The organism is Chitinivorax sp. PXF-14 (assembly GCF_040812015.1).
In the GTDB taxonomy this organism is placed as follows: Bacteria; Pseudomonadota; Gammaproteobacteria; order Burkholderiales; family SCOH01; genus JBFNXJ01.
In genome coordinates, this window is record NZ_JBFNXJ010000005.1 from 57,672 (window position 1) to 114,421 (window position 56,750).

Genomic DNA, 56,750 nt, shown 5'->3' on the forward strand with positions numbered 1-56,750 from the left:
CGCGTACTGGAAATACTCGGCCTGGATGATCCTGAGCGGCCACAGCCGCAGCTCGTCGGCGGTGCGGAACTCGCAGCCTGTGGCCTCGCTCTTGGCCGGCTGGGCGCGCAAGGCCGTGTCGCGCGGGATCGGAAACCCCGTCGCCAGTCCGGGCTCGGCCAGTTGCGGCTCGAAGCACGCGATGAGCATGGCCGGTGTCGGCGTCAGGAAGTTGGGGTAGATCATCTCCAGCAGACGCTGGGTGAAACGCGGGAACTCGGCGTCCAGCCTCAGCTGCACGCGCGCGGCGAGGAAGGCGAAACCTTCGAGCAGGCGCTCGACGTAGGGGTCGGCCACCTCGATGCCGCTCATGCCCAGACGCCCCGCGATCTTCGGGAAGGCCTCGGCAAACTCGGCCCCCATCTCGTGCAGGTGCTGCAGCTCCTGGTTGTAGTAGCGCAGTAGCCGCGGGTCCATCAGGCCGGCCCGCCGCGGTCGAATGGATCAGGGATTGCCGACATCGGTAATTTTCACCTCCCCGGTTTCCAGGTCGAGATCAGTGTGCAGCAACAGCTCCAGCGGCACCGGCTGCGCCCACAGCAGGCCACGTATCTGCACGCTGAGCTGGTTGTGGTGGTCCATCTGCTGGTCGGACAGCACGGCCTCGATCGATAGCGAGGATGGCAGGATGCGCGGCTCGAAATCGAGGATCGCCTCGCGGATGCTGCGTTCGAGATCAACCACGTCGAGGCTCGATGCGGTGCTGCCGGCGAGCGCGGGTAGGCCGAAATTGACCACCGAGCGCAACGCCTCGGAATAACCGGGCCAGTCGTCCGGCCCGGCATTCTGCGTCGCATTGAACAGCCAGGTCAGGTCGCGCAGTACGGCTTGCCGGAGCCTGGCTTTGTTGAGCACGAAGGGGCCTTCCTGCCGCCGCGCAGGCTCGTCGTCGGTCAGCCGGTCGAGCAAGGCGGGTTGCAGCCGGTCCTGTGGCAGGCGATCCACCATCGGCGGCCTACTCCGGCGCCTTGCCGGTGAAGTCGATGCGGCGCACGTCCATCAGCGGCTTCTCGTCCGCGTCGGTCGTCAGGATGCGCTGCCCGAGCCCGACCCAGCAGCCATCGCCGGCATCACGCCATTCGGTGCGCCGCGCCAGCCTGATCGCGCCCTCGGGGCAGGTTTCGGAGCCCGGGTAGCGGGTGGGGATCAGCGCGACGGCTTCGCCGCCGTTCTCGAACATCAGGTGGGCCGGCATCCACACCTGATCGCGCAGATCGCTTGGCGCCTCGATGTCGACACGCGCCAGCCGTGCGAACGGCACCCAGTAATAGCGGCCGTTGATGACGGCCTCAAGCACCGGCCCGAGCCGGCTGTCGGCATCGGCGATCCACTGGAAAGGCTGGCCGTCGAGCGTGCCCGGGCTGGCGGCAGCCTGGTCGAAGGCCTGCTGCCTGAGCGAGCGCGACTGGGCATCGAGCCCACGCCCGGTGCTGAGCAGCGATTCGATCAGCAGCGCGAGCCACGGCTCGGGCTCGCCAAACACCATCGGTGTCTTGCGCCCCTCGAACACCTGGGCGCGCAGCATCTCGCAGGCGATGGCCTCGCGGTAGGTCTGCGCCATGGCCAGGGCTAGGGCATCGAGCTGGCAGGCGACATCGAGCTGGTTCAGCGCACGCTCCCAGCGGCCGAGCACGCACAGTAGCTGAAACAGGAAGATACGCAGTTTCGCATCGGCCGGCTTGGCCTTGACGGCCTCTTGCAGCGCGATCAGCGCCGCATCGGGATCGCCATCGGCGAGGGCCCGCTCGGCAACCGGGGCTAGGCTCATTTTTGCTCCCTTGGCTCGCCCCGTGACGTGAAGAACGGGGACTCAGCCCTCTGGAATTTCCGTGACAAAGGCCATGGCACCGCGTGGCAGGCCATCCGCCCCCTGGGGCTGGTATTCGATCGTGATGGTGGTGAAGGCGAAGCGTAGCTCTTCGTTGACTTCCTCCGGCGCGCCAGTCTCGCCAGAGGCCAGGTTCATATAGGTCAGCCGGGCCTTCTCCAGCGTGATCTTCAGGTACTCGATCGGCGCCACGCCCCCGGCCTTGCGCACCGACAGCACCACCTTCTTGAGCGGCTCGTTGTTGCGCAGGCTCGCCATCAGGGCCGTACTGGCACTGTCGATGCCCTTGAGCACGCCAAGCTCGTGCACCGTGGTGATGGCCTTCTGCCCGCTGACATGGACGTTGTCGCCCTCCATGCCCCACGACCATGATTTGACGTCGATCTCGCCGGCGTGGTCACGGTCCTGCGATTCCCCCTTGATCGGCCCCTGCTTGGCGCCCTCGATCTTGAGGAACATGTCGCCCTGCGCCATTCTCCGCTCCTCGCATCATGCGGGGGACGCCCCGGCCCCCCGCCGCCCGATTGCTCAGGCCTTGACGTTCTCGGCGATGTTCCAGGCCGTTTCGACCGCGGCATCACCCGATCCGTCGGGCTTCTGCGGGGTGTACTCAACCTTGAATTCGGCGAAATTGAGCACGACGTTTTCGGTCAGCCTGTCCTCGCCACCGCTGCCGCCCGTCTGCACCGAGGCGATGATGATTTCCTTCAGCGTGATCTTGACGTATTCGAGCGGATTCTCGCCGGCCTTGCGCACCGTCAGCGTTGCCTCCTTGTAGTGCTTGCCGTTGCAGCAGGAGCCGATCAGCGTCGGCGATGCCTTGTCCACCCACTTGGTGAGCGAGAGATCCTGCACGTTCACCTTGCCTGCGCCACCACCGCCACCGGTATGGGTCGTGCCCGACTGCGACATTCCCCAGCTCCAGGCCAGCACGTCGATCTCATCCTTGTGCTTGGAGTCAACCGATTCGCCCTTCACGTCGTCGATTTTCAGAAACATGTCCACAGCCATGATGCTCTCCTTCAAACAAGATTCAGTGGAAACACTGCCTGACGTTGCGAACGAACGCTGGGGGCGAAACGTGGCACGCCGTGCTAGAGCACGCCCGGATGGGGCATGCTCACGCCGTCTTCGCGGAGGGCAGCTTGGAGACGAGACGCAACGACACGGTCAGCCCTTCGAGCTGATAGTGCGGCCGCAAGTAGAACCTCGATGTGTAGTAACCGGGATTGCCTTCGACCTCTTCCACCACCACCTCTGCCGCCGCGAGCGGCTTGCGGGCCTTGGTGCTTTCCGAGGAATGGGCCGGGTCGCCATCGACATAATTGGTGATCCACTTCTGCAGCCAGATCTGCATGTCGGCACGCTCCTTGAACGAGCCAACCTTGTCACGCACGATGCACTTCAGGTAGTGCGCAAAGCGGCAGCATGCAAACAGATACGGTAGGCGCGCAGCCAGATTGGCGTTCGCGGTGGCATCGGGGTCGTCGTATTCGAACGGCTTCTGCAGCGATTGTCCGCCGATGAAGGCGGCAAAATCCGAGTTCTTGCGATGCACCAGCGGCATGAAGCCATTCTTGCCGAGCTCGGCTTCGCGCCGGTCGCTGATGGCGATCTCGGTCGGGCATTTCATGTCGACACCGCCGTCGTCAGTCGGGAAGGTGTGCGTCGGCAGGCCCTCGACCGCCCCGCCGGACTCAATGCCGCGAATGCGCGAGCACCAGCCATAGAGCTTGAACGAGCGGTTGATGTTGACAGCCATGGCATAGGCCGAGTTGGCCCAGCTGTAGCGACTGTGATCGGCCGCGCCGGTATCTTCCTCGAAATCGAACTCCTCGACCGGGCTCGTCTTGGCGCCATAAGGCAGGCGTGCCAGGAAGCGCGGCATGGCGAGACACAGGTAGCGGGCGTCGTCCGACTCGCGCAACGAGCGCCACGAGGCATACTCAGGCGTCTGGAAGATCTTGGTCAGGTCGCGCGGATTGGCGAGCTCCTGCCACGACGCCATCTGCATGACCGTGGGCGAGGTGCCGGCGATGAACGGGGCGTGGGCCGCGGCGGATACCTTGGATATCTCGCCCAGCAACTCGACATCGGGCGGCGTGTGGTCGAAATAGTAATCGCCGACCAGGCAGCCAAACGGCTCGCCACCGAACTGGCCGTATTCTTCCTCGTAGATTTTCTTGAACAGCGGGCTCTGGTCCCAGGCCGTACCCTTGTAGCGCTTGAGCGTCTTGCCGAGCTCCAGCTTGCTGATGTTCATCACGCGGATCTTCAGCATCTCGTCGGTTTCCGTGTTGTTGACGAGATAATGGAGCCCGCGCCAGGCGCTTTCGACCTTCTGGAAATCCTCGTGGTGGAGAATCAGGTTGACCTGCTCGGAGAGCTTCTTGTCGAGCTCGGCGATGATCGCCTCGATCGACTTGATCACATCGCCGCTGATCAGCTTGGTCTGCGACAAGGCCTGCTCGGCCAGCGTCCTGACGGCGCTTTCGACGGCTTCCTTGGCTTCGTCGGTCTTGGGCTTGAACTCCCGCTGCAACAGCGCCGCGAATTCACCGCCCTCGGCAAGCTGCGCTTCCGCCTGGAGTTTTTCCTGTTCTGCTTCTGCCATGCCGGGTCTCCTCGTACCAGCTAGTCTTCGTCAACGACAACAGGGTATGGCCGATGCTCAGGATGCCGGTTCGGGATTCTCGCCGTCCGCCGGCTTCTTGCTTTCCGCCAGCGTCTTGAGCAAGGCTGGATCGTTCAGAATCTTGGCGACCAGCTCCTCGGCCCCGGTCTTGCCGTCCATATAGGTGATCAGGTTGGAAAGCTGCTGCCGAGCCTCGAGCAGCTTGCTCAGCGCATCGACCTTGCGCGCCACGGCGGCGGGTGAAAAATCGTCCATGCTGTCGAAGGTGATCTCGACATTGAGGTTGCCCTCGCCGGTGAGCGTGTTGGGCACGGCAAACGCGGCACGCGGCCGGATGGCCTTCATGCGGCTGTCGAAATTGTCGACATCGATTTCGAGAAACTTGCGGTCGGCCACGGCGGGCAAGGCTTCGGCCGGCTTGCCGGACAGATCGGACAGCACCCCCATCACGAACGGCAGCTGAACCTTCTTTTCCGCACCGTAGAGCTCAACGTCGTATTCGATCTGCACCCGGGGCGCCCGGTTGCGGGCGATGAATTTCTGACTGCTTTCTGCCATGGTGTCCTCGTCGACGGAATGGGTCCGAAAAACGCAAGCGCACTGCCAGTTCAATCTGCCTGTCGTGCCTTCGTTTTAGACCCTGCACCATGACAAATCAAGCAGCTATGCGGCGCCAGATATAGACGCAGCCCCGGCAAAATATATCTTTGTCATTTTTTTGGCAGCCCTGCCAACTCGTTGATCCGGTTGAGGCTGTCGGGTGCCAGATCCTGGATGATGTCGATGAAACTCTTCGACATCAGGCCTTGCGCACGGCGAATGAAAAGTGGTGCCGGGTTCGATGGTTCGGTCCGTTCCATGAACTCGCAGACGCGGTCGAGCAGGCGGATGGCATCCTCGCGGCTGCGCAGCTCCCCGCTGCCGGCGGGCGCCGATGGCGGCACGGCCTGGCCCGTCTGGTCTGCGGCGTCGGGCTCGGCCGCTGCGCTGGCCGCGCCGGCTGCGGCCGGCAAGGCCTTGACGACCGCTTTCAGGGTACCGACCAGCGGGCTCAGGTCGGGCGCCTGGCCGGCGCCGACCTTGTCGTTCAGCAATGTCTGCAGCCGGACGACACAATCGGCCGCGGCCCGCAGCGGATCGGCGAGCTCCGGCCGTGGCAACAATACCTCCTGCAACATGCCCTCGACCTGGGCGGCCGGCATCGCGTCACCGACGGCAGGCAACCTGCCCTGCACGACGAGGATGTCGCGCACGGTCAGCGGCCCGGACTTGGGCGACCTCACCACCACCAGCTCGCGCAGGTCGCGCAGCATGCCGAACGCGTCGGTCAGCGGTGCCAGGGTATTGAGCCGCATGGTCGGATCGTGATCGTCGTCGGCATCGAGCGCCGGGTGCAGGTGCGCCCAGTGCCGGTCGAGCAGGCCGGTCAGCAGGGTCAGGCCATCGCGCAAGCCGGGGGCCCCCTCGGTGCACAGCAGCGCACGCGCCAGCAGCACAGCGACACGCAGGTCGAGCGTGCGCTTGAACAGCTGGGCCGCGAGCCGCGCCACCACGCTCCAGTTCGGCGGCTCGCCGGCCACGACATTGTCGCCGAGCACCTGTTCCGGCTTGCCCTGGGCTTCGCGCTCGAGCTCCAGGTATTCGCTGTCGTATTCGAGATCGGGGCCACAGGGCGCGTCGCCCGCCAACGGGGCCAGCAGAGGTTCGATATCCATGGGTATCCTGTCAGCTCAGGCTGTGTCGATCCGGTTCACGCGGCTCAAGCCGCATCAGTGTTCACACCACACCAGCACTGCGGTGTAGTTGTCCTGCCCGGCCCGGCCACGCGACCGCACCAGGCTTTCGAGCGATTGCAGGCTGTCGCGGCCAACATTTGACGTGAGGATGGCGATGATTTCTTCCTCGTCGAGGTATTCCCACAAGCCATCCGAGCACAGCAAGAAGGTGTCGCCCGGCAGGATAGGCTCCGCCGTAGTGGCGGTGTCCGGCTCGATATGCTGACTGGCGCCGATCGCCACCAGCAGGCGCGAGCGCTCCGGCGCGGTGCGCAATTCGCTTGCCGGCAGGTAGCCTGCGTCGACCATACGTTGTATCACGCTGTGGTCGCGCGTGCGCGTGACCAGCTGCCGCTGGTGAAAGTAGTACAGGCGCGAGTCGCCGAGATGTCCCCAGCATGCCCGGCGCTGCTCGGTGTCGACGGCCAGCAGCACAGCCGTCGCCTGCATGTGGTTGAGCCGTTCTTCGCTCTGCTGCTCGGCAAGCACGATATCGTTGGCCTGCTCCAGCGCCTGCCTGACGGCATCCTCGGCCACCGCGCTGGCCGGGTGCTGCCGGAACCATTCCAGCGCATGCTGCACCACGAGCCGGGAGGCGGTGTCGCCGCCGCCATGCCCACCCACACCATCGGATACCACGCAGTAACAGGCGCGATCGGTCGACCACACGCCGTAGGAATCCTCGTTGACCTTGCGGCCACCTCGGCTCGAGAGGGTCAATACCTGCAGATCCATCACCCGTTCTCCCTCACAAGCTGCGCCAGCTTTCGCCACCGGGGCCTGGGCCCGCCAGCGTGGCGAGATCAGTTGTCATCTTTGCCCAAACGGGCGATCTGCGCCTCGTAGGCCCGCAGGAATGCCTTGCCGAACAAGGCCTGGAAGTCGTCCTGGGCTTCTTTCGAGATGTCGCTGTAGCGCTCGGTGAACAGATCCCACAGCTTCGCGCGGCGATTCATCGGCAGCACCGTGTCGATCACCGATTTCTGCGTTAGGCGCTCCTCCAGCTGGGCCGGGTCGAACCGCTGCAACACGCCTTCCAGCGCCGCCCGCATGCCGGCCATGAAGCCCACCTGGTGCGAACGCAAATCGTTGTAGGCATCCTGCATCGCGGCCAGCGGCGGCATGAAGCCCGGCACTGGCGCGCCCAGCAGATGGGCGAGCGCGGCTTCGACATTGGGCGAGAACTTCAGCGGGTTGTTTTCGCGCGGCGCGATCATGGTCTGGTCGGCGCGGATCTCGCGTTTCAGCGTCGCCCTTGCCAATAGCAGGTCCAGCGTGCCCTGCATGGCTTCACGCAGCAGTTGCCCGAGCAGCAGCATGGTCTCGGGGCTGACCCCGCCACGTATCGCCAGCCCCGGCACCCCCAGGCCCGCCAGCAGGGCTTGTAGCAAGGCGTCCGCCTGCTCTGCCGGCACCGTGGGCGGGGGCGCCACCGGCGGCGTATAGGGCACTGGCTCAGGCACGGCTGCCGGCGGTCTGGCCTCGACAGGCGCCGGCCGCACGGCAGGTGGCGGCTCGGCCGGCTCGCGCCTGGCCGACGAAATCAGTACGGACTGAATCTCGCCACGCTCCTCTTCCGGCTTCTCCCACGACAGGATCATGTCTTCGCCAGCCACGGCATCATTGGCCGTAGGCATGCGAAAGGTCGAGCGAATCTCGGGGGTCGCGTCGCCCTGCGTGGTCGGCGGCATCTGCTGTGCCTGGGCCATGCCGAAGGCGACCAGCGGATCAAGGCTGGCGGCGTCGCCCGGCGTCGGGGCCGGGTTGAGCAAGGCATCGCTCGCGAACGGATCGACCGAGGGCGATGGGCCCAGCCCGAACAGCTCATCCACGCTGCGTTCGCGCGTGCCCGGCCCAAGTTCGAGCGGCGTGGTGGACACCGGAGGGGACGTAGGCGTCAGGTCGGCAAACGGGTCGTAGTCCGCCGGAATCGCGGCAAAACCAGCGCCAGGGGCCGCCTTGGGAGCAGGCGCCGCCTTGGCGGCCGGTGGCACGCCTGGGGCGGGCTGCAGCAGATCGGCGAACGGATTGGTCGCCGCCGCCGAGCCGAACATCTGCAATGGGTCTTCCTTGGGCCGGGATGTGGCGGCAACGCCGATCACATATTCGCCGATGCTGATCTGGTCGCCATCGGCCAGCACCCACTCGTTGCCGGCACCGAGCGGCCGGCCGTTGACGATGACCGGCAGCGCCGTTCCCTGGTCGATCAGGTGATAGCCTCCGTCCCGATACAGCACGCGCGCGTGGGTGCGGGAAATGCGTCGCTCCGGGTCGACCAGCACCACGGAGCACCCCTCGCCTCGGCCTATCGTGCCGCCGGATTCGTCGATCTGCACGGGCGCGGCATCGGCTGGCGGCTCGCCATAGTGGCTGAGGATACGGAGTTCGATCACCAGGGGCCCCCAACGAAACTGATTCAGTTTCATCCAGTATAGCCAGCGACAGCCGCCACACTAGGTCGCAGGCCGCCTGACCTGACCAAAGCCGGCAATTGCCGGCTCAGTTCGCCCCTAAACATGCGATTGCCAACCTGGAAAGCCAGGAGGCAGCCTCGAACAGCTCGATCAACTTGCAGGATGGAGGGCCGGCAACAGCCCGCGGCCCGCCGAGCCCCTGCGCCAGCTCGTGCTAAAGCCTTGCGCCGGCTGCGTGCAAAGCCGGCTGGAGATTATCGGCTTCGATGAGCAGGCGGTCCGGTGGGAACAGCCCCATTTGCCAACAGCTATGCGGCCGATATGCCCGGCCTGCAGAGCCGCAGAGTCAGGCCGTCGCGCGCACGCATGGCAAACTACGACCCCAGCGCCGTGTGATGGAGAAGCCGAGAGCCTCACCGCACGGCAGCGACGTGATTCACAAGGTATCGGCGTGTTGCCGCAGCCTACCCCCTGAGCGCGTCAATGGCCATTGTAGGTCGACATCTCGCCGGTTTGGGCCTTGCCATCTGCCTCTCCCTTGCTGCGCGGCTCGAGCTTGGGCACGGGCAAAGCGGCCTCGCCGCATTTGACCCGCACCATCACGCCCGGCGCCGACATGGCCAGGTCAAAAGTGCTCATCTCCGGCTTGTTCTGCACCAACTGGCGATAGTCGCGCAGGGCGTCCATGCAGGCATCGCGATCCGACTGCGCATCCGGCGTGCGTGACGGTGACACCGCATTGTCCGTCGGCACATTGGCCGGCAGGCGCTCGATCTTGGGCTTGGGCTCGACATGGGTGAATTTGATCTGGTTCTCGATCAACTCGGGCTTGCTCTGTTCTTCTCCCTTGGGGCAAGGCGAGTTGGCATAGGTCACGTCTCGGGTGACCGGGTTGATGCATTTGTAGATATCGGCGGCCTGTGCGCTGGCGCCGCATAGGGCCAGACTAACCCACAACCAGACTTTCATCGGTATACCTTGTCGATCAATATGCCGCCCATTCTAATGCCACAACCGCCCTGAGTGCAGCCCCGCAGCGGCGCTCACCGCCCGGCGAGGATGCGCTTGTTCAGGTCCATCGCTTTCACGCGCGCCACCGGGTCGCCCTGGCGGGCGGCCTGGACATACCAGTGGACGGCGCGGCGCAGGTCCCGCTCGACGCCGTCGCCGTGCTCATACATCGAGGCGATGATGTATTGCGACGCCAGCTCGCCGTTGTCCGCCGCTCGCTCATACCATAGCGCCGCCTGCGCGCTGTCCTGCTCGATGCCGCGGCCCAGGTAGTATTGCGTGGCCAGGCTCTCCTGCGCCGCGGCATGCCCCTGTGACGCCGCACGCCGGAACCACTCGCAGGCCACGGCCTGCGAGCGCGGCACCATGTAACCGCTCTCGTACAGCAGCGCCAGGTTGTACTGCGCCTGCGGCAGCCCCAGCTCGGCGGCACTGGCGAGCCAGCTCAGGGCAATCCTCGGATTCACCTCCGTCGCCTCGCCACGCATCATCATCATGGCCAGGTTGAACTGCGCCAGCCGGTCGCCGCGCTCGGCACCGCCCTGGAACAGGCGCTGCGCGGTTGCATAATCCTGCCGCTGGTAAGCCCCCCAGCCATCATCACCCGCCGCCGACGCCCATGAAAACAGCACCGACAACGCGGTGGCCGCCATCCATCGTGCCCATGGTCCCATATCCACCTCCGTGGCTGAGGTGCTGCCCGTGCCTGTGGCGGCTCCGCGCGACAGGCGGCAGCGCAAACGTCGGCCGCCAGTCGGCCGCTACGCCTCGACGTCAATGGAACTCCCTGCCATACATTCACGATAGCGTATTGCATGCCGCTCTGCCGCCGGCTCTCGTGGCCGCTCGATAGCATTGTGCTGGGAGGGACATATCGACGCAAAAGCAGGTCTATAGTGAGTAAAAAGGGGGAAGATATGTCATCAGCCTGCATCTATCTGCTGCGTCACGGGGAAACAGACTGGAACCGCCAGGGGCTGGCAATGGGAAAGACCGACATCCCGCTCAACCACCAAGGGCGACGGCAAGCCGAACAGGCGGCACGGCTGCTCGGCGACGCCGGCATCGCGCGCATCTACAGCAGCCCACTGGCCAGGACACGCGAAACGGCCGAGATCATGGCCGACATACTCGACTGCCCGATTGCCTTCGTCGATGCGTTGAAACAATGCGGCTGGGGTGAGCGCGAAGGGCAGCGGCGCGATCAGGCGCACTGGAAGCAGGATTGGCACGCCGGCCGGCCATCCATCGGCATGGAGCCCTATGTCAGGTTCGCCGAACGGGTATTGGGGGCATGGCAATGGATCGCCCGGCAACCGTCACCTTGCTTGGTCGTCGGCCACGGCGCGGTACTGGGCGTCATCGAAGCCCATCTGGGCATGGCCGCGTGCGACCCCCTGCACGGCGTGCCAAGCAGGCTCATACCACCCCCTGCCGGCGGTCGCCCGTGGCAGCGCCAGACGCTGCACGGGCCCTTGCACGAGGACGATCAGGCAGCCGAACGATCGACGATGACGTAATACTTGCGCACCGGCTCGACGACCTCGAACATACCGCGGAAACCAGCCGGGATCACGGCCGCCTCGCCCGGCCCGAACTCGGCGACCAGCCCTGCCTCGTCGTGCAGCCTGACCCGCCCTTCGATGACACAGAAGAACTCATCCTTGTCATCGGCGAACGCAATACGCCAGCTACCGCGCTCGCATGCCCAGATACCGCAATCGAGCACGCCGTTCTGGTAGTGCGTCCACGTCGTGCGCAAGGGGTTGCCCGATACCAGCCGCTCGGCCCTGGGCCGGTCGAAGCTCGGCTCGGGCGGTATCGCGGACAGCGAAATGACGGATTTCACCGCCTTCGCCATCACAAGGCGAGGCCGCGCGCGAGATCGGCCTTCAGGTCTTCGAGCGACTCCAGCCCCACGGCAACACGCAGCATGCCGTCAGTAATGCCGGCGGCGGCCCGAGCCTCTGGTGAAATGCGGCCATGGGTGGTGGAAGCTGGATGAGTAATCGTACTCTTCACATCCCCCAGGTTAGCAGTGATCGAAATCAGTCGGGTCGCGTCGACCACGCGCCAAGCAGCCTCCTTGCCGCCCTTCACCTCGAAGGTGAGAATGCCGCCGCCGGCACGCTGCTGCCGCATCGCCAGCTCGTGTTGCGGGTGCGACTCAAGGCCGGGGTAGAACACACGCGACACCTGCGGCTGAGCCTCCAGCCAGCGTGCCAGCTCCAGCGCATTGCGGCTGTGAGCATCCATGCGCAGCTGCAGCGTCTCCAGCCCCTTGAGGATGACCCAAGCATTGAATGCCGACAGTGTCGGCCCGGCCGTGCGCAAGAAAGCGAATACCGGCTCCAGCAGCTGGCGCTGACCGAGCACGGCGCCACCGAGCACCCGCCCTTGTCCGTCCAGATACTTGGTCGCGGAATGGATGACGATGTCCGCCCCCAATTGCAGCGGCTTTTGCAGCGCCGGCGTACAGAAACAGTTGTCGACAGCCAGCAGCGCGCCGTGGCGATGGGCCACAGCGGCGATCGCGGCGATATCCGCGGTCTCGGTCAGCGGGTTTGACGGCGTTTCGAGGAAGAACAGCTTGGTGTTGGGGCGAACCGCGGCCTCCCAGGCGGCGGGATCGGACAACTCGACATAGCTTGTTTCGATGCCGAAGCGACTGAAAATCGTGCTGAACAGCTGCACGGTGGAACCGAACAGGCTCTTCGACGAGACGATATGATCACCAGCCGACAACAACCCCATCACGCAACTCGTGATCGCCGCCATGCCGGAGGCCGTCGCTACACAGAATTCCGCCCCTTCGAGCGCTGCCAGGCGTTCCTGGAAAGCCGTCACGGTCGGGTTGGTGAAACGTGCATAGATGTTGCCGGGCTCCTGGTTACTGAAGCGGGCTGCGGCCTGGGCTGCACTCTCGAACACGAAGCTCGACGTCAGGTACATGGCCTCGCTATGCTCGCCAAACTGCGAGCGGTCGATACCGGCGCGTATTGCCAGCGTTTCGGTTTGCCAGTCAGGGTCGAATGCGGTCATGGTGTCTACTCTCGGCGAAATTCATGCAATAAAAAAACCCGCTTGCAGCAGCTAGCGGGTTTTCGTATCGGGTACGGCGAACCACGATTTAGCTGGATTTATTGAGCGCCCGCAAGCAGTGTCAAATCGGCGCTATGGGCTGATCATCCGCGAATCGAGCGCACGCTGTCAAGCCGCGTCCGAGCCGGCAATCAGGAGATCAGGTTCTGCTCGGCCACGCCGACGTTGAAGTCGAGGTCACGGTCCTTGTCGGTCTTGGCACTATCGCTGCGCTCCGACTCGATCTTGTCGAGGTAGGCGTCGTCGATGTCACCCGTAATGTAACGCCCGCTGAAACAGGAGGTCTCGAAGGTCTTGATATCGAAATTGCAGCGGTGCACCGACATCTCGAGCGCATCGAGATCCTGGTAGATCACCGCATCGGCGCCGATCTCGCGTGCGATCGCGACATCGTCGCGGCCCGTCGCCAACAGCTCCTTACGTGTCGGCATGTCGATGCCGTAGACGTTGGGGAAACGCACCGGGGGCGCGGCCGAGGCGAAATACACCTTGGTCGCCCCTGCTTCGCGCGCCATCTGCACGATTTCCTTCGACGTCGTACCGCGTACGATCGAGTCATCGACGAGCAGCACATTCTTGCCCTTGAATTCGACCGCGATCGGGTTCAGCTTCTGGCGCACCGACTTCTTGCGCACGGCCTGGCCCGGCATGATGAAGGTACGGCCGATATAGCGGTTCTTCATGAAGCCTTCGCGATAGGGCAGGCCCAGGTGATTTGCCAGCTGCAGCGCTGCGGCACGGCTCGTATCGGGAATCGGGATCACCACGTCGATATCCATCCCGGGCAGGACGCGGCGCACTTTGTCGGCCAGGAACTCGCCCATGTAGAGACGCGAGGCGTGGACCGAGATGCCATCGATCACCGAATCGGGACGCGCGAAGTACACGAACTCGAAGATACAGGGTGTGTGGGTTGTCTGCGCGGCACACTGGCGGGTGAAGACCTCGCCTTCCTGAGTCACGTAGACCGCCTCACCCGGCGCCACATCGCGCACGAGCTGGAAGCCGAGCGATTCGAGCGTGACCGATTCCGACGCCAGCATATATTCGCTGCCCGCCGCGGTTTCAGCCTTGCCCAGCACCAGCGGGCGAATGCCGTTGGGGTCGCGGAAGGCGACCAGGCCATGCCCGGCAACCATGGCCACAACAGCATAGGCACCGCGAATCCGCTTGTGCACCTCGGCAACCGCGGCGAATACCGCATTCTCGTCGAGGCGACCACCGTTCGACTGCTTCTGCACTTCATGTGCAAACACATTGAGCAGCACTTCGGAGTCTGAATTGGTATTCACGTGGCGCAGATCGAGCTTGAACATTTCCTGCTTCAGCTGATCGGCATTGGTCAGGTTGCCGTTGTGGGCCAGCACGATACCGAACGGCGAATTCACGTAGAACGGCTGCGCCTCGGCGAGCGACGACGCCGAGCCGGCCGTGGGATAGCGCGCATGGCCGATCCCCATATTGCCGTTCAGCGAACGCATATTGCGCGTGCGGAACACGTCACGCACCAAGCCTGAGCCCTTGTGCATGTGGAAGTGCGGACCGTCGGAGGTCACGATCCCCGCGGCATCCTGGCCACGGTGCTGAAGGGTCAGCAAGCCATCGTAAAGCAACTGGTTGACCGGAGTCTTTGCGACGACACCAATAATTCCGCACATAATCACTTACTCATATTTTATGTGACGAGACAGCATATCGGGCAGCCAGGGCTTGACCACCGATGCCGCCGCCTCGAACACGGGACTGAACATTGCATTCTTCCACATCGGCTCTTTCGGCAAGGATGTCAATCCCGCCAGCAGAACCAGCACCACCACGATGAAACACCCGCGAACCAGGCCGAATGCGGCGCCCAGAACCCGGTCGGCCCCTGTCAGGCCAATCACCTTGATAACTTCCGCCAGGGCTATCGTCAGCAAGGTCATGATCAACAACGCCCCCAGGAACAAGCCCAGGAAGCCCGCCAGCAGCTTCAGCTCCTCGGAGGGAATCGAAGCCGGCAGCAAGGGCACCACCTCGGTGGTGTAATTGCGCGCCACCAGGAACGCAGCCACCCAGGATGCCAGCGCCATCACCTCTCGTACCGCGCCGCGCATGACACTTAACAACACCGAAAAACCGACTATCAGCAAAACGGCGTAATCGAAAGAGGTCATGGTGCCTTAGCTATGGGTGAATCGCACAATATCAAGCAGTATAGCCGGCCTTACTTGGGGACCACCACGCCGCTATAACCGAGCGACTGAAGCTTGGCCAAGGCCTTTTCCGCCTGCATACGATTGGCAAACGGGCCCGCGCGGACACGCGTCAACGGCCCCTTCGGCTCGGCGTAGGCCGGCACACCGGCGGCCGACAACTTGCTGGCCAGCTGCCGTGCCTTGGCCTCTTCGGACAAGGCTGCGACCTGGATGGCCACGGCCCCCTTCGGGTCGGCCTTGACCGCCGGCACATCCTTTGCCTCGGGCTTCGGTTTGGGCTCGGTCTTGGCCGGTTTCGCTTCCTTCTCAGCCGCTGCTGCATGCTCCACGGCGGGCTTGGGCGTGGCGGCGGCCTCCATCTTGCGAGGTTCGGCCTTGTGTATCTCGGGTTTACTGGCTTCGGGCTTGGCGGGTGCCGGTGTGGCTTCTTTCTTGCTGACGGGCGGCTCAAGCAGCGGCGCCACGGGGGGCGTGGCCGGCATGGGCTTCGCGGCCGGTGCCGCGGGTCCCTGCGAACCGCTATCCATGGATTTGTCGTGCGAATCGAGTGCGGACGGCCGGGCCTGGAGCGCCTTGGCGGGCTCAACCGGCTTGAGCTGTGGCGCGTCACTGACAATCTCGACGGCCTGCACGTTCACATGCTGACTGGCAGACTTGGGCTCACCGTCCAACACGTTCCACAACACGATCACGGCGATCAGGACAAGCGCGACGGCACCGACCAGGCGGCGTCTGGCGCGCTTCTTCAGTAACAGGAGTTCTTCAGCGGATGTCGGCTCGGACATTCAATGTGGGTATACCGGTCAACGCGCGCGGCGGGCCTGCAGCACGTCAGCCACGGTATAAAACGATCCAAAGGCCGCGATTCTATCATTTTCGCCAGCCTTATCACAGGCGGCGCGATAGGCTTCCGCCACGGAATCATGGATCGAGACTTTTCCCGCCACATTGTGCCTGGCCAGCACTTCAGCCAGCGCCGACGCGGTGATGGTACGCGGCCCCTGCAGCGAGCCTACGAACCAGTGGTCGAACTGGTCTTTGACGATCTCCACCACGCTGTCGATATCCTTGTCGCCGAGCATGGCGAACACGGCATAGGAGTGCTCGAAATACCCCATGGTCTTGAGGCTCGCGACCAGCGCACGGGCGGCGTGAGGGTTGTGCCCGACATCAAGCACCACGGCCGGCCGGCCTGGCATGACCTGGAACCGGCCGGGCCAGTCGACCTGCAACAAACCGCGTTTGATGTCGCCAACGCCAACCGGTAATAGCGCCCGCAACTCATCGAGTGCAGCCAGTGCGGCGCAGGCATTGCCAAGTTGATAGGCGCCTCGCAGCGCTGGGAACGGCAGCGACAAATGCTTGCCCTGGCGCCCCCAGAATGCCCACTGCAACTCCTGGCGGGTGAAGCCGAAATCCTTGCCGATCAACTGCAAGTCGGCACCAATTGCCTTGGCATGATCGAGCAAACGTTGTGGCGGATTCACATCGGCACACAGCGCAGGCTTGCCCGCACGGAAAATACCTGCCTTCTCGAAACCGATCTGCTCACGGTCATCGCCAAGATAGACCTGATGATCGAGGTCCACGCTGACCACGACGGCACAATCGGGCTCGAACACATTAACCGCATCGAGACGCCCTCCCAGGCCAACCTCGAGAATGGCGACATCGACCTGGCGCGACACGAAGTGCTGCATCGCGACCAGCGTACCGAACTCGAAATAAGTCAGCGGCGTCTCGCCCCTGCCTCGCTCGACAGCCTCGAACGAGTGCATCAAGGCATCATCGTCGATCGCCTGCAGATCGACCGAGACCCGCTCGTGGTATCGCAACAGATGAGGCGAGGTGTAGCAGCCGACGCGGTAGCCGGCCGCGGTCAGGATCGTCGCCATGAAGGCGCAGACCGAGCCCTTGCCATTGGTCCCGCCGACCGTGATGACCGGGAAAGCTGGGTGCAGCCCCATCCGGTCGCGCACCGTCGCTACGCGTTCAAGGCCAAGCTCGATCGCGGTGGGATGCAGCGATTCCAGGTAGACAAGCCAATCGTCCACCGATGCAAAGGCAGTTGAGGTCATCAAGTCCGAATCAACGATCTCGCGCCGGCAGGCGCATCAGCATGGTCAACAAATCAGCCAGTTTGTCACGCATTTCGCGGCGATCGACGATCATGTCGATGGCGCCCTTCTCCAGCAGGAACTCGGCCCGCTGGAAGCCCTCGGGCAAGGTCTCGCGGACGGTCTGCTCGATCACGCGTGGCCCGGCAAAACCGATCAGCGCACCGGGCTCGGCCATTACGACGTCGCCGAGAAAGGCAAAACTGGCGGACACCCCCCCCATTGTCGGGTCGGTCAGCACGGAAAGGAAAGGCAGGCGTCGCTCGGCCAGCTTGGCAAGCGCAGCGCTGGTTTTGGCCATCTGCATCAGCGAGAACAGGCCTTCCTGCATCCGCGCACCGCCACTGGCCGCCACGCAGACGAAAGGCAGGTTTTGCTCGAGACAGGTGTTGATGCCGCGCACGAAGCGCTCCCCCACCACGGCCCCCATCGAGCCTCCAATGAACTTGAATTCAAAGGCTGCGGCGACCAGGGGCACATGATGAATGGCCCCCTGCATCACGACCAGGGCGTCTTCTTCCCCAGTTTCGAGCTTGGCGGCCTCAAGGCGATCCGGGTAGCGCTTGGAATCCTTGAATTTGAGGCTGTCGACCGGCCGCACCTCGGCACCGATCTCGAAGCGCCCTTCCCTGTCGAGCAGGAAATCGAGCCGCTTGCGCGCCGACACCGCGTTGTGATGACCACACTTGGGGCAGACATGCAGATTGTTGTCGAGGTCGGTACGGTACAGCACCGCCTCACAGGCCGAGCACTTGCTCCACAGCCCCTCAGGCACGCCAGTCTTTACCGCGCTGGTCTTGCTCTTGATTTTTGGCGGTAACAGCTTCTGCAGCCAACTCATGGTTTCTTCCATCCCGTTCCCTAGCGATTCAGGAGCGATCGAGCGCCAGTCGGATACCAGACACGAGGGAGCGAATCCGCTCGACAGCATCGACCCCACCTGCGGTTTCGATTTCCTGAATCAAACGGCTACCAATCACCACGGCATCGGACACCTGGCTGACGGCACGTGCCGTTTCGCCATCGCGGATACCGAAGCCGACACCGATCGGCAGCTTGATATGCTTGCGCAACAGTGGCATGCGAGCAGCCACCTCCGACATATCCAGATTGGCGGCCCCGGTCACGCCCTTCAATGAGACATAATAGACATAACCGCTCGCCAATTCGCCTACCTTTTCAATGCGGGACTCCGGCGTCGTCGGCGCGAGCAGAAAGATCGGCGCCAGGCCGCGCTTCGACAGCACCGAGACCAGATCGTCAGCCTCTTCGGGCGGCAAATCGACCGTCAGCAGACCATCGACACCGGCAGCCGCAGCGGTATCGGCAAAAGCCTCATACCCCATCGCCTCGACTGGATTCGCATAGCCCATCAGCACCACGGGGGTGGTGACATTGGTCTTGCGAAACTCGGCCGTCATCGCGATCACGTCACGCAGGCTGACGCCAAACTTCAAGGCGCGCTCGGTTGCCCGCTGGATCACCGGGCCATCGGCCATCGGATCGGAAAACGGTACGCCAAGCTCGATAATGTCGGCTCCCGCCTCGACCAGTGCATGCATCAGCGGCACGGTCAGTACGGGCGAAGGATCCCCCGCCGTAATGTAAGGGATCAGCGCCTTGCGACCTTGCGCCTGCAATGCAGCGAATACAGATTCAATTCTGGACATGTTTAAGCGTCGGACTCTACTTGACGGCCCTTCCGGCCGCGTATTGGGAGAAACCCGCACCGGGCACGGGCCCGGCCGGGGTCAGACCTCGATGCCGGACAGGCGCGCGACGGTCGGGATATCCTTGTCGCCACGGCCGGACAGGTTGACGAGAATCACCTTGTCCTTGCCGAGCGTCGGCGCCAGTCGCTTGGCGTAGGCCAGCGCATGGCTCGATTCCAGTGCCGGGATAATGCCTTCGAAGTGGCACAGATCGTGAAATGCCTGCAGCGCCTCGCCATCGTTGGCAGCCACATACTCGGCGCGCCCGGTGTCCTTGAGATAACTATGCTCGGGGCCTACGCCAGGATAGTCGAGACCGGCGGAAATCGAATGCGTCTCGATGATCTGGCCGTTTGCATCCTGCATCAGGTAAGTGCGGTTGCCGTGCAGCACGCCGGGGGTGCCGGCGGACAGCGGCGCCGCATGATGTCCGGTTTCGACCCCTTCGCCACCGGCTTCGACGCCGATCAGACGCACTCCATCGACAGGGATATAGGGGTAGAAGATACCGATCGCGTTGGAGCCGCCCCCCACGCAGGCGACAACCACATCGGGTTGACGGCCGATCATGTCGGGCATCTGCACCTTGCACTCCTCGCCGATGACACTGGCGAAATCGCGCACCATTTTCGGATAGGGGTGGGGGCCGGCGGCGGTGCCGAGAATGTAAAACGTGCTGTCGACGTTGGTGACCCAATCACGCATCGCTTCGTTGAGCGCGTCCTTGAGCGTCTTGGAGCCGCTCTCGACAGGCACCACGGTAGCGCCAAGCAGCTTCATGCGGTACACATTGGCCGCCTGCCGCTTGACATCCTCGGAGCCCATATAGACCACACATTCCATGCCGAAACGCGCGGCAACGGTGGCCGATGCCACACCATGCTGGCCCGCTCCGGTTTCCGCAATCACGCGCTTCTTGCCCATGCGCTTGGCCAGTAGGGCCTGACCGATGGTGTTATTGATCTTGTGGGCGCCGGTGTGATTCAAATCCTCGCGCTTCAGGTAAATCTGCGCGCCGCCGAGCGATTCGGACCAGTGTTTGGCATGGTAGATCGGGCTCGGGCGCCCGACATAGTGCTTGAGCTCGTGGCGGAATTCGGCGAGGAATTCCGGGTCCGTCCGGTAGTGCTCGTACTGCTGGCGCAGTTCGTCGAGCGCGGTCATCAGGGTCTCTGCCACATACATGCCGCCGTAAGGGCCAAAATGGCCGCGTGCATCGGGAAGGTCATACATTTGCATTGCGTACTCCGTTGATGAAGGCCGCGATCTTGCTCGCGTCCTTGATGCCTTTGCTTGATTCCACGCCGCTCGACACATCGACGGCCCAGGGCCGTACCGCGCGCGCAGCAGATTCGACATTGGCGGCATCGAGGCCGCCGGAGAGGATGACGGGTAACGGCAATTGAGGTGGGATCAATGTCCAGTCGAAAGTAGCACCCGTGCCACCAGGCACGCCTTCGACATAGGCATCGAGCAACAAGCCCCGTGCGGATGCGTATCGCTCCGCATATTCTAGCAAATTCAGGCCCGGCTTGACCCTCACCGCCTTGATATAGGGCCGGTCGAACTGCTCACAGTAACCGGGTGACTCATCACCGTGAAACTGCAGCAGGTCGAGACGGCCGGTCTTGAGCGCATGCACCACCTCGTCGGCCGCTGCGTCGACAAACAGGCCGACGGAGGTGACAAAGGGGGGCATGCCAGCCACCAGCTTCGCCGCCTGCGGTGGCTCGACATAACGCGGGCTCTTGCCGTAGAAGACAAAACCCAGTGCGTCGGCGCCCGCACTAACGGCCGCGTCGACGTCACACGCCCGCGTCAGCCCGCAAATCTTGATCCGGGGAATAAACATTCACGACTCGTGAACAGGAACAGCCGGAAATTATAAAGGCTCGCGCAGCCCGACGCGAGCCCGGATCAACCCCATCAGCCAGGCAGGCTAACATTGGTGCGCATGAGACGGGCCATGCCGGCCTGCTCGGCCGAACCGGATTCGATCACCTCGTCCAGAATCTCGTTGGCGCTCTCTGCATCCCCCATGTCGAAGTAGGCACGCGCGAGGTCGATCTTGATTGCGATTGGGTCGCCCTCGGCCGGCTGCACAGGCTCAGGGGCGATATTCGACGGAGACTCCTTGGCCAGAGGCGCGTCGAGGTTCAGGTCGATACCCGTCAGATCGAGTTCGATTTTCCGGTCAAGCACTTCTGGGATCGGGAATGGCGCCGGCATGGGCGCTTCGCTTTCTCCAGAGTCAAACTCGAAATCAAAATCGAGCACCTTGGCAGGGTCGATGCTCTGATAGCTGGGCTGATGCAGCACCGTAGCTTCCACCGGGGCCGGCTCGAGCTCAGCCAGAGGGGCCTGGTCCGCCGCCAGCGGCAACCCCGCCTGCACCTGGACCGCAACACCATCCGCCTCAGGCAGCAACAGGTTGAAAGCGCCATCGCCGCCAAGCACACGGCCTGGTGCAGGACGCATCAGCGGCACAGCATGCTCCGCCGCCGTCTGCGTGCTCTCCCGCACAGCCTCTGGCTCGTATTCTGGCAGCTGCAAATCCACTTCCGGCGACGGCTCGGCCTGCTCGCCAAAAACAAGATCGGCCTCCGGCACCATCTCCATCGGCGCCTGATGGGTCTCCAACGGCAGCGCTGTTTCGAGCTTGCCTTCCGTCACGGCGGGGGAAATGGGCAGGACGGGTACCGCCGCCTCGCCTGGCGTCGCCACGCCGAGGGTATGCGCCAGCTCCATGGCCCGCAGCCAGAACGCCTCATCGCCCGCGACGCCATGCGCCCGCATTTCACCGAGCACATCTTCAAAAGCAGGGGTCTCCCGGCGATTGGCATAAATTTCAAGCAGCTTGAGGCGCACATCCTGGCGATCAGGCATCTTGTTCAAGGCGTCGCGCAGAATCTCTTCCGCCTGGTTGTCCCGGCCATAGGCCAAATAGACTTCGGCCTCGGCAACCGGATCGATCGACACCTGATCCATCGGATCCGCAGCCTGGGTATCGGCTTGCAGCAACGAGCTCATGGTCAGCGTCGTATCAATCACCGCGCCGCCGGTACTCCCGATCACCACATTTTTGAGCGGCGCATGGCTGGCCAGCAGGCTATCCTCGAACAGCGGCACGCTGGGCTTGGCACGGCGTCGCCGGATCAGCCATCCAGCCGCCAGCAACACGGCCCCCGCCCCGGCGGCGGCAGCACCGTACCATGCCTCGGCCGGTAGCTGCGACGACCAGTCGGGTGCAGCCGTAGGTACCAACTTGGGCAGCGCCTTCAGCGGCTGCGGGGCGGGCTCGCCAGATGCCGCTGCCAGGGGGGGCGCAGAAGACTCACTCGGGGCAAGCTCGCCTTTCTCAGCCTTCGTGTCGGCCGTTGCAGCAGGTGCAACCTGAACCGGCGCCTGGCTAAGCGATTTACGCAGGGTTGTCATCTCCCGTTCCAGCGCGGCGCTACGCTGTTCTGCCGCTTGGAGCGCTTGTCGTTGCTCGGCAACGGCCTGTTCCAGCGTTTGAATTTTTGCAGCCAGATCAGGCGAGTTCCCCTGCTGCTCCGGGGATTCGGCCACAGCAGCAGTCGCCAACGCAAACGACAAGGTGGCAAACGAGGAGAAACGGGACAACTTGAACATGAAAAGCTCGGCTCTATTTTTGAACAACGATTTGGATAACACCGCAACGCACGATATCGACAACGTCGCCACTAGCACGCACGCGGCAGAATCAAGCCACCCCGAGCCAGCTCGGCGAGCCCTGAGTCAGGGGGATACTCCACACCGCTCAGATACAGTCCATCGGGAGAAAAGGTAGGCGCGGCCAGCTTGCGGTCCCGCGACAAGAGCACATCACGCATCCACTCTGGTGGATGCCTTCCACTCCCAACATAGACCAAGCAACCAACGATATTGCGCACCATGTGATGCAGGAAGGCATTGGCACGCAACTCAAGCGAAATCAGGCCATCATCCAGGCGAATACCGAGCTGCGTCAGCTGTTTGACGGGCGACTTGGCCTGGCACTCGGCGGCCCTGAATGCACTGAAATCATGCTCACCGAGCAGATAGGCAGCAGCCTCTCGCATGAAATCGACATTCAATTGATTATGACACCATCCTGCCCGCCCCTGCAATAATGCAGAACGCACGGGGTGGCTGAACAACAGGTAACGATAACGCCTACCGACGGCACTGAAGCGTGCGTGGAAATCATCCGCGACGGGCTGCGCCCATCTCACGGCGATCGATGCCGGCAGGTATCGATTCACCCCGCGCACCCAGGCGGTCAGCGGCCTGTTGGCCGTGGTATCAAAATGGACGACCTGCATGGCTGCATGCACGCCGGCATCGGTCCTTCCCGCGGCAAACACGGCCACAGGCTCGCTCGCCAGCTCGGACAACGCAGCCTCCAGCTTATCCTGGACCGTGTTGCGATTAGGCTGCGACTGCCAGCCGTTGTATGGCCGGCCATCATACTCTAGCCCCAATGCAATTCTCATCAAACCACCAAGCGTCTGGACATGCCGGCTTATCGACAACGCCCCCCCAGTCCAGCAACGCTGGCCGAACGGGATGTCATGTCTAAGCAGTCCCGGGTTAAATGCAAACGGCGGCAGACGAGAAACTCGCCTGCCGCCGATCACGACTAATGGTTCAGATTTGCTGCAGGAGCGCCTTGGCCGCTGACTGCTGCTCCTGATTACCCTCCTGGATAACCTCTTCCAGTATCTCTCTTGCGCCTTCCTTGTCGCCCATGTCAAGGTAGGCCCGAGCCAGATCGATCTTCGTCGCCATAGGGTCCGCCGCATCGTCGAGCGGCACCTCCGCAACGGCTTCAGGGGCCGCTACCGGCTCATCCAGACTCAGATCAATGCCACCGAGATCCAGCACGGCCGCCTCGGCAACATCGAGCTTTGGCGCCTCTGCCGCAGGAGCATCAAGCTGGAAGTCGAAGTCGAGCAGATTGCTGTCCGCCTGAGGCGCCGGCTCATCCAGCGCGGGAAGGGGTGGTGCGGTCAACTCAAGGTCCAGCGGCACCGCTTCGTCAGAAGCAAACGCTACCCCATCGGCCAGTGGCGCCTCTACTACCGCCGCCTTGTGTTCGGGCTCGGGAATGGAGAAATCGCCAAGATCGAAATCCATCAGGTTCGACGTTTCGACAGGCGCGTCCAGCACGGGTGCCACAGCATTGGTGTCGATCGTCGCAGCGGAAGAGTCAAACTCCATATCGGCGGCTGCAGCCGGGGCGGCAGGTTCGTCGAGATCGAGCTGGAAATCAACATCGGGATGTGCCGGCTCAACGGCAGGTGCGGCGGAGACCAGCCCCTGCGCGGCAGGCGTCACGGGCAGCTCCATTGCCTGCGTCTTGGCGAAGGGATCAACGCTGGGCGCGGCTTCGGCAGCAGCCGGGCCGTGACCATAAAGGGGATTGGTGGGGTCAAGCTGGCGCCCCATCTCCGCGGCCTTGGCCCACATGGTGCCGTGCCCGCCGGATTCGGCATAGAGCTCGGACGCCATATCCTCGAACGTCGACACGTTCTTGCGCGCGGCGTAGATTTCCAGCAGCTTGAGGCGGATTTCCTGGCGCGTCGGGTCTTTCGCCAACGCATCCTTCAGGATTTCCTCGGCCTGCGCATCCCGACCATAGGCCATGTACACCTCGGCCTCGGCGATCGGGTCCACCTCGTCCGTATCGATCGTCCCGAGCCCCGCACGGCTGAAGTCGGTCAGGAAGGAGCTCTCGGTCGCGTTGGTATTGATGATGGCACCGCCGGTATTACCCAGCACGGTATTTGCCTTGAGATCGCTGCCGGTAAGAATACTGTCTTCGAAGGAAGGCTTCTTACGGCGTCTCGTCCAGAGCAAGGCACCGCCACCAAGCGCAAGGGCTGCAGCACCACCGCCCAAGAGCAACGGATTGCCAAGCAAGCTATCCAGGAACGACGGCTCTGGAGCCGGTGGTGGTGGAACGGCTACCGGCTTGTGTGCAGACTTGGGTTTGACGGGTTCTGCCGGTTTCGTTGCGTCGGGAGCGGGCGCAGGTGCCGATGCAGTTTTCTCTGCCTCAGACTTTGTCTCAACAGGGGTTGCTGGAGCTGGCTTGGCGGCCTCTTCCGGCTTGGCAGGCTGTTTGCCAGCCTGTGCAGATGCCTGCATGTCGGCGCCGGACTTGCTGCGCATGTCCATGAGCTTCTGCATGTCCTGAATGCTCTTTTGCAACGAAGCAATACGCTCGTTTGCATCCTTCAGCGATTTTTCGCGCGCAGTCGCCTCTTCTTCCATCGAGGCGATCTTGTCCTGTAAGGCCTTGCTTTCGACGCCACCGGCGCCTTTCGCTCCCTTGGCGGGCTCGCTCTTGGAGAGCTTGACGACTTCTTGGGAAGGCGCCTTCGGCGGTGCAGCCTTGTCTTCCACCTTACCGGAAATCTTGCCGCTTGCCGACGATTTGGCCTGCGATTCACCCGGCGCTTTGGTCACGGCTTCTGCCAGCTTTTGCCGGTAGGCGTTCCAGTCGCTCGAGTGCGTCTTGATCTCCTGGACGGCATCGTCCTTACTGATCGCGGCGACCGTGCTCTTGTCCGGGACAGCGAGAATCTTGCCTGCCTTGAGGCGATTGATATTCTTGCCGTCGAAAGCATCGCCATTGGCACGGTACAACCCAGCCAGCATCTGGTCGAGGCTCACGCCATCGGGCTTCACCTTCTCCGCGATACTCGCCAGGCTTTCGCCCGGCTTCACCTTGTAGCTGCTGGCGGAGGCAGACTCGGCCTTCGGTGCCTCAGCGGGGGCGGCAGGCTTTGGTGTCTCGGCCGCCTTGGCCTCCATCTTGGGCGCAGCCTTGATGCTCTCGGGGATGGCTGGCTCACCGATACGGGCACCCTTGCGGGCGTAGGACTTCCCCGCCTTGGCGGCAGACCCGATCGCGCCAGCCTTACCGTTTCCCGCGTCACCTGTAACAGCCTGGGTCTGCGGTACACGCGACTGGTCCACTTTAGGAGACTGTTCACCTAGCGGGTCGAGCAGCGCGGTAAATTCTTTTACCAAGCGGCCGGTATTCCAGTTCAGCTCGACCAATACATCGATGAATGGCTCGTTGACCGGCGAGCTGGATTGCACTTTCAGATAGCGCTGACCACTGGGGCGTTTTTCGACTGCGAATCGCAAGCCGGACAGATGGGAAGGGTATTGCAATTGTGCTTCGCGGAACATTTCAGGCGAGGCGAGCTTGGCGCTGAGTGTTGCCACCTCCTCCTCCTGAACCGACACCAGATCAATTTCAGCATTCAGCGGCTGGCCTAAACCGGAAATAACGGTCATCTTGCCAAGCCCGGCTGCATACGATGCAGCGGATAGCCCCAACAAGGAACACGCCAACACGCATGCTTTAATCTTTGATCTTATGCGCACAGTGAAACCCACCCTCAGAAAAAATGACGTGTAAATTAACATTAGCTAATAGCACGCGCAAGCAATTGCTCTAATAACGAAGCCGTTAGCTAATGCTTCTTTCTATACTATATAAAAAATCTCTAATGTGATTATTTTTTTGCCCTGCCCTCTTGGCCCTGCCGCCAGACACATGACAAGCCTCTCTGCATCGCAAATGAATCACCATCCGTGACTCAAAACAAACAGGGCGGTAATTCCGCCCTGTTTGTTTTCCTGCTTTTTTGACTGCCCCTGTGCTCAGCGGGCCAGCAATATCCGCAGCATGCGGCGCAACGGTTCTGCCGCGCCCCACAGCAGTTGGTCGCCGCACACGAAGGCGCTGACATATTCCGGCCCCATGTTCAGCTTGCGAACACGGCCAACGGCTACTTGCAAACCGCCAGTGATGGCAGTCGGCGTCAGTTCCTTCATCGAAATCTCGCGCTGATTCGGCACGAACTTGACCCACTGGTTGCCGTTCTTGATCAGCTCTTCGATCTCGGCCAGCGGCAGATCCTTGTTCAGCTTCAGGGTCAGAGCCAGGCTGTGGCAACGCATGGCGCCGATACGCACGCACAGGCCGTCAACCGGGATGGTCTTGTCGGTGCCCAAGATCTTGTTCACCTCGGCCTGGCCCTTCCATTCTTCCTTGGATTGGCCGTTGTCGAGTTGTTTGTCGATCCACGGGATCAGGCTGCCAGCCAACGGCACGCCGAATTGCTCGGTCGGAAAGGCATCCGAACGCATAGTCTCGGCCAGGCGGCGGTCGATTTCGAGGATGGCTGACGACGGGTTCCCCAGCAGATGAGCAACCGACGCATGCGCCGCGCCCATTTGCGAGATCAGTTCGCGCATGTTTTGAGCGCCAGCGCCGGATGCAGCTTGATATGTCATCGAGCTGACCCAATCGACCAGCCCCGCCTTGAACAGGCCACCCACCCCCATCAGTAACAGGCTGTTGGTGCAATTACCGCCGATGAAGTCCTTGCCGCCCTTGGCCAGTGCGCCGTCGATGACGTTCTGGTTGACCGGATCGAGGATGATCTCGGCACCGGCTTCCATGCGCAGTGTCGAGGCGGCATCGATCCAGTAGCCAGTCCAGCCGGCTGCACGCAGTTTCGGGTGAATCTCGGTCGTGTAGTCGCCCCCCTGGCAGGTGATGATCACGTCCATCGCTTTCAGTTCGTCGATGCTCTTGGCGTCTGTCAGTGCCGGCACGTCCTTACCGATGTCGGGGCCTTTGCCACCGACATTCGAGGTCGTGAAGAAAATCGGATCGATCAGGTCGAAGTCCTTCTCTTCACGCATCCGCTGCATCAGCACGGAGCCAACCATCCCACGCCAACCGACCAAACCTACTCGCATGATTACCTTCCTTAAACGTTACTCAATCAGATCAATACTTTACATCGCCGCAAGCACGGCGTCACCCATGCCAACGGTGGAAACCTTCTCGGTGCCGGCTTCGAAAATGTCGGCCGTGCGGTACCCCTGCGCCAGGACTTTCTTCACGGCAGTTTCGATACGCTGCGCTTCAGTTTCGCGGTTGAAGGTATAGCGCAGCATCATGGCGGCAGACAGGATCGTGGCCAATGGGTTGGCGATATTCTTGCCGGCGATGTCGGGAGCGGAACCGTGGCACGGCTCGTACAGACCCTTGTTGTTCTCGTCCAGCGAGGCCGACGGCAGCATGCCGATGGAGCCGGTCAACATCGAGGCTTCGTCGGACAGGATGTCGCCGAAGATGTTGCCGGTAACGATCACATCGAATTGCTTCGGCGCACGCACCAGCTGCATCGCGGCATTGTCCACGTACATGTGGCTGAGCTCGACATCCGGGTATTCCTTGGCGATGTCGGTCATGACTTCTTTCCAGAACTCGGTGCATTCGAGCACGTTGGCCTTGTCAACCGAGCACAGCTTCTTGTTGCGCTTTTGTGCGATGCGGAAGGCGACGTGGCCGATGCGGCGAATCTCGGATTCGCTGTAGAGCATCGTGTTGAAGCCTTCGCGCTCACCCTTGTCGTTGGTGCGGATGCCGCGTGGCTGGCCGAAGTAGATGTCGCCGGTCAGCTCGCGCACGATCATGATGTCGAGGCCGGATACGACTTCCGGCTTCAACGTGGACGCACCCGCCAACTCCGGATACAGGATGGCCGGACGCAGGTTGCCGAACAGGTTCAGCTCCTTGCGGATGCGCAACAGGCCGCGCTCGGGGCGCAGCGGGCGATCCAGCGTGTCGTACTTCGGGCCGCCAACGGCGCCGAGCAGTACGGCATCCGCCTCCCTGGCCAGCTTCAGCGTGGAATCGGGCAGCGGATCACCGTACGCATCGTAGCCAGCCCCACCGATGGGGGCTTGCTCCATCTCGATGTCCAGGCCATCCGCCTTCAGGCGTTCGAGTACGCGTACCGCCTGTGCGACGATTTCCGGACCAATGCCGTCACCCGGCAACACTGCAATCTTCATATGTTCCAATCTATCCGTTTGCGGCGGCTGCCGCCTTGATTCCATTCAATCTTGCGAGGTCAGCTTTTCGACCAGAATCTTCTCGCACGCCTTGACCACCAGGTAAAAGGCCAATGCCAAGTACCCCGAAACGGCCAGCTCAAACAACTGCCTCAGTGCGCCGTCCTGCACGACGAGCCAGCCATGTTGCCAGAACAGCGCGAGATTGGCCGCCAGCAGGCTGACCAGATTGTAAGAAGCCATCGCAAAGCCGACAAAGGCCATGCCCATGACGCAAAACGCTAGCCCGGCATGTCTCTTCAGCAGGCCGATAACGCGATGCCTGGCCGTCGACATGCCTGCTCCACTAGGCAAACAGCCAGGGCTGGGATTGGCGCAGGGCGGCTTCGTAAGCCTTGATCTTGTCGGCGTGCGCCAAGGTCAGGCCGATTTCGTCGAGGCCATTGAGCATGCAATGCTTGCGATGCGCGGTGATGTCGAACCCAAAGGATGCACCAGAAGGCGTTGTGACCGTCTGCTTCTCGAGATCGACCTGCAGGGCATAACCAGACTGGGCACCGCACTCCTGGAACAGTTGGTCGACCGCCTCGGACGCCAGCACCACGGGCAACAAGCCATTCTTGTAACAGTTGTTGAAGAAGATATCAGCAAAGCTCGGTGCGATCACCACGCGGAAGCCGTAGTCCTCCAGCGCCCAAGGCGCGTGTTCACGCGAACTGCCACAACCGAAGTTTTCCCGGGCCAACAGCACCTGAGCACCACGATAGCGCGGGAAGTTGAGCACGAAATCCTGGTTGAGCGGGCGCTGGCTGTTGTCCATGCCAGGCTCGCCGTGGTCCAGATAACGCCACTCGTCGAACAGGTTGGGGCCGAACCCCGAGCGCTTGATCGACTTCAAGAACTGCTTCGGGATGATGGCGTCGGTGTCGACATTGGCACGGTCGAGTGGGCAGACCAAGCCGTTGAGTAAGGTAAATTTCTGCATGGCTTTACTTGTTGGATGCGTTGCTGATCTTCTCGCCGACCTTCTCAACGTCCTTGCCGAAACCATGAACGGTGTTGCAGGCGCTCAGAAAAGAGGCAAACACAAGTGCAAAAACGAGCACAAAGAGTTTCTTCATGGCGGGCTCCTCAGGCGAAACTACGAACGTCCACGAAATGGCCGGCAATGGCTGCAGCAGCAGCCATGGCAGGGCTCACCAGGTGGGTACGCCCCCCCTGCCCTTGCCGTCCCTCAAAGTTTCGATTCGAAGTCGAGGCACAACGTTCCCCAGGCTCGAGACGATCCGCGTTCATGGCCAGGCACATCGAGCAACCGGGCTCACGCCATTCGAAGCCCGCCTCGACAAACACCTTGTCCAGGCCTTCCGCCTCGGCCTGAGCCTTGACTAGCCCCGAGCCAGGTACCACGAGCACCGCCTTGACGTTGGCAGCTTTCTTGCGCCCCCGCGCAATGTCGGCGGCTGCACGCAAATCCTCGATACGGGAGTTGGTACAGGAGCCGATGAACACCTTGTCGACCGGAATATCGGTAATCCTGGTGTTGGCGTCGAGCCCCATGTACTTGAGCGCGCGCTCGATACTGCCCTTCTTGACCGGATCCGCTTCCTTGGCCGGGTCCGGCACGATCCCGTCCACGGTCACCACCATTTCGGGCGAGGTGCCCCAGGTGACTTGTGGCTTGATGTCTTCCGCCTTCAATTCCACGACCGTATCGAATTGCGCATCGGCATCCGATACCAAGGTGCGCCAGTAAGCGACAGCCTTGTCCCAATTCTCGCCTGTCGGCGCAAACTGCCGACCCTGCACGTAGTCGATCGTGGTCTGATCGACGGCGACCATACCGGCGCGAGCGCCTCCTTCGATAGCCATATTGCACAGGGTCATGCGGCCTTCCATCGACAGACTGCAGATCGCGCTGCCGCCGAATTCGATGGCATAGCCGGTACCGCCGGCAGTGCCAATCCTGCCGATGATGGCAAGCGCCACATCCTTGGCGGTGACGCCCTGGCCAAGCTTGCCATCGACGCGGACCAGCATGGACTTGGACTTCTTGGCAACGAGTGTCTGCGTCGCCATCACATGCTCAACCTCGGACGTGCCGATGCCGTGAGCCAGGCAGCCAAATGCGCCGTGGGTGGACGTATGGCTGTCGCCGCAGACGACGGTCATGCCGGGCAGCGTGGCACCGTTTTCCGGGCCGACGACGTGGACGATGCCCTGCTTCTGATGCTTGAAGGGGAAATAGGCCAGCGCACCAAATTCCTTGATGTTCGCGTCGAGTGTTTCCACCTGCTGACGCGAAATCGGATCCTTGATGCCTTCGTCCCAATGATCGGTTGGCGTATTGTGATCGGCAGTGGCGACGATGGAAGCAATCCGCCAGGGCTTGCGCCCGGCCAGCTTGAGGCCTTCGAAAGCCTGCGGGCTGGTGACTTCGTGAACGAGGTGACGATCGATATAGAGCAAGACCGTGCCGTCGGCTTCTTCATGCACGACGTGGCTTTGCCAGAGTTTGTCGTAGAGGGTGGTTCCGGCCATATTACGTGACGATTTCAGAGGGTGAGCATTCGATTATACACACAGATTTATTGCCGGGCGGCATCAAAAAACGAATTTTTGTTGCTCTGCAATATCTTTGCCAATCAGGCCAATATCGATCCAAAATCTGACACCTAATTGTCGACAACCCGCAGCCATCGCCATGCAATCAGCAAGCCAAGCATGGCCGCAAGGGAAGACAGGCCGTAGATGAGTGTCCCGCCCGAGAGCCGCCACAACGCGCCCGCAGCAAGCCCACCGAGGCTGCCGCCGAGGCCGAACGAGGCACAGATGTAAAGCGCCTGGCCACGAGCCTGATGTCGCCCGGTAAAGAAGCGATGGATGAATGCCATCGACGCGGCATGGTGACTGCCAAACGTAGCCGCATGCAGCAACTGGGCAAAAACCAGGCACGACAACGATGCGGCCACCCAGGCAATCAGCAGAAAACGGAGCACGGCCAACGCCAGCCCGATCAGGAACAGCCTTCGCCAGCCCAGGATGGCCGCCAGGCGGGGCATGACCAGAAAGGCGACCACTTCGGCAATCACGCCAATCGACCATAGATAGCCGATGGCACGCTTGCCATGGCCGCCCTCTTCCAGATAGATCGAGAAGAACGAGTAATAGGGGCCGTGCGCCAGCGCCATGAAGAAACAGGCCAGAAACAAGGCGATGACGGCCGGCTGGCGCAGCACATCCCATAGGGGTCCAGCCTCCTCATGGCGGCCGGCCATCTCGACATCAGGGATAAACCAGCCATACAAGGCGATCGCCATCATTGTCGACAGGATGAACCAGGGCAAGGCGCGGATGCCGGTCCACTCCAGCAGATACCCCATCCCCAGGGCGGCCACGATGAAACCGATGGACCCCCACAGCCTGATCCTGCCGTATCGATGGGTGTGCTTGTCGAGCAGCGTCAGCGTCGTCGCCTCCACCAGCGGCAGGCTTCCGCTCCAGAAAAAACTCATCAGCGCCAACGACGGCAGCTACCAGCCAAAGCGCTGGTCGATCAAGACGCCAACGAAACTGACGACACTCGCCAGGCCAACAAAGCGGATGATCGCAGCACGGCGGCCAATGCGGTCGGCAAGCCAGCCCCACAGATTGGGGCCGACAATGCGCATGATCTGCTGCAAAGACATCAACACGCCAATTTGCCAGGCGGCAAACGACAGGGCTTTCAGATAAAGCCCCCAATAGGCGGAAAAAATGCCGTTGAACGAGAAGTAAGCAAAGTAGAAGCCAGCCAGACGGTAGGCGGCAGGCATTCGCCCGCCGGCCCGAGCCGCCTCGTTCATGGCGCATCGCCCGTGTCAGGCAGGGGTGCAATCGGCGTGGGTTGGGCGTCTAGATTCGGCTGGCGGCCAGCCATTCCAGGATGGCGATACAACCAGGGCGGCACCGGATCGGCGTCCGACCACAGGCCCAGCCCTTGCTCGCGAGCGGACTTTTCAGCCTCCTGGTAACGCGCGAAATCAGATTTCGACTGGCCTCTGCGCGCATATTGCTGGTAATGCCAGGCATAACCATCTGCCAGCTGGGCCAGGTTGATGTCGGTGTCCTGCAACCAGATACGCCCGACGCTACGCCCGTAGCGATCCTTGTCGACGACCTCCACCCGCACCGGCTGCCGGAACACTCTGTCGGCAAGTGCCTGCTTGGCGCGTTGGCCAAAGGCCTGGTGTTTTTCCGGCGCATCGATGAATGCCAGACGTATCTTGTGCTGCACCTGCTCAGCATCGAGCACCGTCACTGTGTCGCCATCGGCAACGGCGACGACCGTTCCTTCGACCCACTCGACCGGCCTGGCACCGGCATGACAAGCCAGCATCAGCAGAGCAAGCGCTAGCAGCCAGCCCAGGGGCGCAAACTTGCGTCCGTTGAAATCAATGGCTGGCATGATCTACAGCATCTTCCTTACCGAGGCAACCAGCGCCGCATCATCGCCAGCCGGCAGATCCCGCCTGACCGGCACGGCAAGGCCACGCTGCACCGCTGGCCTCGCCTCGATGGCGGCCAGCCAGCGCGCCAGATTCGGCAGGCCTTCGATACCCACGCCAGCCCAGGCGTGAGAGCGCACCCAGGGAAAGGTGGCGATATCGGCAATCGAATAGTCGCCGGCGAGGTACTCCACTACCGTCAGACGGCGTTCGAGCACCTCGTAGAGCCGGCGGGTTTCCTTCTGGTAGCGTTCAATGGCATAGGGAATGGGCTCGGGTGCATAACGGAAAAATACATTGGCCTGCCCCTGCATCGGGCCGACCCCTCCGATCTGGAACATCAGCCATTGCAGCGCAATGGAGCGCTGCCTGGCCTCAGCGGGCATGAGCTGCCCCGCTTTCTCCGCCAGATAAATCAGGATGGCCCCTGACTCGAACACGGCAAAGTCGCCATTCTGCCGGTCCACGATGGCCGGAATCCGGCCATTCGGATTGATCTCCAGAAACCAGGGCTGTTTTTGCTCGAGCAAGCCCAGCTGCAACGCGTGCACGGTATAGGACAAGCCCACTTCCTCGAGCATGATGGAGGCCTTGTGGCCATTCGGTGTTGCGGCAGTATAGAGATCAATCATCTTCGCTATCCGTTTCTCAATAAGGACAAGGCAGACTCGTCGAGCTTTCCGTTCAGGCAAGAAAAAACCGCCAGCAATCATGCTGGCGGTTTGTCTGGCGTGCGGCAATCAAGCAGAGAATGACGAACCACAGCCGCAGGTGGAATTCGCGTTGGGATTGCGGATCACGAACTGCGAGCCTTCAATCCCTTCGGTGTAATCGATCTCGGCACCAACCAGGTACTGGTAGCTCATCGGATCGATCAGCAGCATCACGCCTTCCTTTTCCAGCGCGGTATCGTCTTCATTGACGATTTCATCGAAGGTGAAACCGTATTGAAAACCGGAGCAACCGCCGCCCGTCACAAACACGCGCAGCTTCAACTCGGGATTACCCTCTTCGATAATCAGATCCTTAACCTTCGCTGCAGCACTGTCGGTAAACACCAGTGGGCTCGGCATCTCGGCAACGGCACTCATATCTAAACTCCTGAACAAAATCGTTTTTCATTATCCGCCGCTTATGCAGCGATTTCAATCCACCACGGCCTAGGGTTTTTCCCGGCCACCAGCAATGTGACCCGTACCCGGCGAAGTTGTTCCGTTATGGCAGCAAGGGTACAACATCGAGACCAAGCCGCTCATCGAGCCCGAACAGGATGTTCATGTTCTGCACTGCCTGGCCGGCAGCCCCCTTGACCAGATTGTCGATCACCGACAACACCACGACAGTATCGCCGCCCTGCGGACGATGCACGGCAATACGACAAAGGTTGGCGCCACGTACCGAACGGGTCTCCGGATGGCTGCCCGCCGGCAGCACGTCAACGAAGGCCTCCTTGGCATAGCGCTGCTCGTAGAGCGCCTGCAGGTCGATGTCCCGTGTCAAACGGGCATAGAGCGTCGCATGGATGCCACGAATCAACGGCGTCAGGTGAGGCACAAAGGTCAAGCCGACGTCGCCCCCCGCCACTCGCGCCAGCCCCTGCCGGATTTCGGGCAAATGGCGATGGCCACCCACACCGTAGGCCTTGAAATTGTCGCCGGCTTCGGCAAACAGGGTATGCACCTCGGCCTTGCGCCCCGCGCCGCTGACGCCGGACTTGCTATCGGCGATCAGGTTGGCGGTATCGACGACACCCGCTTCGATCAGCGGCAGAAAGCCAAGCTGAACGGCCGTTGGATAGCAGCCAGGATTGGCAATCAGACGCGCGCCACGAATCTGCTCACGATTGAGTTCAGGCAGGCCATACACAGCCTCGGCCACCAATTCGGGGCTAGCGTGCTGCATGCCATACCATTTTTCCCAGGTCGGCACATCCTTGATCCGGTAGTCGGCAGCCAGATCGACGACCTTGACGCCGGCATCGAGCAACTCGCGGGCCTGGGACATCGCGATACCATTCGGTGTGGCAAAGAACACCACGTCGCAGCCCTTGAGATCCGCCCTGGCCGGATCCGAGAAGACCAGATCAACCCAGCCGCGCAGGCTCGGGAACATCTCGGCCACGGGCATGCCGTCTTCCTTGCGCGAGGTAATCGCGGTCAGTTGCACATTGGGATGCTTGGCCAACAAACGAATCAGCTCGACACCCGTATACCCCGTACCGCCAACAATCCCAACCTTGATCACGGACTACCCTCCAGAAGACTTTGTGTGCAGCGCACAATCATAACATGACATCACAACGAGGCCATGTCGCAGCCGCTCCAGCAGAATACAAAAAGCCGCCCAAGGGCGGCTTTTTGCGGGCAATCCGAAACGATTAACGCTTCGAGAATTGCTTGCGGCGACGTGCACCACGCAGACCAACCTTCTTACGCTCAACTTCACGAGCGTCGCGGGTGATCAGGCCAGCCTTGCGCAGGGCGGGCTTCAGCGCTTCATCGTAGTCAACCAGCGCACGGGCGATACCGTGGCGAACCGCGCCGGCCTGACCATTTTCACCACCACCGGTAACGTTGACCTTGATGTCGAACGATTCGGTGTTGTTGGTCAGCTCGAGCGGCTGACGCACGATCATGCGGCCAGTTTCGCGCGAGAAGTACTCGTCCAGCGGCTTGCCGTTGACGATGATTTGGCCCTTGCCAGCAGCCAGGAACACACGAGCAACAGCGCTCTTGCGACGGCCGGTACCGTAGTTGTATTTACCGATCATGATGCTGATTCCTTAGATGTCCAGAACTTTGGGCTGTTGTGCAGTGTGCGGATGTTCGCCGCCAGCGTACACCTTCAGCTTCTTCAGCATCGCGTAGCCCAGCGGGCCCTTCGGCAGCATGCCCTTGACGGCCTTTTCCAGCGTGCGCTCCGGGAAGTTTTCCTGCATTTCGCGGAAAGTGCGCTGGTAGATACCACCGGGGTAGCCAGAGTGACGGTAGTAGATTTTGTCTTCGAACTTCGCGCCGGTGACGCGCAGCTTTTCGACGTTGACGACGACGATGTAGTCACCGGTATCAACGTGCGGGGTGTATTCAGCTTTATGCTTGCCGCGCAGACGGCGGGCAATTTCGGCTGCCAGGCGGCCGAGCACCTTGTCGGTGGCGTCCACGACGAACCAGTCGCGTTTCACCTCATGCGGCTTGGCGGAAAAGGTCTTCATCTAATTGATTCCAAGTAGCTTGAATTTGAGAAAGTTGCGGAGTGTAAGCCAGAACAGACGAGACGTCAAACAAATGCGATACGCGCAATAATCCCAACCCGATGAAATTACAGGGGGTTTATTGCGTCGCACATCTCGTATGTTGCAGCGCAACCTACGCAGGTCACTTGCGTTAACCCCTCCTCCACGCCCCAGAGAGATAAAAAAAGAGGCGCAACCTTGTGGATTGCGCCAAATTCCACCAAAGAAGGAGGATGGAGGAGACAACACCAAAACACACATTGCGTGTAACGTCTTAGTGTTGAGCCAATTATACGGATTTCATAAAATCGCGCAAGCATTTTTGTGCATCGCAGTGTAAATTTATTGTGCAACTGCACAATTTTTCTTGGCAGGTGCCCACCATTCCCTTTCGCTATACAATCGCCGCACTGGATACCGACACAAGGAGCACGCAGGTGAAGGCAAGAATCAAGTGGGTTGAGGACGTCAGCTTTCTGGGCGAAACGGGGAGCGGGCACGCGGTATTGATGGATGGCCCGCCGGAAGGCGGGGGGCGCAACCTCGGACCACGCCCGATGGAAATGGTGCTGCTGGGGACTGGCGGTTGCACGACTTACGACGTGATCCACATTCTAAAGAAGGGTCGCCAGGACGTGCGGGACTGCGTGGTTGAAATCCAGGCCGAGCGCGCCGAGACCGACCCGAAAATCTTCACCAAGATTCACTTCCACTTTGTCGTGACCGGCAAGGGCCTCAAGCCTGACGCGGTGAAGCGCGCGATCGACCTGTCGGCGGAAAAATACTGCTCGGCATCGATCATGCTGGGCAAAACGGCGGATATCACGCACGACTTCGAGCTAGTCGAGGCCTGAGAATCCCGCGGGTATGAAAAAAGCGTCGCGGATGCGACGCTTTTTCTTTGCACTTCAGTCGGGCACGCCTGCCCTGCGGGTCATATCCAGTAAGCGGTGCTGGTCATCACCTTCGACGACAGCTTCATCGCCATTCTGATCGGAAACGGCAACTCGGCCGCACCGTGCTTGACGGCCGTTGTCGCGTGCAGGGCCTCGTCATCGCGCATCTGAGCGAGGACGGCACGGCTCTTGGCATCATCGGGAGGCAGCTTGCCCAGATGTTCGTCAAGATGGCGACATACCTGGCGCTCGGTCTCGGCCAGAAAACCCAGGTTCCAGCGATCCCCCACCACCCCGGCGGCCACGCCAATGGCCAACGACCCGGTGTACCATAGCGGGTTGAGCAGGCTGCGGCGCCCGCCCAGCTCATCGATACGGCGCTCGGTCCAGGCGAGGTGCTCGATTTCTTCCCAGGCAGCGTGTTCAAGCGCCTCTCGCGCCTGCGTGTTGCGTGCCGTCAGCGCCTGCCCTTGGTAAAGCGCCTGCGCGCAGACTTCGCCCACATGGTTGATGCGCATCAGCGCTGCGGCATGCCGCTTGTCCGAGTCACTCATCTCGGCCTCGGGCACGTCTTCATCCGGATGCTTGCGCACGCTATGGGCCGGCGCCAGCAAGGTACGCAGCCCCTTGTCGAAATGGACGATCAATTGGTCGAGATTCAGCATGAAGATCGGGCACACATTCATTGGGAGATGCCCCGCATTCTACCATGGCTCACTCCGCCAGGCCGCGCCAGAACACGGCAGGAAAGGCAACAGCGGAGACGATCAGCAGTGCTGCGCGGTTTCATTTTATAATGGCGGTCTTTGTTCACCTCTTCACTCGGAGTAGTCACATGATTCTCGACCGCGTACCCGCCGGCAAAGACGTTCCCAACGATTTCAACGTTGTCGTCGAAATCCCAGCCAACAGCTCGCCGATCAAGTACGAACTGGACAAGGAAACCGGCGCCATGTTCGTGGACCGCTTCATGGGCACCGCCATGTTCTACCCCTGCAACTACGGCTATGTGCCCAACACCCTGTCGGAAGATGGCGATCCGGTCGACGTGCTGGTGGTGACGCCCTTCCCGCTTCAGATCGGTGTGGTTGTACGTTGCCGCGCGCTGGGCATGCTGAAGATGGAAGACGAAGCCGGCGTTGATGCCAAGCTGGTTGCCGTGCCGGTCGAGAAGCTGTGCCCGATGTACAAGGACATCAAGTCGACCGACGACCTGCCGGAACTGCTGCTGTCCCAGATCGCTCACTTCTTCGAGCACTACAAGGATCTGGAAAAGGGCAAGTGGGTCAAGGTTCAAGGCTGGGCGGACGCCGAGGCAGCCAAGCAGGAAATCGTTGCTGGCGTGGCACGCTACGAAAAGGCGTAAATCTGATCCGGCAGCCATGCCGGGTTCGGAAACCAAAGGGCCGATTCTCGGCCCTTTTTTCGCACCAAAAACAAGCGCTACACCATCAACTCGCACCATTTTAGGGCTGATGCGCCAGCCATAATTGCACCGAATTTGGATATTTTCGTTTCAAATCAGTGTCATATTTCATCTGGAACATGTTTTGCTTTTTATTTCGCACCCTTTTGGTGAGATAAACCCATGGACAAGCTTCAAAACGGTGCCGACGTACTCTTCATCCTGCTCGGCGCCATCTTCATCCTGGCGATGCATGCTGGCTTCGCCTTCCTCGAGTTGGGCACGGTACGCAAGAAGAACCAGGTCAACGCACTGGTCAAAATCCTGACTGACTTCGCCGTTTCCGGCATCGCCTACTTCTTCGTCGGCTACGCGGTGGCCTACGGCGTGGATTTCTTCAGCGGTGCCAAGGTCCTTGCGGCGAAAAGCGGTTACGAGCTGGTCAAGTTCTTCTTCCTGCTGACCTTTGCCGCCGCCATTCCCGCCATCATTTCGGGCGGCATTGCCGAGCGCGCCAAGTTCCACCCGCAGTCGATCGCTACCTTCCTGCTGGTTGGCTTCGTCTATCCCTTCTTCGAAGGCATCGCCTGGAATCAGCATTACGGTGTACAGGGCTGGCTGAAGGCCACGTTCGGCGCCGAATTCCACGACTTCGCGGGCTCCGTGGTGGTGCACGCCGTCGGCGGCTGGATCGCCCTGCCGGCCGTGCTGCTGCTGGGTGCCCGCCGCGGCCGCTATCACAAGGATGGTGCGATCTCGGCCCACCCGCCGTCGAGTATTCCCTTCCTGGCGCTCGGCGCCTGGATTCTGATCGTCGGCTGGTTCGGCTTCAACGTGATGAGCGCGCAAAAGCTCGAGAACATCTCCGGCCTCGTCGCCATCAACTCGCTGATGGCCATGATCGGCGGCACGCTCGTCGCGACCTGGATGGGCAAGAACGACCCCGGCTTCATCCATAACGGCCCGCTGGCCGGCCTGGTTGCTGTGTGTGCCGGCTCGGACCTGATGCACCCGATTGGTGCGCTATTTGTGGGCGGCATGGCCGGCGCGCTGTTCGTGGCAATGTTCACGGTGACCCAGAACCGCTGGAAGATCGACGACGTACTCGGTGTTTGGCCTTTGCACGGCCTGTGCGGCGCGTGGGGCGGCATCGCTGCAGGCATCTTCGGCCTGGAATCGCTCGGTGGCATGGGCGGTGTGGCGCTGATGCCACAAGTGATCGGCACCCTGCTTGGCATCAGCGTGGCGCTGGTCGGCGGTTTTGTGGTCTACGGCACGCTCAAGGCCACGGTCGGCATCCGCCTCGATGCGGAAGAGGAATTCAACGGCGCCGACCTCAGCATCCACAAGATATCCGCGACACCAGAGCGCGAAACCAGCTGGTAAGCGGCACTCAAGGAATCGCCCGGCGGAAGCGGGCGATTCCTTCTTCCAGCAATGGCCTGGCGCAGCCGAAATTGAGGCGTAGGAAGCCCGGCATGCCAAAATCAGCCCCGTCCGACAGCCCCACCCCGGCCTCCTCGAAATACTTGCACGGATGAGCCAGCGCCAGCGCCCGGACGTCGATCCACGCCAGGTAGGTCGCCTGCACGGGGGAAACGCTCACTCCCCGGTAGCCGTCGAGCTCGCTCATCACCATGTCGCGATTGCCCCGCAGATAGTCGATCAACGCCAGGCGCCAGGGTTCGCCATGGCGGTAGGCGGCCTCGGCGGCCACGTAGCCAAGCAGATTGATATGCGGCACGATGCCGCGCGCAGCCACCTCGACCTGATGTCGTAGCCGGGCATCGGGGATGATGGCAAATGCGCAACCGAGCCCGGCGACATTCCAGGTCTTGCTCGGCGCCATCAGCGTGATGGTGCGATTGGCAATATCGGCGGACAGCGCTGCGGTCGGCAGATGAGGGCCCGCCTCGTCGAGCGCCAGATCACAATGAATCTCGTCCGAGCAGATCACCAGATCGTGACGCTCGCAGAAGGCGCTGATCTCCATCAGCTCCTGCCGTGTCCAGACCCGGCCCACCGGGTTGTGTGGGCTGCATAGCAGGAGCAGGCGGGTATCCGCCGTCACGGCAGCCTCCATGGCCGGCCAATTCCAGCCCCAATGGCTCCCCTCCTGCTTCAACGCGACCTCGATGACTCGCCGCCCCGAGAGTTTGGGCGCGCTGCGGAACGGTGGGTACACCGGGATCGCCGTCATCACAGCGTCGCCTGGCTGCCCCACCGCGCGGCATACCACGTTGAGCCCGCTGACCAAACCCGGCAGCCAGACGATCCAGTCCGGGCTGATCTGCCAGCCGTGACGCTGGGCAAGATAGGTGCAAATGGCATCCGCCAGTGCCGGCAGCGGTGCCGAATAGCCGAATACGCCTTGCTCGACGCGTTTGGCCAGCGCCTCCACCACTGCCGGCGGAGAACGGAAATCCATGTCGGCCACCCACATCGGGATGACGTCGTCGGAGCCATATTTATTCCATTTCACGCTGTCGCCGGCGCGGCGGTCAGGTGCATCGTCAAAGTCGAAGGTCATGTCGCGTCCTGATCATCATCGGGAGGGAGAGACGTTTGATAACCCCCGTCATCGCAGGCAGACTATGCTGGGGTTGCCAACGCCGGCGATCAAACAGGGAGAGGATTCACATGCAGTATGTCAGTTTGGGCGAGAACGCGCTTACCGTGTCGAAGATTTGCCTCGGCAGCATGACCTGGGGTGAACAGAATACCGAGCAGGAGGCGCACTCGCAGCTCGACTACGCCATTGGGCGGGGTGTCAATTTCATCGATGCGGCGGAAATGTACCCGGTGCCAACGCGTGCCGAGACCCAGGGACGGACGGAATCCTGCATCGGCAGCTGGCTCGCGCGTCAGGATCGCAGCAAGCTCGTGCTCGCGACCAAGGTCGCAGGCCCTGCGCGCGGCCTGGAATGGCTGCGCCAGGGCCGCCCGATCGCACTCGACGGGGCCCAGATTCGCGAGGCGGTGGAAGGCAGCCTGCGCCGCCTGCGCACCGATTACATCGATCTTTACCAAATCCACTGGCCCGCGCGCTATGTTCCGATGTTCGGCCAGGTCGGCTACGATCCGCGGCTCGAGCGCCCGGCGCCGGCGATCCGGGAGCAGCTGGAGGCGCTATCCCGGCTAGTGGAAGAAGGCAAGCTGCGGCACATCGGCGTCAGCAATGAAACCTCGTGGGGAGTCTGTCAATTCATCCGGCTCGCCGAGGACTACGGCCTGCCTCGCGTGGTCAGCATCCAGAACGCCTACAGCCTGCTGAACCGCAGCTTCGAGATGGGGCTGGCGGAAACCTGCCACATGGAGCGAGTGGGCCTGCTCGCCTACAGCCCCCTGGCCTTCGGCCTGCTGTCGGGAAAATACCTCGACGACCCGGCGGCAGATGGCCGCATGACGCGCTTTCCGCGCTTTGGCGGGCGTTACCAGAAACCTGGCGTGAGCGAGGCCGTGCGGGAATACGTGGCACTTGCCCGCGAGCACGGGCTGAGCCCGGCGCAGATGGCGCTGGCTTTCGTCAATTCGCGCTGGTTCGTCGCCAGCAATATCGTCGGCGCTACCAGCCTGGGCCAGCTCAAAGAGAATATCGACAGCCTGTCGCTGGCGCTCAGCGATCCCGTCGTTTCTGCCATTGAGACGATCCACCAGCGTTATTCGAACCCGGCACAGTAGCGGGCAACGTCACGATCGGCGGCTTGGCGACACCGTCGCCGAAGGTGATCTCGATCTTCTTGCGGCTGCGCACATACTTGCCATCCTTCATCGCCGGGGTGAAGCGCGCGTTGCGCCAGACAGCGAGCCCCGCGTCGTCCATCAGGCCAGGCGGGTCGGATTCGAGCAGCTGCACCTCGTCCACCTGCCCGGTTTCATCGATCAGCAACAGCAGCAGCGCCCTGCCATCGGGCGCCGACTGTGCCTCGGCAAGCGGAATGTAGGGGGTGATCTCGCCCAGCGGTTTGGCCAGCTGATCGAGCTCGGTGGGCGGATAGTAGTTGAGATCGGGCGCCTCGATCACACCAAGGCTCGGCAGCCAGGGCAGTGGCGACGCGTTCGCGCTATGGCTGGCGGGTGCGTCCGAATCCGGCGCAGTCGCGGGTGCCGGGGGCTCGGCAGGCGGGCTGCCTGGGTCGGCTTGCGGCGGCAACGGTGCCTCGACATGCACGGCAGAGGTGCTCTGCGTCACAATCTTCGGTACGGGCGCAGGCGCGGGCAGCTTCGTCGGCGCAGGGCGCGGCTTGGCAAGACGCAGATTGAGCACCACATCATGCTGGCGCGGCGCGCCCTCGCCGTACACCGCCAGCCCGAACACGACAAATATATGCAAGGCCAGGGCCAGCACCAGCGCGATGGCCAAGCGCATCAGCTGGCGCACATTCCATCGTTGTTCCGCTACGGGCTGGCCACTCGGCGCCATGAGTCAGCTCAGGGTTGGCTTACTTGCCTTCCGCAGCCTTGAGCTCCGCCTCGATCTGCTCGCGCGGGACCGCACCGGGCACCAGTTTGCCGTTCGAGAACACGATGCCTGGCGTGCCGCTGATACCGTTGCGTGCGCCGAGTTCGGCAATCTCCGCGAGTGGCGTGTCGCACTTGCCATCGTTCGCGGGCAGCTTGCCGTCGAGCATGAAGTCCGTCCATGCCTTGGCACGATCCGGCGCACACCAGATCAGCGCCGACTTGTGTGGCGCATCGGGGTGCAACTGCGCCAAGGGATACAGCAAGGTGTAGATCGTAACATCGGTCACGTCCTTCAGGCTCTGCTGCTCCAGCCGCTTGCAGAACGGGCAATCGGGGTCGGAGAACACCACCATCTTGCGCGAGCCATTGCCCTTCACCACCTTGATCGCACGATCGAGCGGCAGGCTGGCGAAGTCGATCTTGCTGAGTTCGGCGACACGGGCCTCGGTCAGGCTCCTGCGGGATTTCAGATCGACCATGTCACCGTCAAATAGGTAACGTGCTTCGCGGTCGACATAGACGATGTCCTTCTTGTTCAGCACAACCTCGAACAAACCGGCAAGCGGCGTCGGCGAAATGCTGACCACCTTGGCGTTGGGAAAATTGACCAGGAGCTTTTTCTGCACATCAGCAGTGACCAGCTTGCCGTCCTTCGCGTCAGCCGCGCCGGCGGCATTGGTATCGTTCAACAGGCAGGCAGAAAGCGACAGTGTCAAGGCCGCAACGGCGCTGACACGGCTGAATCGAGTGGAAAACGTCATGAATATTCCTTTATCCCAGGGCATGGCGGACCAGGGCATGCTTTATCGGCCCCAGCTTATCGGTGAACGCGAGCCCGGTATTGCGTAGCCAGGCCAGCAGCTTGTTGTCGTTGTTGAAGAGGCGCTGCAAGCCGTCCGTGACGGCCTGCATGGCCACGATGTCTTCCTTGCGCGCACGCTCGTAGCGACGCAGCAGCAGGTGCTCGCCGATATCGCTGCCGGCCGGCGCCTCACCCAGCACACGCGCCAGTTCACGGGCATCCTGAAAGCCAAGATTGACGCCCTGCCCGGCAAGCGGATGCACATTATGGGCAGCATCGCCGATCAGCGCGAGACGATGGCTGGCGATACGCTCCAGATGCAGCAGGCGCAGCGGGAAGGCCGCTGCCGGTGTGATCAGCTCGAGCCGGCCAAGCGCATGTTCGCCAGCCTCGGCCACACGCTCGCACAGCGTCGCGGCATCCAGCGTGAGCAGCGCATCCGCCTGTTCATCCCAGGTCGACCACACCATGGACACGCGCCGACCGGGCAAGGGCAGCCACGCCAGAATGCCGTCGGGAAAGAACCACTGCCGGGCAACGCCGTCGTGCGGCTGCTCGGTTGCGAAATTGGCGACGACCCCCTTCTGCCGGTACAGCCGTGGTGCGGCGCCGATGCCGGCTTGCTGGCGCACCCAGGAGTTGGCGCCATCCGCACCGACCACGAGCGGCGCGCTCAGCACGCGGCCGTCGGCCAGCGTCAGGCGCGCGGCGTCATCGTCGAGCTGCAAGGCGGTCGGCTCTGCCGGCGCGATCACGTCGATGGCGTCGCAGCCCTGCACCGACTGCCACAGGGCGGCCTGCAACAGGCGGTTTTCGAGGATGCAAGCAAGCTCCTCTGTACGAATTTCATCCGCGCTGAATTCGAGCACCGAAGACCGGCGATCGCCCGCCACCCGCATGCGTTCGACGGCGCATAGCCGGCCCGCATCCATATGCTGCCAGGCGCCGATATCGGTCAGAAAACGGCGACTGCCTGGGCTGATCGCATAGATGCGCACATCCCAGCTGTCGTCCTGCGGCAAGGGCTGTGGTGGTCGCCCCTCCAGCAAGGCGATGCGACGGCCACTGTCACGCAGAGCGGCCGCCAGACTGGCGCCGACCAGGCCGGCGCCGACGATAATGAGGTCGTAGGAGGTCATTTTCCGCTGCCAAACACCATATGTTGGGTAAACCGCCTGCGTGCCGCCGGCAGCAGATCGAGCGCCACCAAGCCTGTCCCACGCGCAGTGCTCAGCAAGGAGCCGTGCAAACCGAACAGCTTGATCAGACTATCGGTAAAGGCGGTGGTTGCCGTCACATCGCGCGCGCGGCGGCGCTGATAACGCTGCAGCATGTCGCTATTACCGATTTCGCCGCGTGGGCACGCCTTGATCTCCAGCGCCAGATCCAGCGCGTCGCGCAGCCCGAGATTGGCGCCCTGCCCGGCAACCGGATGCAGCACCTGGGCCGCGTTGCCGATCAACGCCGTACGGGTGGTGACCGGCTGTACCAGGCGCTTCAGCGCCAACGGGAAAGCCACACGCGGGCCGGCGCCGACAAAGCGCCCTGCCCGGTCACCAAATGCCTGCTGCAAGCGCTCGATGAATACCTCGTCCGTCAGAGCAAGCCATTCCGGCGCGACGGCGCTGTCTCGCGTCCATACCAGAGCAAAGCCGTCGCCATGCGGCAGCAGCGCCATCGGGCCATCCACATCGAAGCGCTCGTAGGCCACGCCACGATGCGGCTTGTCGCTTCGCACATTGCAGACGATGGCATGCTGGCCGTAGTCGTGCTCACGCCGTTCAATGCCGGGCAGTTGGGTCAGCCCCTTGCCGCCATCGGCCACCACGACCAGGCCCGCCGTCAGCAGGCGTACCTCGCCACCCTGCCGCACGCGTAGGGCTGCATACCCGGACAAGAGCTTGATCTCGTCGAGTGCGACACCAGTGACGTAGTGGCAGGGGCCATCCTGCAAGGCCTGCTCGCAGGCGCGGGCCAGGCTGCTGTAATTGACCACATAGCCCAGGGCCGGCAGCCGCAGCTCATCACAGCTCAGGGTGGCATGGCCGAACCCATCGCGCTGCGACACGTGCACGGTTTCGATCGCCGTGCCATCACCGATCTGGCGCCAGACGCCGAGCTTGTCCAGGGCGTCGATACTGCCGTAGGACAAGGCCAGCCCGCGCGGGTCGGCGCCGACCGGCTCGCTGCGTGCTTCGAGCACCGCCACTGCGAGGCCGCTGTCGCATAGGGCGAGAGCCAGTGCCGCGCCAACCGGGCCACCGCCGACGATGGCGATATCGAGATGTTCGGGAAGTCGTGCTAGCGAGGAAATCATCATTGAACCATCAGCTTGAGAAAGGTATCGGCCTCAGTGGCCGAGCATCAGGGCTTCGATGTCGTCCACCCGCTTGGGTGTGGCGGCGGTCAGGTTGTCGCAGCCCTGCGCGGTGATCACCACATCGTCTTCGATGCGAATACCGATATTCCAGTATGCCTCGGGCACGCCGTCGGCTGGACGAATATAGAGGCCGGGCTCCACCGTCAACGCCATGCCCGGCTCGAATACCCGCCAGGCACCGCTTTGCTTGTAATCGCCGACATCATGGACGTCCATGCCGATCCAGTGCCCGGTGCGATGCATGTAGAACTGCCGGTAGGCTTCCGACTCGATCACGCCATCGACGGTACCGGACAGCAACTTGAGGTCCAGCATGCCCTGCACCAGCACTCGGACAGCGGCATCGTGCGGCTGGTTCCAGTGCTGGCCCGGGCGGCAGGCCTCGATGGCCGCTTCCTGCGCGGCCAGCACAATCTCATAGGCGGCCCGCTGCGGCCCGCTGAAGCGCCCGTTGACCGGAAAGGTGCGGGTGATGTCGCTGGCGTAGCCCGCGTATTCGCAGCCAGCGTCGATCAGTAGCAGGTCGCCGTCCGCCAGCACGGCATGATTGTCACCATAATGCAGCACGCAGGCATTGGCACCACCGGCGACGATGCTGCCATAGGCCGGCGAGCGGCTGCCCTGACGGCAAAACTCGTGCAGCAGTTCGGCCTCGATCTGGTATTCGAACATGCCGGGCCGGGTGGTGCGCATGGCCCGCATGTGGGCATCGCGTGAAATCTCGGCGGCACGGCGCATCAATGCGAGCTCGTGCTCATCCTTGAACAGGCGCATATTGCCGACCAGACGCCGCAAGTCGGCGAACTGCTCGGGTGCGCTTACACCGCTTCGTGCCCGCCCGCGCACCGTATTGACCCAGCCGATCAGGCGCGCATCCCAGCGCACATCGTCGCCAAGCAGGCTGTACAGCGACGGTTGGTTCTCCAGCAGCGACGGCATCAGCTCGTCGAGCCTGGCGATCGGATAGGCCTCGTCGAAGCCAAACAACGATTTCGCCGCATCGGGGCCGTGGCGGAAGCCGTCCCAGATCTCGCGTTCCATGTCCTTTTCGCGGCAAAACAGGATGCTGCGCGGCGATTCGCCGGCCATCAGCACCAGCACGGCCTCAGGCTCGGGAAACGCCGTCAGGTAGTGGAAGGTGCTGTCGTAACGGAACGGAAAGTGGTTGTCGGCGTTACGCACCTGCTCCGGCGCGGTGGCAACAACCGCCACGCCCTGTCCGATCAAGCCGGCCAGCCTGGCGCGGCGGGCAATGTGCGGGGCAATGGTGAGCATGCTCTCTGGTCGATCTTGGCTATTCATTGGCGCTGGCGGGTGCCTTCCAGTGCAATCAAGGGCAGGCCCGCCAAGTACGCCATTATATGGGATCACGGCGAGCCCTATCCGCCAGCGATCCGCAATATTTTACCGGCGATCCAGCCGCAGCCCCCGGGCTCAGTGGCCGCAACGTGGCGATTACCCAACAAAAAACCGGCGGATTCCGCCGGTTTTTGCAGATGGCTCGCCGTCGAGCCTACTTCTTTTTGTCGCCCGGCACGGCTGCCGGCGCTGCCGGTTTGGCCGCAGGCTTGGCAGCCGGTGCGGCTGTCTTGCCCCCGACCGACACGTCGGCCTTGATCTTGCTGAACGTGCCTTCCTTGATGCCGGGCACCTTCATCAGGTCTTCCGGCGTCTTGAATGGGCCATTCTTGCTGCGATAGTCGATGATGGCCTTGGCCTTGCCTGGCCCGATTCCCTTCAGCGCCTCGAGCTGCTGCTGATTGGCGGTATTCAGGTCGACCGCGGCGAATGCCGAGGTGGCAAATGCCAAAGCCATGGTGAGAGCAAGCAGAATTCTTTTCATTCAATCACTCCTTGTGGGGCAAACGAAACAAGAATGTTCCGAGAATCAGCCTAGATAAGCCCCCCGCAGAATGCAAGGTTCAGCCTGTCATCAGGCTGAACCTTCTGCTTACTCGTCGTCTCCGCCGGCGGCCTGGGAGTCATCGGCGGCATCGACACACGAGTCGCCGTCCTCATCATCCCCATCGCTCTCGATGACCTTTTCCAGGCCGGAAAGCGTTTCGCCTTCGTCCAGGTTGATCAGCCGCACACCTTGCGCAGCGCGGCCAGTAGCGCGGATTTCCGCGACACCGGTACGGATCAGCACACCGCCGGTGGTGATCAGCATCACCTCGTCGCGGTCTTCGACCAGCGTCGCAGCGACCAGCTTGCCGTTGCGCTCCGAGGTGTCGATCGCGATCACGCCTTGCGTGCCACGGCCCGAGTGGCGGTACTCGGACACCAGCGTGCGCTTGCCATAGCCATTTTCGGTCGCGGCCAGCACGTAGAGCTCGTCGTTCGGCACCACCATCAGCGAGATGACCTGAGCACCATCGGGCAGGCGCATGCCGCGCACGCCGCGGGCGCCACGGCCCATGGCGCGGACTTCATCCTCGTCGAAACGCACCGCCTTGCCTTCATCCGAGCACAGCATGATCTGGCTGTTGCCGTTGGTGATGGCGACGCCGATCAGGTGATCGCCTTCGTCCAGGTCGACGGCGATGATGCCGCGTTTCAGCGGGCGCGAGAAATCGGACAGTGGCGTCTTCTTCACCGTGCCGAAGCTCGTGGCGAAGAAGATATAGTGGTCGTCGGTGAATTCCTTGACCGGCAGAATCGCGTTGATCTTCTCCCCGTCCTGCAGCGGCAGCACGTTGACGATGGGCTTGCCGCGCGAGGCGCGCCCGCCCTGCGGCACTTCGTAGACCTTGACCCAGTAGACGCGGCCCAGGCTGGAGAAGCACAGCACGTAATCGTGCGTGTTGGCGATGAACAGGTTGTCGATGAAATCGTCTTCCTTCGTCGCAGCCGCCTGCTTGCCGCGGCCGCCGCGCCGTTGCGCGCGGTAGTCGTCGAGCGGCTGCGCCTTCATGTAACCGCCGTGCGACAGGGTGACCACCATGTCCTGCGGCGTGATCAGGTCTTCGAGGCTGATGTCCTCGCCGAACGGGATGATTTCCGAGCGGCGCGCATCACCGAACTGCTGCTTGGTCTCGGCCAGCTCGTCGGCGATGATCTGCGTGACGCGCTCGGGCTTGGAGAGGATGTCGAGCAGGTCGACGATACGGTCCATCACTTCGCGGTATTCGGCCTGCAGCTTGTCCTGTTCCAGGCCGGTCAGGCGTTGCAGACGCATGTCGAGAATGGCCTGGGCCTGCGTATCGGACAGCCTGTAGCCGTTGGCCTTGAGGCCAAACTCGGGCGACAGCCACTCGGGCCGGGCCGAATCGCCGGCAACGCGCGCCAGCATGTCTTCGACGAGCGCCGAGCGCCATTCGCGCGACATCAGCGCGAGCTTGGCTTCAGGCGGGGTCGGCGAGGCCTTGATCAGCGCGATCACCTCGTCAACGTTGGACAGTGCAACCGCCAGGCCTTCCAGGATGTGGGCACGCTCGCGCGCCTTTTTCAGCTCGAACACCGTGCGGCGCGTCACCACTTCGCGGCGATGGCGCAGGAAGCACTCGAGGATCTGCTTCAGGTTCAACAGGCGCGGCTGGCCGTCGACCAGCGCCACCATATTCATGCCGAAGGTGCATTGCAGCTCGGTCTGCTTGAACAGGTTGTTGAGCACTACCTCGGGCATTTCGCCGCGCTTGAGCTCGATATAGACGCGCATGCCGGATTTGTCCGACTCGTCGCGCAGGTCCGAGATGCCCTCGATGGACTTGTCGCGCACGAGCTCGGCGATCTTCTCCAGCAAGGTCTTCTTGTTGACCTGATAGGGCAGCTCGTCGACGATGATCGCCTGCTTGTCCTTGCTGACCTCTTCGAAGTGGGTGCGGGCGCGCATCACCACGCGGCCACGGCCGGTGCGATAGCCTTCGCGCACGCCGCTGATGCCATAGATGATGCCAGCCGTCGGGAAGTCTGGTGCCGGGATGATGTCGATCAACTCGTCGAGCGTGATGTCCGAATTGCGCAGCAAGGCAAGGCAGCCATCGATCACTTCGTTGAGGTTGTGCGGCGGTACGTTGGTGGCCATGCCGACCGCGATACCGGAGCTACCGTTGATCAAGAGGTTGGGCAGCCGGGTGGGCAGCACCAGCGGCTCGAGTTCCTTGCCGTCGTAGTTGGGCCCGAAATCGACGGTTTCCTTGTCGATGTCGGCCATCAGTTCGGTCGAGATCTTTTCGAGACGGCACTCGGTGTAACGCATCGCGGCGGCATTGTCGCCGTCGATCGAGCCGAAGTTGCCCTGGCCATCGATGAGCGGGTAGCGCAGGCTGAAATCCTGCGCCATACGCACCAGCGTGTCGTAGATCGCGCTGTCGCCGTGCGGGTGGTATTTACCCATCACTTCGCCGACGATACGCGCACATTTCACATAAGGACGGTTCCAGAAATTGCTGGATTCGTGCATCGCGAACAACACACGGCGGTGAACCGGTTTCAAACCATCCCGTACATCAGGTAGCGCGCGGCCGACGATCACGCTCATGGCGTAATCGAGGTAGCTCTTGCGCATCTCTTCTTCGAGGCTGACGGGGATCGTTTCTTTGGCGAACTGTTCCATTTAGAATTCTGGTGGCCTGCAACGAAAAAATAGCGTCAATTTTAGCATGCCGGTCGCTTCCCGACCAAACCGCGCTAGGTCGCGCGGGCAGCGGGTTTTGCAAAAAAACAACAGTTGCGGCCCGGTTTCACATTCCAGCCACATTCCGTTTGGTATGCTTCGGGCTTTGCAGCTATCCTTAGGACGTTGCCGGGATTGGGGCCTGCAGGAGGTCTCGCCGCGAAAACGCTAGCGGCGAAGAAGGCACCAAAAGCAACCCGTGGGATAAAAACATCTGGGTGTGACCCTATTTCAGTCAGGAGAAAACAACATGACCAACAAACTGATCAAGTCCGTGTTGGCAGCGTCGCTGGCAATGGCCGGCTTTGCCGCTCAAGCTCACGACGGCTACACGGTTGACCAGCAGACCAACGCAGTCGTCAAGAACAGCTACAGCGAATGCTGGCGCACTGGCTTCTGGACCAAGGAAAACGCATTCGAAGAGTGCGATGCCAACCTGATGCCGCCGAAGCCCGCCGCTGCCCCCGCACCGGCTCCTGTAGTAGAAGCACCGGCTCCGGCCCCTGCTCCGGCACCGGCCAAGCCGAAGATCGAACACTTCTCGCTGCAAGCTGACGTGCTGTTCGCGTTCAACGGCGACAAGCTGTCCGACGATGGCAAGAAGGCCCTGGACCAGATCACCGCTGATGCCCTGGCCGAGCACGTGAAGTCCATCGAAGGCACGATCAACGTCGAAGGTCACACCGACCGCATCGGCAGCGACAAGTACAACAAGGCACTGTCCGAGCGTCGCGCTGGCGCCGTGAAGGAGTACCTGGTGAGCAAGGGCCTGCCGGCAGACAAGATCACGACCGAAGGCTATGGCAAGACCAAGCCGGTTACCAAGCCTGAAGATTGCAAGGGCAAGAAAGTGACCAAGAAGCTGAAGGAATGCCTGCAGCCTGACCGTCGCGTCGAAATCGACCTGAAGGGCACCAAGGCCGTCAAGTAAGCCGGTTCCCGCGCCTGACGAAGCCCCGGCCCAGCCGGGGCTTTGCATTTCTGCCAGGGAACCACAAAGGCATTTCGTGATTCATAATCGCACCATGAAAAAGACTCGTCATCTCCTCGCCCTATGGGCATGCCTCCCGCTCGCCGCGCAGGCCGGTGCCATCGACCAGCTCAAGGCCTTCGTGGCCGGCACCAGCTCGCTACGGGCGGACTTCAGCCAGCAGGTGTCCGGCCAGCGCAGCGCCAAGCAGACCTCGAGCGGCACATTGTCGTTGCAGCGGCCGGGCAAGTTCCGCTGGGTCTACACCAAGCCCTATGAGCAACTGATCGTCGGCGATGGCAGCAAGCTGTGGCTCTACGACAAGGATATCGAGCAGGTCACGATGAAGAAGCTCGACCAGGCGCTGGGCTCGAGCCCGGCTGCATTGCTGGCCGGCAGCAACGACATCGACAAGGCCTACACGCTCAAGGAAGCGGGCCGCAGCGACGCGGTGGAATGGCTAGAGGCAACGCCCAAATCGAGCGACTCGACCTTCCAGAGCGTGCGCATGGGCTTCACCCAGAACGAGCTGCAGCTCATGGAGCTCAAGGACAACTTCGGCCAGACCACGCTGATCCGCTTCACGAAGCTGGAAAAGAACCCCAAGCTCGGCGCCGACCTGTTCCGTTTCACCCCGCCCAAGGGCGTGGACGTCATCAGTGACTGACCTGTTCAGCGACAAGCCGCGCGAGCCGCTGCCCGAGCGGCTGCGGCCGCGCAGCATCGACGACGTGATCGGCCAGCGCCACCTGCTCGGCCCGGGCAAGCCGCTGCGCCTCGCCTTCGAGGCCGGCAAGCCGCACTCGATGATCCTGTGGGGCCCGCCAGGCGTGGGCAAGACCACGCTGGCGCGACTCATGGCGACGGCCTTCGATGCGGAATTCATCCCGCTGTCGGCCGTCTTCTCGGGCGTGAAGGACATCCGCGAGGCGATGCTGCAGGCGGAGGCGGCACTGGCCCAATACGGCCGCCACACCATCCTGTTCGTCGACGAGGTGCACCGTTTCAACAAGTCGCAGCAGGATGCCTTCCTGCCCTATGTCGAGCGCGGGCTGGTGACCTTCATCGGCGCCACGACGGAAAACCCGAGCTTCGAGGTCAATTCCGCGCTGCTGTCGCGGGCACAGGTTTATGTATTGCAGTCGCTCACCGACGACGAGCAGCGCGAACTGTTCGCGCGCGCGGTGGCCAGCGCCATGCCCGAGCTGCAATTCGACGACGCCGCACGCGACACGCTGATCGGTTATGCCGACGGCGATGCGCGCCGCCTCTTGAACCTGCTCGAACAATGCGAGACAGCCGCCCGCACGCGCAAGCTGACCTCGCTCGACGCGGCCTTCATCGGCGAGACGCTCTCGATCAACGCCCGCCGCTTCGACAAGGGTGGCGACGCCTTCTACGACCAGATATCGGCGCTGCACAAGTCGGTGCGCGGCTCCAACCCCGATGCCTCGCTATACTGGCTTACGCGCATGCTCGACGGCGGTTGCGATCCGCTCTATGTGGCGCGGCGGCTGGTGCGCATGGCGATCGAAGACATCGGCCTTGCTGACCCGCGCGCCTGGCGCGTCACGCTCGATGCCTGCGAGACGTTCGAGCGCCTGGGCAGCCCGGAAGGGGAGCTGGCGCTGGCCCAAGCCGTGCTCTATCTCGCCGTGGCGCCCAAGAGCAATGCCGGCTACATGGCGTTCAAGGCAGCCAAGCGTTTCATCGAGCAGGACAAGTCACGGCCGGTGCCGATGCATCTGCGCAATGCACCGACCAAGCTGATGAAGGAGCTTGGCATGGGGCACGAATACCGCTATGCCCACGACGAGCCGCACGCTTATGCCGCCGGGGAAACCTACCTGCCGGATGGCCTCGACGGCCTGAGCTGGTATGAGCCGACGCCGCGCGGGCTGGAAGGCAAAATTGCCGAGAAACTGGCGTTTCTGCGAGAATTGGACGCAAACGCCAAACAAGACAAGTAACAGGACGCCCCATGCTAGACATTCAACTGCTCCGCAACGACCTCGACGGTGTCGCGGCACGCCTCGCCGCACGCGGCTTCCAGCTCGATACCGAGGCATTCGCCGCACTCGAGAACGAACGCAAGTTCCTGCAGACCCGCACCCAGGAGCTGCAGGCCAAGCGCAATGCCACCTCCAAGCAGATCGGCATCGCCAAGTCGAAGGGCGAGGACGTCAGCGCGATCATGGCCGAAGTCGCCAGCCTCGGCGACGAACTGAAGGCCGCCGAAGTAAGTCTCGCCGCACTGCAGGACAAGCTCAACGACCTGCTGCTGAACATCCCCAACCTGCCTCACGAATCGGTGCCCGCAGGCAGTGATGAGGCCGGCAATGTGGAAGTGCGCCGCTGGGGCACGCCGCGCCAGTTCGATTTCGAGGTCAAGGATCACGTCGACATCGGCACCCCGCTCGGCCTCGACTTCGATACCGGCGCCAAGCTTTCGGGTGCCCGCTTCACGCTGCTGCGTGGCCAGATCGCGCGCCTGCACCGCTCGCTTGCACAGTTCATGCTCGACACGCAGACCGGCGAGCACGGCTATTCCGAGACCTACACCCCGTATATCGTCAACCCGGAAGTGCTGTACGGCACCGGCCAGCTGCCGAAATTCGCCGAGGACATGTTCCGCGTCGAAAAAGGCGGCGACGACAACAAGATCACCCAGTACTTGATCTCGACCTCCGAGATCTCGCTCACCAATACCGTGCGCGATACGCTGCTCAAGGCCGACGAGCTGCCGATCAAGCTGACCGCACACTCGCCCTGCTTCCGCTCCGAGGCGGGCTCCTACGGCCGCGACACGCGCGGCATGATCCGCCAGCACCAGTTCGACAAGGTCGAGATGGTGCAGATCACCCAGCCCGAGCTGTCGTATGCCGCGCTGGAGGAAATGGTCGGCCATGCCGAGACCATCCTGCAGAAGCTTGGCCTGCCCTACCGCGTGGTCGCGTTGTGCACCGGCGACATGGGCTTCTCCGCCGCCAAGACCTATGACCTCGAAGTCTGGCTGCCGGCGCAGAACACCTATCGCGAGATTTCCTCGTGCTCGAACTGCGAAGCGTTCCAGGCCCGCCGCATGCAGGCCCGCTTCAAGAACGACGCCGGCAAGAACGAGCTGGTGCATACACTGAACGGCTCGGGCCTGGCCGTCGGCCGTACCCTGGTCGCGGTCCTCGAGAACTACCAGAACGCGGACGGCAGCGTCACCGTGCCCGAAGCCTTGCGCCCCTATATGGGCGGGATCGCGCGCATCGGCTGACGCCTGGCGCGACACGGTACAAATCAAGGCAGCCCCGAGGGCTGCCTTTTTTCTTGCCTGCAACCCCTGCAATGGTTGGCGATAGGCCCGAGCTATCCGGCGCATTGGTAAATACAAACGCCAATTACATTGCTCACAATCTAATTATTTGCAATCATAACCTCATACGATCGCAGCAACCGATCTTCGATCAACCTCATGGAGAATCAATGATGAAAGCGCTCTACCAAGCCCGTGCAACTGCCGTGGGTGGCCGCGAAGGCCATGCAAGAACCGACGATGGCAAACTCGAGGTGTCGCTGGCCCTGCCGCGCGAACTCGGCGGCAACGGCAATGGCACGAACCCCGAGCAACTGTTTGCAGCCGGCTATGCAGCCTGCTTCGAGAATGCGGTGCGCCACGTGGCGCGCCTGCAGAAGAAGACGATTACCGCCTCGTCGGTCACGGCCACAGTCGGTATCGGGCCGAACGAATCGGGTGGTTTCGGGCTCGAGGTCGCGCTCGATGTGCGACTCGAAGGGATAGAACGCAGCGATGCCGAGATGCTGGTAAAAATCGCACACGAGCAGGTCTGCCCCTACTCCAATGCTACACGCGGCAATATTCCGGTCACCGTTACGCTGGCGTGAACGACAGCCACAAAAAAAGGCAGCCAGTTGGCTGCCTTTTTTCCGTTTCAAGCAGGGCTTAAACGCGCTTCTTGAATTCGTTGGTGCGGGTGTCGATTTCGATCTTGTCGCCGATTTCCACGAATGCGGCAACTGGGATTTCGAAAGTCGTGCCCTTCAGGCGTGCCGGCTTCAGCACCTTGCCCGAGGTGTCGCCGCGTACGGCCGGCTCGGTGTACTCGACTTCGCGCACGATGGTGGTCGGCAGTTCAACCGAGATGGCCTTGCCGTCGTAGAAGGTAACCTGGCAGACATCTTCCATGCCGTCGCAGATGAAGTTGAGCGTGTCGCCGAGGTTTTCGGCTTCGACTTCGTACTGGTTGTACTCGGTGTCCATGAATACATACAGCGGATCAGCGAAGTAGGAGTAGGTGCAATCCTTGCGGTCGAGGTTGACGACGTCGAACTTTTCGTCAGCCTTGTAAACCGATTCGGTCGCGGCGCCCGACAGCAGGTTCTTCAACTTCATCTTGACGACGGCAGCGTTACGGCCGGACTTGTTGTACTCGGTCTTCTGCACGACCATCGGGTCGCTGCCGATCATCACGACGTTGCCTGCGCGGAGTTCTTGTGCGGTTTTCATGTTGAGTCCTGTTACCTATTTCTAATCAGAGAGTTGCCGCCTGTTTCAGCCGGGGCTGCGCTTGCCTGGAAACAGGCGACCCGGCCGACCGCGCCACTGCGGCAACCGGAATAATTTTACAAAACATATCATTATAGCCGACTTTGACTGAAGCGCGCCAGATTACCGGCAAGATCGCCGAGCGTGCGCAGACTGGCGGCCCAGCCCTCGCCGTGGCGGGCGAGCTCCGTGTCGAGTGTGGCAAACGCGGGCCACGCA

58 protein-coding genes and 1 pseudogene (2 of these 59 cut by a window edge) are annotated in these 56,750 nt (G+C 62.2%); 10 read left to right on the forward strand and 49 right to left on the reverse strand.

Annotation, left to right across the window (positions count from 1 at the left end; translation table 11 throughout):
* From tssF to ABWL39_RS08030, 12 genes are all read right to left on the reverse strand, one after another.
* Positions 1-456 carry the 5' portion of a type VI secretion system baseplate subunit TssF gene (tssF, locus tag ABWL39_RS07975; RefSeq protein WP_367788832.1) on the reverse strand. The gene continues 1,419 nt to the left of window position 1, outside the view, so 456 of the gene's 1,875 nt are visible here — the first part of the coding sequence; the start codon lies at positions 454-456; the stop codon falls past the left edge of the window.
* Positions 457-483: 27 nt separating this feature from the next.
* The gene (gene tssE, locus ABWL39_RS07980) at positions 484-987 is read right to left on the reverse strand and encodes a type VI secretion system baseplate subunit TssE (RefSeq protein WP_367788834.1); all 504 of its coding nucleotides are present in this window, start codon (positions 985-987) and stop codon (positions 484-486) included.
* 7 nt (positions 988-994) lie between these two features.
* Positions 995-1,807 (reverse strand): type VI secretion system accessory protein TagJ, encoded by an 813-nt coding sequence (locus tag ABWL39_RS07985; protein WP_367788836.1) that lies wholly within the window; start codon positions 1,805-1,807, stop codon positions 995-997.
* Between the two features lie 42 nt (positions 1,808-1,849).
* On the reverse strand, positions 1,850-2,341 hold the full coding sequence (locus ABWL39_RS07990) for an Hcp family type VI secretion system effector (protein ID WP_367788838.1): 492 nt from the start codon (positions 2,339-2,341) through the stop codon (positions 1,850-1,852).
* Positions 2,342-2,395: 54 nt separating this feature from the next.
* Entirely contained in the window at positions 2,396-2,878 is a 483-nt protein-coding gene (locus ABWL39_RS07995; protein WP_367788840.1) for an Hcp family type VI secretion system effector, read from the reverse strand.
* A 109-nt stretch (positions 2,879-2,987) separates the two neighbouring features.
* Positions 2,988-4,481, reverse strand: a complete 1,494-nt coding sequence (gene tssC / locus ABWL39_RS08000) for a type VI secretion system contractile sheath large subunit (RefSeq protein ID WP_367788842.1) — start codon at positions 4,479-4,481, stop codon at positions 2,988-2,990.
* A 57-nt stretch (positions 4,482-4,538) separates the two neighbouring features.
* A complete protein-coding gene (tssB, locus tag ABWL39_RS08005) occupies positions 4,539-5,060 on the reverse strand; it encodes a type VI secretion system contractile sheath small subunit (protein WP_367788844.1) in 522 nt (173 codons plus the stop codon).
* A 152-nt stretch (positions 5,061-5,212) separates the two neighbouring features.
* Positions 5,213-6,217 carry a type VI secretion system protein TssA gene (gene tssA / locus ABWL39_RS08010; protein WP_367788846.1) on the reverse strand — a complete coding sequence of 335 codons (1,005 nt, stop codon included), beginning with the start codon at positions 6,215-6,217 and terminating at the stop codon, positions 5,213-5,215.
* 54 nt (positions 6,218-6,271) lie between these two features.
* Positions 6,272-7,012 (reverse strand): PP2C family serine/threonine-protein phosphatase, encoded by a 741-nt coding sequence (locus tag ABWL39_RS08015; protein ID WP_367788848.1) that lies wholly within the window; start codon positions 7,010-7,012, stop codon positions 6,272-6,274.
* Between the two features lie 68 nt (positions 7,013-7,080).
* The gene (gene tagH / locus ABWL39_RS08020) at positions 7,081-8,670 is read right to left on the reverse strand and encodes a type VI secretion system-associated FHA domain protein TagH (RefSeq protein ID WP_367788850.1); all 1,590 of its coding nucleotides are present in this window, start codon (positions 8,668-8,670) and stop codon (positions 7,081-7,083) included.
* Positions 8,671-9,171: 501 nt separating this feature from the next.
* Complete coding sequence (locus ABWL39_RS08025; protein WP_367788852.1) at positions 9,172-9,660, reverse strand: hypothetical protein; 489 nt, start codon at positions 9,658-9,660, stop codon at positions 9,172-9,174.
* A 74-nt stretch (positions 9,661-9,734) separates the two neighbouring features.
* A complete protein-coding gene (locus ABWL39_RS08030; RefSeq protein ID WP_367788854.1) occupies positions 9,735-10,376 on the reverse strand; it encodes a tetratricopeptide repeat protein in 642 nt (213 codons plus the stop codon).
* A 243-nt stretch (positions 10,377-10,619) separates the two neighbouring features.
* On the opposite strand from ABWL39_RS08030, the gene ABWL39_RS08035 reads away from it, so the two are divergent.
* On the forward strand, positions 10,620-11,222 hold the full coding sequence (locus ABWL39_RS08035) for a histidine phosphatase family protein (protein ID WP_367788856.1): 603 nt from the start codon (positions 10,620-10,622) through the stop codon (positions 11,220-11,222).
* Here the strand turns inward: ABWL39_RS08035 and ABWL39_RS08040 are convergent.
* The 26 genes and pseudogenes from ABWL39_RS08040 to rplM form a co-directional block, all read right to left on the reverse strand.
* Entirely contained in the window at positions 11,192-11,551 is a 360-nt protein-coding gene (locus ABWL39_RS08040) for a cupin domain-containing protein (protein WP_367788858.1), read from the reverse strand. The two genes, ABWL39_RS08035 and ABWL39_RS08040, sit on opposite strands and share 31 nt — an antisense overlap.
* Before the next feature lie 11 nt (positions 11,552-11,562).
* A complete protein-coding gene (locus ABWL39_RS08045; protein WP_367788860.1) occupies positions 11,563-12,744 on the reverse strand; it encodes an O-succinylhomoserine sulfhydrylase in 1,182 nt (393 codons plus the stop codon).
* 191 nt (positions 12,745-12,935) lie between these two features.
* The gene (gene purF, locus ABWL39_RS08050) at positions 12,936-14,462 is read right to left on the reverse strand and encodes an amidophosphoribosyltransferase (RefSeq protein ID WP_367788862.1); all 1,527 of its coding nucleotides are present in this window, start codon (positions 14,460-14,462) and stop codon (positions 12,936-12,938) included.
* A 6-nt stretch (positions 14,463-14,468) separates the two neighbouring features.
* Positions 14,469-14,960, reverse strand: a complete 492-nt coding sequence (locus tag ABWL39_RS08055) for a CvpA family protein (protein ID WP_367788864.1) — start codon at positions 14,958-14,960, stop codon at positions 14,469-14,471.
* Positions 14,961-15,010: 50 nt separating this feature from the next.
* Positions 15,011-15,787, reverse strand: coding sequence for an SPOR domain-containing protein (locus ABWL39_RS08060; RefSeq protein WP_367788866.1), 777 nt, complete (start codon positions 15,785-15,787; stop codon positions 15,011-15,013).
* 18 nt (positions 15,788-15,805) lie between these two features.
* Positions 15,806-17,080 carry a bifunctional tetrahydrofolate synthase/dihydrofolate synthase gene (gene folC, locus ABWL39_RS08065; protein ID WP_367789297.1) on the reverse strand — a complete coding sequence of 425 codons (1,275 nt, stop codon included), beginning with the start codon at positions 17,078-17,080 and terminating at the stop codon, positions 15,806-15,808.
* Between the two features lie 10 nt (positions 17,081-17,090).
* Positions 17,091-17,960: an acetyl-CoA carboxylase, carboxyltransferase subunit beta gene (gene accD, locus ABWL39_RS08070; protein ID WP_367788868.1), complete on the reverse strand. Its 870-nt coding sequence runs from the start codon at positions 17,958-17,960 to the stop codon at positions 17,091-17,093.
* Positions 17,961-17,988: 28 nt separating this feature from the next.
* Positions 17,989-18,789 (reverse strand): tryptophan synthase subunit alpha, encoded by an 801-nt coding sequence (gene trpA / locus ABWL39_RS08075; protein WP_367788870.1) that lies wholly within the window; start codon positions 18,787-18,789, stop codon positions 17,989-17,991.
* Positions 18,790-18,870: 81 nt separating this feature from the next.
* Complete coding sequence (trpB, locus tag ABWL39_RS08080) at positions 18,871-20,070, reverse strand: tryptophan synthase subunit beta (protein WP_367788872.1); 1,200 nt, start codon at positions 20,068-20,070, stop codon at positions 18,871-18,873.
* A complete protein-coding gene (locus tag ABWL39_RS08085) occupies positions 20,057-20,683 on the reverse strand; it encodes a phosphoribosylanthranilate isomerase (RefSeq protein ID WP_367788874.1) in 627 nt (208 codons plus the stop codon). The genes trpB and ABWL39_RS08085 overlap by 14 nt, the downstream gene beginning before the upstream one ends.
* A gap of 74 nt (positions 20,684-20,757) precedes the next feature.
* Positions 20,758-22,464, reverse strand: a complete 1,707-nt coding sequence (locus ABWL39_RS08090; RefSeq protein ID WP_367788876.1) for a FimV/HubP family polar landmark protein — start codon at positions 22,462-22,464, stop codon at positions 20,758-20,760.
* 71 nt (positions 22,465-22,535) lie between these two features.
* The gene (truA, locus tag ABWL39_RS08095) at positions 22,536-23,330 is read right to left on the reverse strand and encodes a tRNA pseudouridine(38-40) synthase TruA (RefSeq protein WP_367788878.1); all 795 of its coding nucleotides are present in this window, start codon (positions 23,328-23,330) and stop codon (positions 22,536-22,538) included.
* 151 nt (positions 23,331-23,481) lie between these two features.
* Positions 23,482-26,145 (reverse strand): FimV/HubP family polar landmark protein, encoded by a 2,664-nt coding sequence (locus tag ABWL39_RS08100; RefSeq protein ID WP_367788880.1) that lies wholly within the window; start codon positions 26,143-26,145, stop codon positions 23,482-23,484.
* Between the two features lie 369 nt (positions 26,146-26,514).
* Positions 26,515-27,621 carry an aspartate-semialdehyde dehydrogenase gene (gene asd / locus ABWL39_RS08105; RefSeq protein WP_367788882.1) on the reverse strand — a complete coding sequence of 369 codons (1,107 nt, stop codon included), beginning with the start codon at positions 27,619-27,621 and terminating at the stop codon, positions 26,515-26,517.
* A 39-nt stretch (positions 27,622-27,660) separates the two neighbouring features.
* Positions 27,661-28,725 (reverse strand): 3-isopropylmalate dehydrogenase, encoded by a 1,065-nt coding sequence (leuB, locus tag ABWL39_RS08110; protein WP_367788884.1) that lies wholly within the window; start codon positions 28,723-28,725, stop codon positions 27,661-27,663.
* A gap of 45 nt (positions 28,726-28,770) precedes the next feature.
* Entirely contained in the window at positions 28,771-29,061 is a 291-nt protein-coding gene (locus ABWL39_RS08115; protein ID WP_367788886.1) for a hypothetical protein, read from the reverse strand.
* A gap of 10 nt (positions 29,062-29,071) precedes the next feature.
* Entirely contained in the window at positions 29,072-29,710 is a 639-nt protein-coding gene (leuD, locus tag ABWL39_RS08120) for a 3-isopropylmalate dehydratase small subunit (RefSeq protein WP_367788888.1), read from the reverse strand.
* A gap of 4 nt (positions 29,711-29,714) precedes the next feature.
* Complete coding sequence (locus tag ABWL39_RS08125; protein WP_367788890.1) at positions 29,715-29,846, reverse strand: entericidin A/B family lipoprotein; 132 nt, start codon at positions 29,844-29,846, stop codon at positions 29,715-29,717.
* A gap of 10 nt (positions 29,847-29,856) precedes the next feature.
* A complete protein-coding gene (leuC, locus tag ABWL39_RS08130; protein ID WP_367788892.1) occupies positions 29,857-31,266 on the reverse strand; it encodes a 3-isopropylmalate dehydratase large subunit in 1,410 nt (469 codons plus the stop codon).
* 134 nt (positions 31,267-31,400) lie between these two features.
* A pseudogene (locus tag ABWL39_RS08135) lies at positions 31,401-32,570 on the reverse strand (MFS transporter).
* Positions 32,567-33,172, reverse strand: a complete 606-nt coding sequence (locus tag ABWL39_RS08140; protein ID WP_367788894.1) for a thermonuclease family protein — start codon at positions 33,170-33,172, stop codon at positions 32,567-32,569. Before ABWL39_RS08140 ends, ABWL39_RS08135 begins: the two are co-directional and overlap by 4 nt.
* Positions 33,173-33,175: 3 nt before the next feature.
* On the reverse strand, positions 33,176-33,844 hold the full coding sequence (locus ABWL39_RS08145) for a glutathione S-transferase family protein (RefSeq protein WP_367788896.1): 669 nt from the start codon (positions 33,842-33,844) through the stop codon (positions 33,176-33,178).
* Between the two features lie 108 nt (positions 33,845-33,952).
* Positions 33,953-34,303, reverse strand: a complete 351-nt coding sequence (gene erpA, locus ABWL39_RS08150; RefSeq protein ID WP_367788898.1) for an iron-sulfur cluster insertion protein ErpA — start codon at positions 34,301-34,303, stop codon at positions 33,953-33,955.
* Between the two features lie 124 nt (positions 34,304-34,427).
* Positions 34,428-35,456: an N-acetyl-gamma-glutamyl-phosphate reductase gene (gene argC / locus ABWL39_RS08155; RefSeq protein WP_367788901.1), complete on the reverse strand. Its 1,029-nt coding sequence runs from the start codon at positions 35,454-35,456 to the stop codon at positions 34,428-34,430.
* Between the two features lie 133 nt (positions 35,457-35,589).
* On the reverse strand, positions 35,590-35,982 hold the full coding sequence (rpsI, locus tag ABWL39_RS08160; protein ID WP_367788904.1) for a 30S ribosomal protein S9: 393 nt from the start codon (positions 35,980-35,982) through the stop codon (positions 35,590-35,592).
* 12 nt (positions 35,983-35,994) lie between these two features.
* Positions 35,995-36,423 carry a 50S ribosomal protein L13 gene (gene rplM / locus ABWL39_RS08165; RefSeq protein WP_367788906.1) on the reverse strand — a complete coding sequence of 143 codons (429 nt, stop codon included), beginning with the start codon at positions 36,421-36,423 and terminating at the stop codon, positions 35,995-35,997.
* A 458-nt stretch (positions 36,424-36,881) separates the two neighbouring features.
* Between rplM and ABWL39_RS08170 the strand changes: the two genes are divergently transcribed.
* Positions 36,882-37,298 carry an OsmC family protein gene (locus tag ABWL39_RS08170; RefSeq protein ID WP_367788908.1) on the forward strand — a complete coding sequence of 139 codons (417 nt, stop codon included), beginning with the start codon at positions 36,882-36,884 and terminating at the stop codon, positions 37,296-37,298.
* An 80-nt stretch (positions 37,299-37,378) separates the two neighbouring features.
* On the opposite strand, the gene coq7 is transcribed toward ABWL39_RS08170, so the two are convergent.
* On the reverse strand, positions 37,379-38,005 hold the full coding sequence (gene coq7, locus ABWL39_RS08175; RefSeq protein ID WP_367788910.1) for a 2-polyprenyl-3-methyl-6-methoxy-1,4-benzoquinone monooxygenase: 627 nt from the start codon (positions 38,003-38,005) through the stop codon (positions 37,379-37,381).
* A gap of 170 nt (positions 38,006-38,175) precedes the next feature.
* Between coq7 and ppa the strand changes: the two genes are divergently transcribed.
* Positions 38,176-38,706, forward strand: a complete 531-nt coding sequence (ppa, locus tag ABWL39_RS08180; protein ID WP_367788912.1) for an inorganic diphosphatase — start codon at positions 38,176-38,178, stop codon at positions 38,704-38,706.
* 222 nt (positions 38,707-38,928) lie between these two features.
* A complete protein-coding gene (locus tag ABWL39_RS08185) occupies positions 38,929-40,131 on the forward strand; it encodes an ammonium transporter (protein WP_367788914.1) in 1,203 nt (400 codons plus the stop codon).
* Between the two features lie 7 nt (positions 40,132-40,138).
* On the opposite strand, the gene ABWL39_RS08190 is transcribed toward ABWL39_RS08185, so the two are convergent.
* Positions 40,139-41,275: a MalY/PatB family protein gene (locus tag ABWL39_RS08190; protein ID WP_367788916.1), complete on the reverse strand. Its 1,137-nt coding sequence runs from the start codon at positions 41,273-41,275 to the stop codon at positions 40,139-40,141.
* A 110-nt stretch (positions 41,276-41,385) separates the two neighbouring features.
* Between ABWL39_RS08190 and ABWL39_RS08195 the strand changes: the two genes are divergently transcribed.
* The gene (locus ABWL39_RS08195) at positions 41,386-42,426 is read left to right on the forward strand and encodes an NADP(H)-dependent aldo-keto reductase (protein WP_367788918.1); all 1,041 of its coding nucleotides are present in this window, start codon (positions 41,386-41,388) and stop codon (positions 42,424-42,426) included.
* On the opposite strand, the gene ABWL39_RS08200 is transcribed toward ABWL39_RS08195, so the two are convergent.
* From ABWL39_RS08200 to gyrA, 7 genes are all read right to left on the reverse strand, one after another.
* Entirely contained in the window at positions 42,362-43,168 is an 807-nt protein-coding gene (locus tag ABWL39_RS08200) for a TonB family protein (RefSeq protein ID WP_367788920.1), read from the reverse strand. The genes ABWL39_RS08195 and ABWL39_RS08200 overlap by 65 nt on opposite strands.
* Before the next feature lie 19 nt (positions 43,169-43,187).
* Entirely contained in the window at positions 43,188-43,970 is a 783-nt protein-coding gene (locus ABWL39_RS08205) for a DsbC family protein (protein WP_367788922.1), read from the reverse strand.
* 10 nt (positions 43,971-43,980) lie between these two features.
* Positions 43,981-45,150 (reverse strand): UbiH/UbiF family hydroxylase, encoded by a 1,170-nt coding sequence (locus tag ABWL39_RS08210; protein ID WP_367788924.1) that lies wholly within the window; start codon positions 45,148-45,150, stop codon positions 43,981-43,983.
* On the reverse strand, positions 45,147-46,331 hold the full coding sequence (locus tag ABWL39_RS08215) for an FAD-dependent monooxygenase (protein ID WP_367788926.1): 1,185 nt from the start codon (positions 46,329-46,331) through the stop codon (positions 45,147-45,149). The genes ABWL39_RS08210 and ABWL39_RS08215 overlap by 4 nt, the downstream gene beginning before the upstream one ends.
* 30 nt (positions 46,332-46,361) lie before the next feature.
* Positions 46,362-47,666: a Xaa-Pro aminopeptidase gene (gene pepP / locus ABWL39_RS08220; RefSeq protein WP_367788928.1), complete on the reverse strand. Its 1,305-nt coding sequence runs from the start codon at positions 47,664-47,666 to the stop codon at positions 46,362-46,364.
* A gap of 238 nt (positions 47,667-47,904) precedes the next feature.
* Entirely contained in the window at positions 47,905-48,234 is a 330-nt protein-coding gene (locus ABWL39_RS08225; protein WP_367788930.1) for a ComEA family DNA-binding protein, read from the reverse strand.
* 108 nt (positions 48,235-48,342) lie between these two features.
* Complete coding sequence (gyrA, locus tag ABWL39_RS08230) at positions 48,343-50,946, reverse strand: DNA gyrase subunit A (protein WP_367788932.1); 2,604 nt, start codon at positions 50,944-50,946, stop codon at positions 48,343-48,345.
* Positions 50,947-51,256: 310 nt separating this feature from the next.
* Here gyrA and ABWL39_RS08235 point away from each other — a divergent pair, with 310 nt between their 5' ends.
* The 5 genes from ABWL39_RS08235 to ABWL39_RS08255 all read left to right on the forward strand — a co-directional run bounded on the left by ABWL39_RS08235 (position 51,257) and on the right by ABWL39_RS08255 (position 55,870).
* Entirely contained in the window at positions 51,257-51,937 is a 681-nt protein-coding gene (locus tag ABWL39_RS08235; RefSeq protein ID WP_367788934.1) for an OmpA family protein, read from the forward strand.
* Between the two features lie 94 nt (positions 51,938-52,031).
* Entirely contained in the window at positions 52,032-52,643 is a 612-nt protein-coding gene (gene lolA, locus ABWL39_RS08240; protein WP_367788936.1) for an outer membrane lipoprotein chaperone LolA, read from the forward strand.
* Entirely contained in the window at positions 52,636-53,946 is a 1,311-nt protein-coding gene (locus ABWL39_RS08245) for a replication-associated recombination protein A (RefSeq protein ID WP_367788938.1), read from the forward strand. Before lolA ends, ABWL39_RS08245 begins: the two co-directional genes overlap by 8 nt.
* An 11-nt stretch (positions 53,947-53,957) precedes the next feature.
* Complete coding sequence (gene serS / locus ABWL39_RS08250; RefSeq protein WP_367788940.1) at positions 53,958-55,241, forward strand: serine--tRNA ligase; 1,284 nt, start codon at positions 53,958-53,960, stop codon at positions 55,239-55,241.
* 212 nt (positions 55,242-55,453) lie between these two features.
* The gene (locus ABWL39_RS08255) at positions 55,454-55,870 is read left to right on the forward strand and encodes an organic hydroperoxide resistance protein (RefSeq protein ID WP_367789300.1); all 417 of its coding nucleotides are present in this window, start codon (positions 55,454-55,456) and stop codon (positions 55,868-55,870) included.
* Positions 55,871-55,928: 58 nt separating this feature from the next.
* On the opposite strand, the gene efp is transcribed toward ABWL39_RS08255, so the two are convergent.
* Together efp and earP are read right to left on the reverse strand one after the other, a co-directional pair.
* The gene (gene efp / locus ABWL39_RS08260) at positions 55,929-56,492 is read right to left on the reverse strand and encodes an elongation factor P (protein ID WP_367788942.1); all 564 of its coding nucleotides are present in this window, start codon (positions 56,490-56,492) and stop codon (positions 55,929-55,931) included.
* Positions 56,493-56,623: 131 nt separating this feature from the next.
* Positions 56,624-56,750, reverse strand: the final stretch of a protein-coding gene (gene earP, locus ABWL39_RS08265) for an elongation factor P maturation arginine rhamnosyltransferase EarP (RefSeq protein WP_367788944.1). It continues 1,004 nt past the right edge of the window; the window shows 127 of its 1,131 coding nt (coding positions 1,005-1,131); its start codon lies beyond the right edge, outside the window; the stop codon is at positions 56,624-56,626.

Coding starts and splice junctions, on each gene's coding strand:
- serS (WP_367788940.1), top strand. CDS start 53,958: ATGCTAGACATTCAACTGCTCCGCAACGACCTCGACGGTGTCGCGGCA.
- ABWL39_RS08055 (WP_367788864.1), bottom strand. CDS start 14,960: ATGACCTCTTTCGATTACGCCGTTTTGCTGATAGTCGGTTTTTCGGTG.
- erpA (WP_367788898.1), bottom strand. CDS start 34,303: ATGAGTGCCGTTGCCGAGATGCCGAGCCCACTGGTGTTTACCGACAGT.
- ABWL39_RS08060 (WP_367788866.1), bottom strand. CDS start 15,787: ATGTCCGAGCCGACATCCGCTGAAGAACTCCTGTTACTGAAGAAGCGC.
- ABWL39_RS08115 (WP_367788886.1), bottom strand. CDS start 29,061: ATGTCGACGGCCAGGCATCGCGTTATCGGCCTGCTGAAGAGACATGCC.
- ABWL39_RS08125 (WP_367788890.1), bottom strand. CDS start 29,846: ATGAAGAAACTCTTTGTGCTCGTTTTTGCACTTGTGTTTGCCTCTTTT.
- ABWL39_RS08215 (WP_367788926.1), bottom strand. CDS start 46,331: ATGATGATTTCCTCGCTAGCACGACTTCCCGAACATCTCGATATCGCC.
- ABWL39_RS08100 (WP_367788880.1), bottom strand. CDS start 26,145: ATGACCGTTATTTCCGGTTTAGGCCAGCCGCTGAATGCTGAAATTGAT.
- asd (WP_367788882.1), bottom strand. CDS start 27,621: ATGCGAGTAGGTTTGGTCGGTTGGCGTGGGATGGTTGGCTCCGTGCTG.
- ABWL39_RS08015 (WP_367788848.1), bottom strand. CDS start 7,012: ATGGATCTGCAGGTATTGACCCTCTCGAGCCGAGGTGGCCGCAAGGTC.
- ABWL39_RS08140 (WP_367788894.1), bottom strand. CDS start 33,172: ATGCCAGCCATTGATTTCAACGGACGCAAGTTTGCGCCCCTGGGCTGG.
- efp (WP_367788942.1), bottom strand. CDS start 56,492: ATGAAAACCGCACAAGAACTCCGCGCAGGCAACGTCGTGATGATCGGC.
- rpsI (WP_367788904.1), bottom strand. CDS start 35,982: ATGATCGGTAAATACAACTACGGTACCGGCCGTCGCAAGAGCGCTGTT.
- leuC (WP_367788892.1), bottom strand. CDS start 31,266: ATGGCCGGAACCACCCTCTACGACAAACTCTGGCAAAGCCACGTCGTG.
- purF (WP_367788862.1), bottom strand. CDS start 14,462: ATGTGCGGAATTATTGGTGTCGTCGCAAAGACTCCGGTCAACCAGTTG.
- ABWL39_RS08185 (WP_367788914.1), top strand. CDS start 38,929: ATGGACAAGCTTCAAAACGGTGCCGACGTACTCTTCATCCTGCTCGGC.
- ABWL39_RS08085 (WP_367788874.1), bottom strand. CDS start 20,683: ATGTTTATTCCCCGGATCAAGATTTGCGGGCTGACGCGGGCGTGTGAC.
- trpA (WP_367788870.1), bottom strand. CDS start 18,789: ATGTCCAGAATTGAATCTGTATTCGCTGCATTGCAGGCGCAAGGTCGC.
- folC (WP_367789297.1), bottom strand. CDS start 17,080: ATGACCTCAACTGCCTTTGCATCGGTGGACGATTGGCTTGTCTACCTG.
- trpB (WP_367788872.1), bottom strand. CDS start 20,070: ATGCAAATGTATGACCTTCCCGATGCACGCGGCCATTTTGGCCCTTAC.
- tssB (WP_367788844.1), bottom strand. CDS start 5,060: ATGGCAGAAAGCAGTCAGAAATTCATCGCCCGCAACCGGGCGCCCCGG.
- tssC (WP_367788842.1), bottom strand. CDS start 4,481: ATGGCAGAAGCAGAACAGGAAAAACTCCAGGCGGAAGCGCAGCTTGCC.
- ABWL39_RS08200 (WP_367788920.1), bottom strand. CDS start 43,168: ATGGCGCCGAGTGGCCAGCCCGTAGCGGAACAACGATGGAATGTGCGC.
- ABWL39_RS08205 (WP_367788922.1), bottom strand. CDS start 43,970: ATGACGTTTTCCACTCGATTCAGCCGTGTCAGCGCCGTTGCGGCCTTG.
- leuB (WP_367788884.1), bottom strand. CDS start 28,725: ATGAAGATTGCAGTGTTGCCGGGTGACGGCATTGGTCCGGAAATCGTC.
- lolA (WP_367788936.1), top strand. CDS start 52,032: ATGAAAAAGACTCGTCATCTCCTCGCCCTATGGGCATGCCTCCCGCTC.
- coq7 (WP_367788910.1), bottom strand. CDS start 38,005: ATGCTGAATCTCGACCAATTGATCGTCCATTTCGACAAGGGGCTGCGT.
- accD (WP_367788868.1), bottom strand. CDS start 17,960: ATGAGTTGGCTGCAGAAGCTGTTACCGCCAAAAATCAAGAGCAAGACC.
- ABWL39_RS08235 (WP_367788934.1), top strand. CDS start 51,257: ATGACCAACAAACTGATCAAGTCCGTGTTGGCAGCGTCGCTGGCAATG.
- ABWL39_RS08145 (WP_367788896.1), bottom strand. CDS start 33,844: ATGATTGATCTCTATACTGCCGCAACACCGAATGGCCACAAGGCCTCC.
- ABWL39_RS08190 (WP_367788916.1), bottom strand. CDS start 41,275: ATGACCTTCGACTTTGACGATGCACCTGACCGCCGCGCCGGCGACAGC.
- ABWL39_RS08035 (WP_367788856.1), top strand. CDS start 10,620: ATGTCATCAGCCTGCATCTATCTGCTGCGTCACGGGGAAACAGACTGG.
- ABWL39_RS07985 (WP_367788836.1), bottom strand. CDS start 1,807: ATGAGCCTAGCCCCGGTTGCCGAGCGGGCCCTCGCCGATGGCGATCCC.
- leuD (WP_367788888.1), bottom strand. CDS start 29,710: ATGCAGAAATTTACCTTACTCAACGGCTTGGTCTGCCCACTCGACCGT.
- tssA (WP_367788846.1), bottom strand. CDS start 6,217: ATGGATATCGAACCTCTGCTGGCCCCGTTGGCGGGCGACGCGCCCTGT.
- ABWL39_RS08025 (WP_367788852.1), bottom strand. CDS start 9,660: ATGAAAGTCTGGTTGTGGGTTAGTCTGGCCCTATGCGGCGCCAGCGCA.
- pepP (WP_367788928.1), bottom strand. CDS start 47,666: ATGCTCACCATTGCCCCGCACATTGCCCGCCGCGCCAGGCTGGCCGGC.
- ABWL39_RS08090 (WP_367788876.1), bottom strand. CDS start 22,464: ATGTTCAAGTTGTCCCGTTTCTCCTCGTTTGCCACCTTGTCGTTTGCG.
- ABWL39_RS08225 (WP_367788930.1), bottom strand. CDS start 48,234: ATGAAAAGAATTCTGCTTGCTCTCACCATGGCTTTGGCATTTGCCACC.
- tssE (WP_367788834.1), bottom strand. CDS start 987: ATGGTGGATCGCCTGCCACAGGACCGGCTGCAACCCGCCTTGCTCGAC.
- ABWL39_RS08045 (WP_367788860.1), bottom strand. CDS start 12,744: ATGACCGCATTCGACCCTGACTGGCAAACCGAAACGCTGGCAATACGC.
- ABWL39_RS07990 (WP_367788838.1), bottom strand. CDS start 2,341: ATGGCGCAGGGCGACATGTTCCTCAAGATCGAGGGCGCCAAGCAGGGG.
- rplM (WP_367788906.1), bottom strand. CDS start 36,423: ATGAAGACCTTTTCCGCCAAGCCGCATGAGGTGAAACGCGACTGGTTC.
- ABWL39_RS08210 (WP_367788924.1), bottom strand. CDS start 45,150: ATGACCTCCTACGACCTCATTATCGTCGGCGCCGGCCTGGTCGGCGCC.
- ppa (WP_367788912.1), top strand. CDS start 38,176: ATGATTCTCGACCGCGTACCCGCCGGCAAAGACGTTCCCAACGATTTC.
- ABWL39_RS08255 (WP_367789300.1), top strand. CDS start 55,454: ATGAAAGCGCTCTACCAAGCCCGTGCAACTGCCGTGGGTGGCCGCGAA.
- gyrA (WP_367788932.1), bottom strand. CDS start 50,946: ATGGAACAGTTCGCCAAAGAAACGATCCCCGTCAGCCTCGAAGAAGAG.
- ABWL39_RS08030 (WP_367788854.1), bottom strand. CDS start 10,376: ATGGGACCATGGGCACGATGGATGGCGGCCACCGCGTTGTCGGTGCTG.
- ABWL39_RS07995 (WP_367788840.1), bottom strand. CDS start 2,878: ATGGCTGTGGACATGTTTCTGAAAATCGACGACGTGAAGGGCGAATCG.
- ABWL39_RS08195 (WP_367788918.1), top strand. CDS start 41,386: ATGCAGTATGTCAGTTTGGGCGAGAACGCGCTTACCGTGTCGAAGATT.